The following is a 40,739-nucleotide window of genomic DNA, read 5'->3' as shown; positions in this document are numbered from 1 at the left end:
GCCTGTGCCCACCGGGGGTGGGCACAGGCGGAGCTCCCCGAGGTGGACGGGGTGGGCCGGTCCGGGGCCTCGGCCCGGGGCGGATCAGGCCGCGGCGGGCACCCGGGGACGGCGGCGGCGGGCCAGCGCCACCCGCAGCGTCTGCCAGCCGCCCAGCGCGATGAGCACGCCGATCAGCGCCAGCGCCAGCCCGCCCCACAGCGGCCGGTCGCCGACCGTCACCGCCTGAGCGAGCAGCTGGTAGCCGCCGTCCTTGCCGAGGCCGACCAGCGCGACCGTGGCCCCGCCCTTGACGTCGGCGGGCACGTCGGCCTGCGCCTTCACGTTGCCGTCGGCGTCGGCCTCGGCGATGCCGACGGTCTTGCCGGCGATGACCACGCGCACCTTCGTCCGCGGGGCGAACCCGCCGCCCTCGACGGTCACCGGGCGCCCGGCGGACACCTCCACGGGGGAGCCGGAGGGGTCGTCCAGGTCGATCACGGGGGTGTCGGTGACGACGTCGTCCACCAGGTCCCGGACGTCGCCCACCACCTCGCCCACCGTCTCGCCGACCTCGCCGAGCAGCGGGCCGGAGGGGTCGCTGGCCTCGACCAGCGGCGGGTCGACGCGGGCGGCCCAGCGCAGCAGCGCCCCGGCGATCGCGGTCTGCCCCTCGGCGGTGGGCAGCGCGGCGAACTCCTCGGCGTCGGCGGAGACCACCCACGGCCGCTCCTCGCACAGCGAGTGGTCGGGCAGCAGGGCGTCCTCGACCTCGCCGGCGTAGAGCAGCCGGTCGGAGCCCACGGCATCGACGGCGGCGGCGATCTGCCGGTTCGCCTCGGCCTGCACCCAGCCCACGCGGGCCAGCTCGTCGGGGGAGACGTCGGGCAGCGCGGCGGCGCAGGCCGCGACCGCGGAGACGTCCCGCGGGACGACGGCGACGTACGGCAGCACCACCACCGGCGCCTCGCCCGCGTCGGCGAGCACCCGGCGGTAGTAGGCCTCCAGCTGCGGCCGGAGCTGGCCCAGGCGCTGCGCCCAGACGTCGGTGGGCTCGGCGCAGTCGACGTCGGTGCCGGTGCACACGGCCTCCCCGTCGCAGCCGGCCTCGCCCAGGCAGCCGGCGACCAGGCCGGTCAGCCCGAGGTCGGCGTCGCCCGCGGTGAGCAGCACGAGGTCGACGGCGTCCAGGTCGGTGAGCTCCTCGCCCTGCCCGTCGGCGTGCGCGGTGAGCAGCGCGTCGGCGCAGGCGAGGTTGGTGACCCCGTCGCCGAACAGCTGCGCGGCGTAGGAGTTCGGGCTGCGCAGGCAGTCGCCGGACTCGTCCCCGGCGCCAGCTCCGGCGGAGAGGTCGTCCCCGAGGACGACGACGTCCTCGGCGTCGGCGAACAGCTGCCCGCCGTCGGCCCGGTCCAGGCCCTCGCGCAGCTCGACCAACCCCTCGGCCTCGACCGGCTGGGCGCCGCCGGTGGTGGCCCGCACGGTGTACTGCAGCCTGCCTGCGGCCGGGCCGTCGGCGGTGTGCACCACCCACGACACCTCCCGGGAGCCGCCGGGCGGGAGGTTGCCCAGAAGCTTGAGCGGCGCGGAGACGTCCGGGGCGTCGGCGCCGTCGAAGCGCAGGTCGACGCGGACGTCGAGAGCCGGCTGCGTGCTCGGGTTGCGCACTGTGGCGGTGACGGTCAGCGCCGACTGGGCCTCGGGGTTGAACGTGGTGTCGGTGGCCAGGTCGACCTCGACGGTGGGCGCGCTGAACTGGGCCAGCCGCTCGCCGAGCTCCTCGGCGTCCTCGGCCGGCCGGTAGGTGCCGCCGGTGCTGTCGGACAGGCAGCTGAGCTGGTCGACGGCGGGGTCGTCGGCGGCGAGGGCGAAGCCGACGGTGTCGATGGTGATGTCCAGGCCCTGGGAGCGCAGCTGCGCGGCGACCGGGCACGGGTCGGCGCAGGTGCTCTCGCCGTCGGAGACCACGACGATCGTGGCCTCCTCGAAGCCCGCCTCGAGCAGGCTCTCCCCGGCCGCGGCCAGCGCCTCGGCGGTGGGGGTGTCGCCGTTGGCGCTGAGCGTGCGGATCTGCGCGCTCATCGATGCGGGGGAGCGGCGGGCGACCGGGATGACCTCCCGCCCGCCGTCGCAGGCGCCGGGGACGGCCGGGTAGGTGCGCAGCCCGATCTCGCTGTCGACCGGCATCTGCTCGAGCATGGCGAGCAGCCCGGCCTTGGCGCCCTCGATCTTGGGCGTGCCGTTGGCGTCGGGGTCGCCCATCGAGCCGGAGGTGTCGACCAGCAGCAGCACCGGGTGGGTGCCGCCGACCGGCAGCGGGTCGGCGGGCGCCGCGGCGGCGGGCAGCGTCGTCAGCCCGGTGAGGACGGCGGTGGCGGCCAGGGCGGCGGCCGCCCGGCGCAGCGGGGTCACTCGGCGTCCAGGGTCTCGATGTCCTGCGGGGCGCCGACGACGCGGGCGTCGCCGAAGCCGAGCCGCACGGTGCTGCCCTCGACGGTGGTCGAGTACTCGATGTCCAGGCGCAGCACGCCGGCGGTGGGCAGGTCGAGCGGCGCCGACTGGCCGTAGACCGGGTCGAGGACGGCGAGCACCCGCCCGTCGCCGTAGACGACGACGTGCGCGGCGGCGTTCGGGTCGCTGCCGTCGGTGATGCCGACGGTGACCTGCAGGCTCGTGGTGAGCCGGTTGAGCAGGTAGGTGGTGGTCGTGGGCCGCTGGCCGACCGAGCAGTAGATCGAGTCGGCGTAGGTGGTGCCGTTGATCGGCACCTCGTCGACGCTGCAGCCGCCCTCGATCGCCTCGAGGTCGCTGAGGAAGACGCCGGCGGGCGCGCCGGCCACGGTGACCGTGACCGTGCCCGACAGCGGGCTGCCGGCCGGCGGGGTGACGGCGAGGACGGTGCCCTCGGCGGCGCCGGGCTGGTACACGGAGTCCTGCTGGTAGCGGGTGCCGAGGGCGACCAGCGCGGTGCGGGCGTCGTCGGCGGTGCGGCCGACCAGGTCGGGCACCACCCCGGGGACGGCGACGAAGAGGGTCACCCGCTCGGCGCCCTCGGTGCCGCCGACCGGGTCCTGGGTGACGACCGTGCCGGCGGGCAGCGCCGAGGGGGTGTCCTCGGCGGTGACGACGCCGAGGTCCAGCCCGGCGTCGGTCATGGCCTGCTGGGCGTCGGTGAGGGCCAGGCCGCGGACGTCGGGCAACGGGACGACGTCGCCGTTCGCGCTCGGCGCCTTGGCGACCTCGACGGTGACCTCGTCGGCCGGCTCGCGGTCGCCGACGGAGCCCTCGAACGCGACGCCGCTGCCGAAGCCGGAGCCGAAGACGCCGACCAGCACCACGGTCACGCCGGTGAGCGCGACCCGCTTCCACGTGACGCGCCGCCGCTTCGGCGCCGGCGGCTCGGGGACGACGGTCTCCGGCGCGGCCTGCCAGCCCGGCGCGCGGACGACGGTCTCGGGGGCGGACTCCCAGCCCGGCGCCCGGACGACGGTCTCGGGCGCGGCCTGCCAGCCGGGCGCGCGCACCACGGTCTCGGGCGCCTGCTCGGGGGCGGGCGGCCGGACGACGGTGGGCTGTGCCGACTCCCAGGCCAGCGGCCGCACCGAGGTGTCGGGTGCGGGGGCCCAGCCCGGCGCGCGGACGATCGTCTCCGCCGCCGGCGGGGAGGCGTCGGCGGCCGGCGCCGGCACCGGTCCGGCCGGCGCGGGCGGCGGCGGGGCCCCCGGAGCTGCTGCGGCGGGTGCCTGGTCGCCCTGTGGATGCACGTCGTCCCCGTTCGAGCCGGAACCGCGTCGTCCGCGACGCGGTCATCGCGCGGGACATCGGCACATCGGCGGGTTTCTTGAACCGGCCGGGCACGGATCCCGCCCGGAACGGGGGGATGCGCGTGCCGTGTACGTTGCCCGCGGCTGACGATCCCGGGAGCGTGATGAGACGAGCACTCGCCGGCCTGGGCGCCGTGGTCGTGCTGGGCACCGGCTGCGCTTCCATCCCCGCCGCCGACGAGGCCGCCTGCGACCGCCTCGAGGAGTACCGGCCGCCGGCCGAGGAGGACCCCACCGCGGCCGAGCTGCAGGGCCTGCTGGACGACGTCGGCGACGTCCCCGGCGACGAGGCGATCACCCCCGCGCTGCGCGACGCCGTGCAGACGGCGCTCGACGACGCCGAGCGGCTCCTCGACGGCCGCAAGGCCAAGTACTACGACGTGCACGTCGGCGAGGCGCTGTCGGTGTGCATGGACCTGGGCTGGTAGCCCGCGCGCGTCGCCGGCACGCGAGGCCCCGGCTGGCGGCGTCGGTGGAGGTCCCGTGACGATGAGCCCCACGCGTCCCATTCGCACCAATCGGCTGTTCGAGCCGTCGCCGTCTCGCTAACGTCCGCCTCCGGCGGCAGAGGGGGCTGGCGATGGGGCAGGCGCAGGTACTGGAGCGCGTTCCGCGGGTGCGGACGCTGGTCTCGCTGGGGTTGTGGCTGCTGGCCGCGGGCGCGGCGGCGGTCGTCGGCCTGGACCCCGACGGCCTCGCCCGCCACTGACGTGACCTCCTACCGGCGGGCCCTGCTCGCCCCGCTCGTCCTGTCCGGCGGCCTGCTGCTCGGCGCCTGCGGGGACGACGAGGGCGCCGACCCCGACCAGCTGGCCGCGTTCTGCGACCGGGTGCGGGAGTTCGACGCCACCGACAGCGGCAGCGAGGCCGAGGACGCCGACCGCTGGCGGGAGCTGGCCGACCTGGCGCCCGACGACATCCAGGACGACGTCGAGACCATCGCCGACGCCTTCGCCGACAGCGGGGACCCGGACGCCGCCGACCGGCTCAACGAGGCCGGCGAGCGGGTCATCCCCTACATCGAGGAGAACTGCGACATCGACCTCCCCGGCTGACCGGACGCCCGGGCGGTCCCGGCTCCGGCAGGGCGGTAACTTCGACGCCATGGCACGGGGGGACCACTGGTGGACCGAGCCGCCCTGGTGGGCCTGGTCGGTGATGATCGGCAGCCTGGTGGCGATCATCGTGATGCTGCCGTTCGCGCTGAACCGCTCCGCGCCCGAGAGCGACGCCACCGACAACGCCGCGGCCACCCGTGAGTCGAGTCCCTCGTCCGCCGGCCCCACCGCGTCGGCGACCCCGACCGGCAGCGCCGAGCCGACCGGCGCGGGCGACGCCACGCAGGTCCTCGTCATCGGGGACGCCGACACCGCCGGTGCCGCCGGCGGCGAGGGCTGGCCCGCCGCGCTGGAGGAGCTGCTGCCCGACGTCGAGATGACCGTCGCCGCGACCGGCGAGGCCGGCTACGTCACGACCGATGGCGACCCGACGCTGCCCCAGCTCGTGGGCGACGCCGACCTCGAGGACGCCGACGTCGTCGTCCTGTTCGGCAGCCGCTTCGACGCCTCCGGGATCGCCGACCAGGTCGACGAGGCGGCCCGGTTCACCCTGGCCGCGCTCGCCGAGCGGGCCCCGGACGCCGAGCTCGTCGTCATCGGACCGGTCTGGCCGGACGACGCCCCGCCCGCTGGCGTCCGCAACAACCGGGACGTGCTCCGCCTGGCGGCCACCGAGGCCGGGGTGACCTTCGTCGACCCGATCGCCGACGGCTGGCTGACCGACGCGCCGGACCTCGTCGGCCCGGACGGCGAGAGCCTCACCGCGGCGGCGGACGCCTACCTCGCCGACCGCATCGAGCCGGTGCTGCAGGCGGCTCTCGACGGCTGACGGCCTCAGGCGCGGCGGGTCGCCCGCCGTCGACGCTGATGACCTGGCCGGTGATGTAGGCGCCGTCGTGGACCTCGGCTGGTAGCGGGATCCGCTCCGCCGGCCGCTCCGGCCACGGAGTTGAGCGGCGGCGACGGTGGCCCCCACTCCTTCGACTCGTCACAACTAGCTGTTGAGGGGGAGGCGCCCTCGCCAGGGGCCGGTCCGTTGGCAGAGGCATCTCAAATCGACTCGCGCGCGATGGGGCTGGTGGCCGCGAGAGGGGCCGTCGTGGTGGGTTGAACCTGGACGGGCTCGCCCCTCCTAGGGCTTCAAGCCTCGAGGTCGCCGACGAGCCAGTCGGCGACCCGGCTCATGAGCGCGCCGGCCTGCCGGTGCGCATCGGAGTCGCGCCACGCCTCGAACGCCGCGCGGTGGGCGAAGACGGCGTCCTGCACGAGCACCGCGCCTTTGCGGGTGTCGAGGGACCAGTCGAGCCGCCATGACAGCAGCCCCGGCGCCTGACCCGTGGCGGCGACGGCGTCGTAGGCCGCATGGCGGGCTTCGACGTCGGTCGAAGACTGGAACCGGAACAGCACGAGGTGTCGGTAGGGACGCACGGCTGCATGCTGCACGGGTCAGACAGGGCTGCTGAATCCGGCCTGGGCCGCCTTGCGGACGATGGCACGAGGCCCTCCAGTGCCGCACGCTGTCCGCGTGGCGAGGTACCGGCTGATCGCGGGGCGCCGAACCGTCGTAGGTGAGTTCGAGGCCGGCGACGACGACTTGGAGGCCATGCGCGCCGGGGAGCCGCTGCGCCGCCAGCACATAGAGGAGCGAGGCGCTCCGGGCGAGTACTACATCGAGCGGTGGGTCGCGGGGGACTGGGACTTCCGCGGCCGCTACTGGGATCCGCTCAGCTGACCACCGTCCCGCCCCCCGGCTCGGACGGTCGGGTCCCGTGTCGCCCGGTGGGTTCCGTCCAGGGCCGGGGGCAGAGAGAGACCACTGGTGGAATGAGCCGCCCTAGTCAGCCTTAGCCGTCATGGCGGCCAGCTTGATGCGATCATTGTGACGCTGCCGCTTGCGTTGAATCGCAAGCCGCCGCAGTTTCGACGTGTCGATGCCGTTCGCCGAACACCTGCGAGCCCGGCAGCCCGACGACTTCCGCTCGTGAGACGGCGCTGGCGGACGAGAAGAACGTCGTCGAGGCCTTGTCGTCGAGGACGTCAACAGCGCCGGCTTCAAGACCGGTGCTGCGGCTTGGCAACCGCCTCAAGGAGCGGCTGACGAAGACGAGATGACAGTGACGGCCGCCAGCGTAACCAACTACTTGACCGCCGAGCCCCCGACCGACGTCATCATTCCCGACCTAGTCGCTGAGGCGGACCTCACTGGCCCGACGTGATCGTGGCGTTTCAGCAGCCGCTTCGACGCCGCGGGCATCGCCGACAAGGTGGAGTTCGCCGCCGCCCTGTCGATCGGCGCGATCCTAGAGCGGGCACCGGACGCCTAGCTCATCGTCATCGGCCCCGTGGCCCAAACCCCGACGCCGGGAGGCGTCCGCGACGAGCGAGACGTGCTTGCCGCCGCCGCGGAGTCCGGTGGGACACTGCTCGTCGACACGCTGACAGAAGGCTAAGTCGCCGACGCCCCGGACCTGATTGGCCCGGATGGCGAGCACCTCGTCGCGGAGGCTGACGTCGACGTCGCCAACCGAATGGAGCCGCTCTTCCAGCCGGCGCTCGTCGCCTGACGCCCGTTCAGCGGGGCCCTCCCCTACGAGCCCCACGGCGCTTGTAAGCGAACCTTCTCCCGTGTTGTGACATGCGGATCGGCTCCGCGGCACCTGCAGTTGCTGTGGTGTGACTGAGCGCCTCCTATGACGCAATCGTCGTGGCCGGTTGCCGACCGACGACGGCGGTCGGTGGTGTGAGCATCCAGCACAGCGGCGACGCTCCCACGATGCGCCCGGCGAGGATCGTGCCGCCGATGATGGGTCCGACGAGCACAGCGGGCAGCAGCAGGATCCATAGATCCGCGGCGGCCTGGAATTGAGCGAGCGCACCCGACGCGGTGACTGTCGCGCTGAGGGCCGAGATAACGAAGAAGTGGAGGATGTAAACAGGCAGCGTGCGGGCCCCGATGGCTCGCATGAGGCGCGCGACTGGGCCGCCCATGGACCACAAGCCGAGGACTTGGGCGGCGGCGTAGAGGGCGAGAGCTGACAGTGGCAGCCGAATCGCCGGCTCGACATCGAGGGCGGCCAACGGCCAATACGCGGCCGAGTATCCGGAGACGGCGGCAATAAGCTTGCTCGGCGTCGCGGACCTCATGAGCCGGAGCCACAGAGCTGGCGCCTGGGTGCCGAGGTAGAACCAGACGAGGTTGGCCAGCAGCGAGGGCAGCATCAGGACGGGCAGCGGGTCCTGCTGAATGGGGGCGGTCACCGGGTCGAGGAGTGGAGCTACGGCGCTGACCGCGGCGAGCGGAATCAGCGCCCAGGCGCTCCTCGGGCCGAGCGCGGTGACCAGAACGCGAGCTATCAGAAAGTACAGGGGGAGGGCGTAGAGGTACCAGAACGCGGTGGGCGCAAGGATGCTGATCACGATCCCGGCCGCGCTGGGCGGGCTCTCAGGGCCGACACCGGGCACCCACAGCCGCGCCTGGAACAGCGCAGTCCACAACGCGTACAGGTAGAACATGCCAACGGTTCGGCGCCGCGTCTGCGCCAGTGGTCGCGACAGGACCCGAGCGGCGAAGAACCCCGAGATGACGAAGAACAGCGGCATCCGGAGCGGTGCTAGGTATTCGGTGACCTCGGCCCACAGTCCGCGATCCCCCTCGCCGATTTGCGCGTCGACCCAGATGGACGTGTGCATAAGTACGACAAGCACCATGCACACGCCGCGGCCAGCGTCTGGCCAGTCGTACCGGATATCACGAGCCCCGGTAGTTTCCACGAGCTGCCATGCTGCCTGAGCGGCTAACGGACTGTCACCGCGCGCTATCTCACAGTCCTCGAGCGACCCGAGCAGGCTGCCTCAGGCCGAGTGCTCGATCTTGGTCGGCAACGGTACGCGACCTGGGCGACGGCTGCTGTGTCGCCTGCGCCGTTGCAGCCGGGATCCACGGCTTCAAAAGCCGTTCGTGCCTTGGGGTTGATGCCCCCGTACGTGCAGACGCCACCGTCGGGAGTCGGCGCCGATCTGTCAGGACACGAGATTCGGGTTGGCCGGCGGATCGGTTGCTGTCCCGGACGTTGATGACAGGTGCACCATCCGTACCGCAACCGCCGCAGCAGTATCCTGACACCCTCCCACGCACCTGTGGGTGGCCTCATCGCCCTCGGCCGAGTGAGCCGCCGCATCCGCGGTTTCCCCGGACGGCGAAGGCCAGGTCCGCGTACGGCCTTCTCGGGCAATAGGCTCACCGGCCCACGGGCATGACGTGCGCAGCGAGGCCGCGTCGAGACAGGAGACCGATGCCGCAGGTGCAGCTGTCGTGGGGGACCGCCACCCACATTGGGCAGCGCGAGGAGAACCAGGACCGGCTCCTCGCGGTGCCGCCGGTGTTCGCCGTTTGCGACGGGATGGGGGGGCACGCCGCGGGGGCAGAGGCGGCGCAGAAGGCGGTCGACTGCCTGTCGACGGCAATTGACAAGCCGTCGCTGACAGTTGGCTCGCTGCAGGAGGCAATCCGCCGGGCCGACGAGAGCATCCGAGCCCTTGGGGAGGCGGACCCGTCGATGGTGGGCGCCGGGACCACCGTCGCGGGTGTTGCACTGGTGCAGGACGACGATCATCTCTGCTGGGCGGTCTTCCACATCGGGGATTCGCGGGTCTACGAGCGGACGCCCAACTCCTGGCGCCAGGTAACCGTGGATCACTCGCTGGTGCAGGTACTCGTGGAGAGCGGGCACGTTGCTCCCGAGAACGCCGCGACGCATCCGCAGCGCAACATCGTCACCCGAGCCCTCGGCGTGGGCGGCAGCGGTGACGCCGATGTGACGTTACTGCGCGCGGTGGTTGGCCAGCGCCTTCTCGTCTGTTCCGACGGGCTGTCGAACGAGGTGTCGGACGAACGTCTCGAGCAGGTGCTTGCCAGCAGCTCTACGCCCGAGGAAGCCGCGAACCTCATGGTCACGGAAGCCGTCGCGAACGGCGGCCGCGACAACATCGCCGCTATTGTGCTAGTCGTCGAATCCTTGGGCTCCGACCTCTAGCGAGCGACCGAACCATGCTGAGCACTCAAGGCGTCGCTTCCAACGGCCAGCCTTGCTACCGCGGCGCCACGCGGCCGCTGTTGAAGGCCCAAAGCTGGGTCAACGCTTGGTCATCGTGTGGCAGCGGATGAGCGTGCGGCGGACGACGCCCGGGCGCACGCCCCACTCTGCGTAACATGCATTGCTCGGCCGGCCGACGGCTAGGACGTGCGCCGTATCCCTTCAAGACAGCCCACGACGGGTCTGCCTGACCACGCTCCGCCTTGCGGCCCCCGGAGGGCCATGTGGGACTCTGCATCCCATGAATGACAGCAGCACGCCGGTCTCGTGGAGGCGAACTTCGGCGACGGGTAGCGCGGAACCACTTGGTAGGACCCCTTCCCGCATGTCCTTCAAGATTTAAGAGGCCCGTCCCCCAAGAGGGTTAGCACCGTGCACTCTTCCCTCCCGCGTTTCGGCTTCGGCAGGCTTGAATTTGGCCACTCGCGACTGCCCCGACGGAGACGACTGCTGGCCACCATGTCCTGTCTGACCAAGGTTTAGCGACCTACCACTAGCTGAGATCCATGCTCCGGCAAAAGGGGGAAAGGACATGACCGTTCTGCTATCGAAGCCTGACACGATCCGCGTTGGGGGTGTCCCCTTTGCCAACTCGACCCAAGGCGCGGCGGTCGCCTGGGTTCTGGCTGCCGCTTCGGAGGCTGGGCGCTCACCGACTCCTGTGCAGGTGTGTCTGTCGAACGCATACTGCGTCGCCCTTGCGAGCCAAGACCATACCTACATGGACGTCCTGCGCCATGCCGTCGTCTATCCCGATGGGCGGCCGATCGTCTGGTTCATGCGGTGGGGGCGTCGGAAACCCGGACAGAACCGGCCCCGGCAAGTCCGTGGTCCATCCCTGTTTAAGGATGTGCTGCAGGCAGGCCAAGCGCAAGGCGTCAGGCACTTCTTCTATGGCACCAATGAGCAGACGCTCGATCGACTCAAGGTAGCCGTAGAACCACTGGTTGGGCCCATAGGAATTGCCGGCATGCTTGCACCTCCGTACGGGTCGCTGAGTCCCCAGCAACTCGACGAGGCTGCTGCCGTTATGCGGCAATCCGGCGCGCAGATCATCTGGATTGCCCTAGGCACCCCGAAGCAGGATTTCGTCGCCGCCGAGTTGGCCAGTCGAACGCAGTTGCCATGCATCGGGGTGGGGGCCGCTTTCGACTTTCTCTCGGGCACGACGAGTGAAGCGCCCGAGGTCCTGCGCAAGCTTGGTCTCGAATGGTTTTACCGGCTTCTCAGGGAGCCCCGTCGCCTCTGGCGCCGCTACCTACTTGGGAATGTCCGCTTCCTCTCCGTCGCGATAAGGGGACTGCGAACAGCCGAGAGTTATCGTTCATGAGGATCGCTGTCGTCCACAGCTTCTATACGTCCCGCCAACCATCCGGCGAGAACGAAGTTGTTCAAGCCCAAGTTAGAGCGCTGCAAGTTGCAGGGCATCAGGCGGTCCTCTTTGCACGACACACCGACACTGAGTCGCGAAGGCCCTTCTACAGTGCCCGATCAGCCATCAGGACCGCGACGGGCCGTGGGGATAGTCCGCTACAGGACGTCAATGCGTTCGAGCCAGACTTGGTGCATGTGCACAACGTCTTCCCAAACCTGCCCGTCAAGTGGCTCAATAAGGTGACCGCCCCCAAGGTGGTGACTATGCACAATTACCGCTCCTTCTGCTCGGCTGCCACCTTATTTCGAGACGGCAAAGACTGCACCTTATGTCTGCGGGGGAACACCGCTCATGCCGTGCGCCATTCCTGCTACCGAAACTCGAAGGTGGCCACGCTCCCGCTCGCTCTTGCCACCCGAGGCGGTGGCCCATATAGGGGAGTGATTGATGATGCGGCCGCTGTCATAACGCTAAATCGCGAGGCCGAGTCACTCTTCCGAGCCGTGGCGCCTGGCCGCACTCACCGGATCCCCAATTTTGTGGACGAGGACTTCGCGAACCGAACGACTGAACACCCCTCCGGCTTCGCCTATATCGGTCGCCTGACGGACGATAAAGGCGTTCGAGCACTGCTGGACATTTGGCCTAGACACAGGAGGCTGCACATCGCAGGTACGGGACCCCTAGCTGAGGTCGTCGCCACGGTCGCCGAGCAAGAACCTGAGACGTTCACTTACCACGGACTTCTCGGGCGGATCCAGGTTTCCAGGTTGATCGGGTCTGTCGAAGGTCTCGTGTTGCCTAGCCTATGGCGCGAGGGAATCCCCACCATCTGTCTCGAAGCGCTGGCGTCGGGCACTCCACTTGTCGTGTCCGAACAATGCTCCGCTCTCCATGACATCACGGATGGTGGCGCCGGCGTCTCGTTTTCCCCCAGTGACGGTGAATCACTCGAAAGTGCGCTAAGAACTGTGAGTAAGTCGCCCGCCACCACGTCCGCAGCAGCACGATCTCTGTACTCGCGCGAGTTCTCCCCCGAGGTCTGGATGACACGCATCTCCGCCCTCTATGACCACGTTTGCGCAGCGGCTGGTCGTTGAAACATGAGGACGGGACGTCGAATCGTCAGACACGATGTAGCTCGCGGTGAGAGGGTAGGTGGGGGGGAGCGATTGGCTGAGGTGGTAACGCTAAGGCAATCGCTACTTGCCGACTGGAGAGCTAACCGGGGCAACTCCAAAGCTCTGGTTGTCCTCACCCTTTTCAGGCTTGCGGCATGGGTACGCGGCGATAGAAGTGTGCCACCTAAGTGGCATGCCAAACCCGTCGGTGTACTGTATCGCATAACAGTCGAATGGATCTTGGGTGTCGAAATCCCGTGGCGAACGCGAATTGGTCCCGGCGTCAGACTGTTTCACGGCCAGGGCTTGGTCATTAATGACGAAGCGATACTCGGCGCGAATGTAGTGCTTCGCCACGGGGTCACGATCGGCGTCAAGGAGGATGGCGGTGTGGCGCCCACAATCGGGGACGGGGTGGTCTTCGGTGCGAGCGCGCTAGTCATCGGGGACGTGACAGTGGGATCCCATGCCGTTGTTGCCGCGGGAGCAGTCGTCATTAACGACGTACCGCCCGGTGCGGTAGTCGCAGGTAACCCCGCGGTAGTAAAGCGCCGGTCTCTCGCAGAAGAAGACGACGCGTGATCCCTACTGAAGACGCCATCTCATCTGTGTCAGCGCGTGGCGGTGGCTACCTCGCGATCGCGACAGCGGTCCTTCTGCCTGTCCCTCTGCCTTCCCTTCAATCCTTGACTGTTGGAGACGCACTCGTCTTCGTTTGTCTGCCGGTCCTATTGCCAGTCGTACACCGTCACGTGCGGAAACGATGGCTGCTCATGGGGCCGCTTCTCATCTTCAGTGGCCTTCTTACGGCCGTCTTGTCGGCTATGGGTCCTGGCCGAGAGCTAAGTACGTCCACCGCGTTGTTGGATGGTCTCCTCGTCGCGTCACTCGCTTTACACCTGATCGGCACAGCGTGGTCTATCACTAGATTAGGAATGCTTAAGGCTCTCACTCTTTACGCAGCTTCCAGCGTGCTGGTCGTGCTGACCGGGTGGCCACTGGATCTCGCTGATGCGTGGAAGTACCAAATGGCTTGGCCACTCTGCGTCTTGGCCATCGCACTCGCTGTTCGTGGCGGCGCGATCGTCAACGCGTCGGTCCTCCTGACCTTGAGTGCTGTAGCTCTGGTCGCGGAGTCAAGGAACAACGCAATCGTGCTTGTGCTGGCAGCGCTGGCTGGGTTAGCTCCCATCGCAAGAGCCCGATTGACGGCATCTCGTCTCATCGTCGGCCTTGGCGTCCTCGCGGTGTCACTGTACGTCGGCGCCAGTCTCATCTCGTCCGCTATTGAGCAAGGCACCTTCGGTGAGGATCTGCAAGCTCGACAGCTTGAGCAGGCAGAGGAAGGGCCGCTGGGCGCGCGCATCGAGTACGGGGCTTCCCAAGGGCTCTTTCGGGAGGACCCGTTAGGCTTCGGCCTCGGCGTGCAGCCATCGAACTTCGACGTCTTTGTTGCTGAATCAGGCTTTTATGACATCGGAGTCAGGCCAGATAGCGAGTACATCCAAGAGCAAGTGCTCGGGCCGACGTTCGAGCTGCACTCCATCGCTGCTGATGTCTGGCTGCGCTGCGGGTTAGGGGGGCTCGCGTACGTCGTCGGAATCGTGTGGGTGTGTATACGGACTCCGGTACAGAGGCTCGAAGGTCTTGCGTCCCTCAAGTGGCTAATGAACTTTCTAGCATTTCAGTCTCTCTGGGACATACTATTCTCGCCGATGCCGTCGAACGGTCGCTGGCTTGCAGTCTCACTTGCCGCGCTTCTCTTCGCTGCACCGTCCGCGTCTCACATGGCGGAATCCGAAAACGCAGAGCGAACCGACACCGGAACAGACGGGGTTGGTCGGAGCAAGATGCTCGGCATGCCGGCCCCGTCGCCTAGGGTCTAAGGGCTTCCATGACGAGCGATTCACCGGCGCGGCAGGTCCTTCGCAACCTGGCCCTGCGCTTCGCGGTCATCCCAGTGTCAGCGGTCTGTGGATTGGCATCTGCTCGTATTGTCATCACGGATTACGGGCTCGCCATCTTTGGTGTCGCAAGTCTGATTGGCACGCTTCTGCTGTTAGTGCCATTCCTCGACCTAGGTCTGGGGGCAGCCGTCATGGATCGCGCTGCCCGGATGGATCGCGGGCCTAACATGGCCCAATGGATAGGGAAGGCAATCCGGTGGTTGTTTGTCGTGGGCGCACTCCTGCTGTTGTTGTCGGTCCTGCAGTATTGGACCGATATCGCAGACTCAATCTTGGGTGACGCTTCCACAGTCATAGATGGACGGACGGTCTTCGGAGGGTGGCTGGCCATATTGGCGGTCACGCTGCCGGCCTCATTGGGGCAGCGTCTGCTGATCGGGGCCGGCCAGACGCATTTGGCAACGGTGGTAAGCGCTGTGACAGCACCAGTGGGTCTGTTAATTGTAGCGGCGGCCGCAATCATTGAAGCGCCCGCAGAACTTGTCGTGCTGGCCGTGCCAATTGCTCTAGGGCTGACGTCAATGTTGGGCCTCGCGCTCGGTCTCCGAGGCGTTGCCGTCTCCTGGATTGACGTCCTGTATGCGGTGCGCCGCGGGAGAGGTCAAAAGGAACTGAAACTCGGGTCCGTGGCGGTGCCGATGTTCGCAATAAGCATCGGCCTCCCGATCGTCTTCGAGAGTCACCGTCTGCTCTTGGCCCATATGTCCTCGTTGGCTGCCCTGGCGGCCTATTCACTTATCGCCCAACTTTATGCGCCACTTTGGTCGTCTGTGTCCAGTGGTGGTATGTCACTGTGGCATGGGTTCGCCAGTATGACTGACGAGGGACGAAACCCGGCCCGCCAGTGGAGAAACGCTTTCGTGACGCTAAGTATCACTGGAGCCGTGCTGGCCGCGACCCTCGTCGCCTTCGCTGATATCGGTGTTCATCTGATCTCAGGTGCACAGGCCGACGCTGACTATGGAGTCGTCTGGGCGTTCGCGGTCCTTCTCATGTTGCAGTCGGTTCACCTAACCTCGGGAATGTTCCTTACCGACGCTCTGGGACTACGAATGCAGGCCAGGTCTGTTACGGTAATGGCTATCACATCCCTCGGGTTGGGGCTCCTCATCACGCCAGTAGCCGGGGCGGCCGGGCCGATCTGGGCCTCCAGTGCAGCCCTTCTCGTATGTCAGCTTGCGCCATGCCTTCTTGCGGTGCGGTCGCGACTCAGGCGTCGGGACGAAAGTTTGGGTAATCCGACTGGGGCCGAAGTCGGCGCTGGAGATCGGCGTTGGACGGCATGACGCCGCGCATCTCGGTCATCATGGCCGCCCGTAACGCAGCTGAAACGGTACGGGAGGCGATCGAGTCGGTAGTGCAGCAGACCATGGATGCGTGGGAGTTGATCGTCGTAGATGACGGCTCGAATGACGCGACTCTCGCTGAGATCCAGTCAGTGGACGACCATCGGATACAAGTTGTAAGAAACGGGCGCCCAATGGGCGCAGCTGCCTCGCGCAATCTGGCAGTCGAGCGGTCGCTCGGCGAGTACATCGCGGTGATGGATGCTGACGATAGGTGTCGGCCTGATCGTCTGGCGCTTGAGAGTCAATTCCTGGACCGCCGAGCAAATGTGTCTGTGGTCTCGGGCCAGATCGCTGGTTTCGGTTCGTGGGGTGGTCCCAGCGTGCTCTGGACGTACCCGACTGATGTGGAGCAGATCCGGCGGGAACTGCATCGAGGACGTATGCCCATCGCCCACCCGGCGGCTATGTTTAGGCGCAAGGACTTTCTTGCTGTGGGTGGGTATGACGAGCGGTGTCCGCGCGCTGAGGACTTGGCTCTAATCATTAGGCTTTCACATCTCGGCGTCGCCAATCTGCCGGATATCGTCTTAGACTATCGAATGCGTCGAAGGGTGTCTCTCTTGTACGTCTTCAGAGAGGCGTGGTACGCGAGGATCGCTCGTGAGCAGAATGCTCCCGGGGGTGGACGATCGACGCGTGACGGCCTGAAAGCCTTGAGACGCATCCCTGGTGTGTTCCTCGAGGGGACGAAGTCGTGGGTTGGGCGTCGGACCTTGGAGATGCGATGGCGCCAGTCTAAGCAGGAGGTATCAGATGGTAAGGGGTAACACGCCGCTGGTCACGGTGGTGACAATTGCGTTCAACGACTTCGAGGGCCTTCGTCGGACGCGGCGGTCGCTGGAACGACAAGAGTCGGACTGGCGTCACATCATCATGGACGGCGGGTCGACGGACGGCTCTGCCGAGTACGTCGCTTCCCTGGATGATGAGCGAACCGTTGCCCATAGTGGTCCCGACAAGGGGCGTTATGATGCGATGAACCGTGGGAGTAGGGACGTCAACTCCGAATTGCTGATCTTCATGCATGCCGGGGATCAGTTCACGGATGAGTGTGTCCTGTCGCGAGCGGTGGAGTCCTACCAGGAGCATGCTTGGGACTGGGCATTCGGCTTGTCTCGACTAGTTGCGCACGACGGTCGAGTCGTGGGCATTGCAGGGGCCCCGCCGTTCAGCTTCCGCAGATTCGCGCTCGGACGGGAGATCATCCCCCACCAAGCGGCGTTCTTCGCGACGAACTTCTTCAAGCTGGTAGGTGAGTATGATCTCGGGTTCGGGCTGGCCGCTGATCAATTGCACTTCATGCGGGCCGCGACATTGTCGCCACCGCTGCTGCTTGGGCTCCCGGTGTGCGACTTCGATCTAAGCGGGGCCGGCTCGACGCGGCGAGCCTCAAGCCACTACTGGGATATGAGTCGCGCCAGGAGGCGGCTGGGCGTTCGCATCTCCCCTGCTGCGTCGTTGGACGTCGCAGCCTCCCTCGGACTGGGGATCATCACAGACCTGCGTCGCGAAATCGGACGGCGACGTTGCAGCGGGGCGACCACGAGGGGCGGGGCGTCGGACCAGTCTTAGGCGCGGGAGGCTGCTTCCTGGTCGATGCGGACACTGCCGCGAGACGGTGGCATGCTTCCGCTGACGTTCCTGCTTGTGGCGGCGGGGTGGGCACGCTTGTAAAGGTTCGAGGCGATCGTGTCGAAGTTCGTCAAGTGAGAAATGAGCAGCCGTGGAACTTCGCGAAGTAGCAGCGTCCCTGCGTGCGGCCTGGTGGCTCCCCGTGCTAGGTGCGCTGCTGGGGGCAGGCGGCGCTCTGCTGGCGAGTCTCGTGCAGACGCCCTTGTATACGTCCAACACCCAGCTATTCGTGTCGACTCGGGACTCATTCTCGTCGAGCGATGCGGTCGAGGGTGCCTACTTCTCACAGGCGCGGGTCACGTCTTACGCGCGGCTCATCATGGGACCAGAGATGCGTCAGCGGGTGACGGATCGACTCGGTGAAGGAGTCGGGGATGGCAGCACGATCTCTGCGATCGCATCCACGGAGACGGTGCTGATCGACGTGTCCGTGACCGATGCGTCCCCCGCTGAGGCGCAGCAGGTTGCGGAGGCCATCGGGCAGGAGTTCACGATCTTCGTGGGAGAGTTGGAGGCGCCAGAAGGCGAGGGGTTGGCGCCGGTCCAAGTCCGCGTGACCGAGGAGCCCCAAGTGCCCTCTGCAGCTTCGTCTCCACAGACCGATCGAAATGTGACCCTCGGGCTGCTTGGTGGGGCTGTGCTGGGAGCTGGCGGTGCGTTGCTCCGGTCCCGCCTAGATCGCTCGGTTAAGAATTCAGAGGAACTTGCCGACTTGGTTGCTGCTCCTGTCATAGGAACGGTTCTTCGGGACGAAGCGGTGGAGAAAGTCCACACCATCGAACACGCTTCAGGTCGCCGCACGGTCGAGGACTACCGGCAAATACGGACAAACCTGCAGTTCCTCGATGTGGACTCCCCCCCTAAGGTCATCATGATGTCCAGTGCTCTGCCGTCAGAGGGAAAAACAACCCTGGTCGTGAATCTCGCGATTGCACTCGCCGAGGCCGGCCAGCGGGTGACCGTCATCGAGGCCGACCTACGTAGACCAAAGGTGACTCGATACCTCGGCATGGTTGGCGGCGTCGGCCTTACCAATGTCCTCGCCGGGTCTGCCGATCTGGAGGACGTCCTACAGACTTACCGTGACGGTATGTCGGTCGTGGCGGCCGGGCCCACGCCCCCTAACCCTGGCGAACTATTGGCCTCTTCTCACATGGCCAACCTCGTTACCCGGCTTCGCGCGCAGAATGACTTTGTGCTCGTAGACGCCCCTCCGCTCCTGCCCGTCGCGGACGCTACAGGGCTCGCTACGTCGATGGACGGTGTCCTTCTCGCGGTGCGGCACGGGAGTACCCACAGAGACCAAGTTCGGCAAGCCGTTGCCAACCTTGACCGTGTGGGGGCGAGGATTCTTGGCGTCATTCTCAACGTCGTCCCGCCGAAGGCACACGGGGCCTCTGTGTACGGATACTCATACGGTTACGAGTCCACGGAGCCGGAGAAGTCTCAGTCGGCTTTGCGGCATCGGCCGCCCGCGGCGTGAGCACGGCGGATCGGCCAGCCTTCCGCTTCCCTGGAGGCGTACTCGTGCGCGAGGTCCAGGGCGAGCTGGTGCTCCTCAACCTCGGCACGGAGCAGTACTACGGACTCGATCGGATTGGGGCTGACATCGTCGCCAGGCTGACCCGAGAATCCCTCGAGGCCACACTCATCGCGCTCGAATCGGAGTACTCAGTGGACGGCGCCGTCCTCCGGGCAGACCTCGAGGCTTTGATCCGGGAACTGGTCGATGCGGGCCTTCTCGAGGCGACGGATCTCCGTTGACCGGCGAGGCCCCGTCGCGGGTCGCCGGGGGGATCCGGGTCGCGTTGCGGGGCGTTCACGATCCGTCGGACGCCCTCGGCCTCCGGGTGCTCGGCACTTCGCGCATCGCGACACCCGAGTCACGTCCTCATGTGGGTCTGACGCCGGATGGAAGACCTTGGCGCCGGGTGTGGTCGCTGCCGGACCGCCTCGTCCTGGAGTACCTCGACGTCGTGACGGTGCAGGTCGAGGACAACGGGGCCGTGGTTTTCGACGAGGACCTACCAGCGGACGTCGAAGAGCATCTGATGTACGACCACGTCCTGCCGCTCTTTCTCGCACGTCGCGGCGCGGTGGTCCTCCACGGAGCCGTGCTCGGAAGGGGTGACACGGCAATCGTCCTGAGCGGACCGACGGGCGCCGGTAAGTCGACGTTGAGCGCGTACGCGGCCCGGCGGGGATGGACGGTCGGCGGGGACGACGGCGCTGTGCTGAGCTTTGCTACGCACGTGACGGTGGAGCCTACATATCCCACCGTTCGCTTGACTCCAGACGCTGTCAGACTTCTCGACTTACCCGTCGATGTAGGGCGCGACGTCGCAGGCAAGCGGCGCACGGAGCCCGGGTCCATCGCCACCACCGTGTGGTCACCGACGCGGCTGGAGGCGGTGATGCACGTCCAACCGACCGACGGCGTCGCCGGCTTCACGCGGCTGCAGGGTGCCGAGGCGCATGCCTCGCTGTTCGCAGTGACCTTCCACGCCGACCTCGGACCAGGAGGCTTGCTCAGGAACGTCGTGGACCGGCTGGCAGTACTAGCCGAGACCGTGACCGTGGGCCGCGTCATGGTTCCGCGGGGTGCGAGCGGGCTCGTAGCAGCGGAGCGCATCCTGGCGAGCGTAATCGCGGAAGGGAACTAAGCCGTGACTGAAGGGCCTCAGCAGGGGAGACTGCCGCGTGGACGGGCGGTGTCGTTGCGGGAGCTAAGCCGGTTCTTCAGGGCCCTCTGCGGTCCCCTGCGCCTGAGTGCAGCCCGAGCGGCTATCGACGGCATCCGCGTAAGGAGCACGTTGATGCGGAAAGGCCTGCGCCCCTTGGTGCGCAACTTCACCGGGCATCCCCCAGGCAGTCCCGAGAAGGCCCGGCGCGTAGCGGCCGCCGTGGACGCTGGTCTCGGCATCCTCCCGGTCGGGGCCACCTGCCTACGGCGTTCCGTCACCCTGTTGCGAGAACTGGACCGACTGAAGATGAGCGGCACTCTGCACATCGGCGTGCGCCACGGACTCCATGGCATCGAGGCGCACGCTTGGGTTCAGTCCGGGTCAGAGGTCTTGAACGACGATCCCGCTGAGATTGGCACGTACGCGGAGATCTCAGCCGGCGAAGCTGAGCGGATCCTGCCGGAGCTCGCATGACATTCATCGCCGCCGCTGCCTCTGGCGACCGATCTGTCGCTGACCTCCTGGGGCTTCTGAGGGCCGGCCTGGCGGACGGCACGATCACAAAGAGGGCGCACCGGGGGCATGTCGTGGCCTGGACGACCGGCCATCCATGGGTCAGCAGCTCAGACGACGGTGAGGTCCTCGTCGTCCTGGACGGTCAGATACATCAGCCGCTGGCCGAGCGCAGCCTGCAGGCTGAGCTTCTCCGAATCCGCTACCGACAGGCCGGCGAAGACTTCGCCCGGGGAGTGCTCGGCGACTTCGTCTGCATCGTCCTCGACCGGACCCGAGATCAGCTCGTCGTGAGTCGCGACCCGATCGGTGTCCGGCCCTGGTTCCACTCGAGCAGCGGAAAGCAGTACGCCGGTGCGACGGACCTCGCCACGGTGAGCGCGCTTCCTTGGGTGGATGTGAGCATCGACGAAGCCGCGGCGCTGGCCTATCTGGCCGGTGAGATGCGGAGCTCCGGCGGGACTCTCTACCGGGGGGTCTCGACGGTGGCCCCTGGATCGACGTGGACGTCGGCGGCGCCCTCCGCTCGAGGACGCCTCCACCACCAGTGGAACATCGTCCCAGAACCCGAGGTTAGCTGGGGCGAGGCCCTCGAGCGCTGTCACCACGTCTTCCGGCAGTCCGTCCGGGATCGAGTCGCCGTGGCCGGTGCGGCGACCAGCGAGCTCAGCGGAGGCCTGGACTCATCTTCCGTGATTGGCACGTTGGTCGACATGGGCTATGACGAGGTCCTTGCCGGCCGGCTGCTGTTTGACGGGTCCGACGCGGACGAGCGCCAGTTCTCGGATGCTGTGCTGGAGATGTGGGAAATCCCGAGTGTCTCCGTCGGCCCCTGGATACCGGCGGATGACGAGTTCACCGCGTTGTGCCGGGGTCTTCGCCGCCCGCCACCAGATCCGAACTTCACGATGACGGCGTCGCTGCACCGCGCGTTCTCGGGGACCGGACGTTCGTGTGCCCTCACAGGACTCGGGGGCGACGACGCGTTCTTGGAGACGACGCTCGGGTCTCGCGTCGTCAGTGCCGTCCAGCAGCGGCGCCTGTGGATGCTCCCAATGGCACTTCGCGAGGAAGGGCAACTTGCCCGGGGCGCATGGCGACGCACATGGCGGCCGTTGCTCGCCTACCTGGCTGGACGTGGGCGTCCACGACCACCCCGCTACATCGCAGAGCGCGTCGCCCACGAACACGACCTGTCGGAGCGCATGGCCTCAGCTGTCGTACGTGTCACCGGCGACAGGGCCGTGGACGAGCGCTTGAGTGGGCTCTCCTCCGGATATGTCGCTGCAATCTTCGAGGACGCCGCCGTGGTCCACGATCTTTCCGGATGGCGGAGCACTCACCCATTCTTTGATCCGCGGTTCATCGAGGCCAGTTACGGATTGGATCCGTGGTTCCCCGTACGTAACGGACACGATCGGGCACTGGAGGTCGAACTCTTCGGCGCCCTCCTCCCGCCGGTTGTCCGTGACAGACGCGACAAGGCGGATTTCGCCGAGGTCGCATGGGCGCGACCAGCGACGCGGAAGCTGACGAAGCGACTCCTCAGCGGGCCGCTGATGCAGCGAGGATGGATCGATTCAGAAGCTGTGACTGACGTGATGGAGAACGCGATGAAGGGGAGAGCCGGTGCGGCTCTCCCCTTCTGCCGACTCGTGGCAATGCACTCATGGCTCAGCGGCGAGCCGTGAATACTACTTGTCGCACTTCCCGATCGCCTCGCCGTTCTTGCGGCTGCAGTTGTCGAGTCCGGTGGAGCCGTTGCCGAGTGTCAGCTCGGCCAGGCTGCCGAGGGACCGCAGCGTCGGGCGGTGATAGTTCGACTTCTGAGCGACCTTGTCCATGACATCCCCGTGCTAGGCGTGAAGTTGCGCGCAATGGAAGCACGAGGCCCGCGAATCACACAAGCCCTGCCCTATCACACGTCGTTCGGGAACTCGCCCACGACACGTTCGCCGGCTCCGGCAAGGTCCTCACCGTCAGCGGTAGGCGCTGGCCTGCAGCTCGTACAGCTCCGCGTACTGGCCGGCGCAGGCCATGAGTGAGTCGTGGTTCCCCTCCTCGACGATCCGGCCCTCGGAGAGCACGTAGATGCGGTCCGCGGACTTGACGGTCGAGAAACGGTGTGAGATGACGACGACGCTTCGGCCGGCGCACAGGGCCCGCAGCTGCTCGAACAGGTCGCTCTCGGCGCGCGGGTCGAGAGAGGCCGACGGCTCGTCGAGGATGACTAGCGGGGCATCCCGGATGAAGGCCCGGGCCAGCGAGAGCCGCTGCCACTGGCCCACGGACAGATCGGATCCGCCGACGTACTCCTTGCTCAGCACGGTGTCGTAGCCGGCGGGGAGAGCAGCCAGGAAGTCGTCGGCGTCCGCCTGCTGAGCAGCGCGGCGGACAGTCGCGTCATTGGCTTCCCCGTCCGGATGTCCGAGTTGGATGTTGTCCCGGGCGGTCAACTGGTAGCGGACGAAGTCCTGGAACAGCACGGCGATCCGGCCTCGCACCGCATTGGGGTCCATGTCCGCGAGGTCCACGCCGTCCCACTCGATGACGCCCGCCGTCGGCCGATAGAGATTCGCGAGCAGCTTGGCCAGTGTGGACTTCCCGCTCCCGTTGGCGCCGACGAGCGCGATCACTTCTCCGGGCTTGATCTCGAGCGAGACCGACCTGAGGGAGGCCTCGGTCGCCTGCGGATAGATGAAGCCGACGCCGGTCACCGTGATGTGCGGGGAGTCCGACGGCGACCGGGACCGGAGGGGCTCGCTGGTCGGGGACGTCGGGGGGCTCTGGGCCAGGAACTGCCGGAGGTCCTCCAGGAACGGTGCGGCCTCGGCGATCTCGCCCAGTGCGTAGGTGGCGCCGCCGACACGGGCCGCGAGGAGTCGTACGGCGAGGAGCGCGCCGCCAGCGGCCGCCAGACTCAGCCGGCCGCGGTCCACGAGGACGACGACCATCAGGAGGGCGACGCCGAGCAGCACGGCTGAGCCGATCGTGCCGACCAGTGCCAGCCGGAGCCGCGCGTTGACGTGCCGGCGGAGATCCGACAGGTAGGCGGTGTAATTGCGCTCCCACCGCTTCTGCAGGGGGCCTGAGAGTGCGAAGGCGCGCACCTCCTTGGCTTCGTCGCGTCGTGTCAGCACCGCTTGCAGGTAGAAGCGCTCCCGCTCGCGCGCGGTCTGGCCGGCTTCGAACCGGAACTCGCGCCGGGCGATCACCCGGGAGGTGAGAAGAACCGGCACGGACGAGAGCAGGAGCACCGGGAGCAACTCTGGGGCGAGCGCGACGACGGCCACCGCCGCTCCGCCGGCGGCGAGCGCGTCCCCTGCGGCGATCACCATCGCGTGGACCACGATCTGCGTGCGCTCCGCCGCGTTGACCCGGACCCGCTGGGCGCGGTCGTAGAACTCGGGGTCCTCGTAGGCGGTCAGGTCCACGGCTCGACTGACGTCCAGGATCCGTCGCCACACCTCGCGGTTCACATGCTCGCCGAGCGCTCGGTGCTGCAGGTTCCCCAGTATCGACGCGGCGGCGGTCGCCGCGGTGAGCAGAGCCAGCAGGACGATGGGCGCAGCGGCCCGCTGAACGAGCGTTCCGTCCTCGTCGGTTCCCTCCAGGGCAATGGAGAGCACCCGCTCGACCAGTAGTACCTGAGCGAACAGCGACACCGAGGCGAGCGCTTGGGTTCCCACCGTGAGCAGCACCCGCACTCGGCTGGCCTGCCAGACCAGCGCGACCGCGTATCCCAGGAGTCGGGGCAGACGAGTCAGGCGGGCCCGACGTCCAGGGGCGGGCGGGAGGTCCTCGCAATCAGTCATGAGTCAGCGCAGACCTGAGGCTGAGCCGATCGTCTGTCGGGACGAGGACGGGGAGCCGCTCGGCGGCGTCGTTCGTCACTCCGCGCGACCGACGGCGCCGGACGCGCGGCGGTGGCGCCGCCACTCCTGGAACGCTCGCGGTGTGCGGGCGAGCACTTCAACCGGCCGGGCCACCCGAGCCCAAAGGAGGCGTCCAGGGGTGCGTGTGCGCTCCGGTTGCGCGAAGCGGAACCACTCCGCGGAGGGGAAGAGGAGGTTGCTCACCAGCCTCAGCCGGGAGCCCCAGGGCTGCGCCACGGCTGCCCGCTCGAGGACCAGCGCCGAGTAGGAGGCGGAGGCGGCTCGCATCCGGGTCTCCACGTGGCTAGGGGCCGCGAAACCCAGGCGTCGGATCAGTTCCGCGCCCGCGGGCAAGAGGCTCAGCCCCGCCGTGAAGGCGTCCAGTGCGTGGAGCCGCTCGGCCAGATCTGCGGCAGCCCGCCACATGCCGTCGTCCAGGCGCTCGAGTCCGAGTCCGAGATCGCGCGCCGCCTTCTCGTCGGCCAGTCCCTTCTGCGCCAGGTGGAGGGCCAGGTGCATGGTCCGCGCCGGGACGGAGAGTGCGGGAACCGTCGTGCCGGCCCACTGCCAGGGCACGGTCTCGGCGCGCAGGCTCCGCCACGCCTCACTGGGGTCCACGCGAACGCCGGTGAGCGTGACGTGCAGGTCGACATCGACTCCGTGCCGGTTCTGCAGAGGCTGCTCCTCCGGTGACAACGCCGCCCGCGTCGGGGCGTCGAGCAGTGGCCGGTAACCCAGCTCCGCGAGTGCCCGCACCGCGGCCGCCTCGGTGTCGGGAGCTACCAGGACGTCGAGGTCCACGTACGTGCGCTGCGTCAGGTCGTCGTACAGCCAGCCGGCAATCGTCGCGCCCTTGAGCATGATGAAGTCGATCTCGGCCCGCGTGAGGTGAGCGGCGATGGACCGGCACGCGTCGTCGAGGAGCAGCGCCATCGCCTGATCGCGGTAGCTCGTCACCCTCGCCCTCGCCTGTCCGACTGCTGAGCACGACCGCCCGCGCCGGATCGTAGGTCCGCGCCCGTCCCGTGCGCGGGACCCGCGCAACGGGTGTGGTCGTGCACGGAGTCCTAAGGGCGCTGAGGCAGGCCGTGATGGGCCTATGCGTCGACCCGGACGTGCTTACCGGAGCGCATGTCCTCGAGCTGCTGAATGTCGGCGTCGACCATGATCTTCACCAGGTCGGGGGTGAGGACCTTCGGCTCCCAGCCCAGCTGCTCCTTGGCCTTGGAGTAGTCGCCGATCAGCGCGTCCACCTCGGTGGGCCGCTCATAGCGCTCGTCGTGCTGGACGTAGTTCTCCCACTCGAGGTCCACGTGTTCGAAGGCCATGCGCACGAAGTCCCTCACCGAGTAGGCGGTGTTCGTGGCGAGCACGTAGTCGTCCGGCTCGGGCGCCTGCAACATCCGCCACATGCCCTCGACGTACTCAGGGGCGTATCCCCAGTCACGCACCGCGTCGAGGTTTCCCATGTACAGCTTGTCCTGCAGGCCGGCCTGGATGCGGGCGACGGCGCGGGTGACCTTACGGGTGACGAAGGTGGCGCCGCGGCGGGGGCTCTCGTGGTTGAACAGGATGCCGTTCACCGCGTAGATGCCGTAGGCCTCGCGGTAGTTGCGCGTGGCCCAGTAGGCGTAGACCTTGGCGGCTCCGTAGGGACTGCGCGGGTAGAAGGGGGTCTGCTCGTTCTGCGGAGGCGGGGTTGCACCGAACATCTCAGACGACGATGCCTGGTAGATCTTCGTGCGCACCTTGGCGGCGCGGACCGCTTCGAGTAGCCGCATGGCGGCCAAGCCGGTCACGTCGCCGGTGAACACCGGCTGGTCGAACGAGACGCGCACGTGCGACTGGGCGCCAAGGTTGTAGACCTCGTCCGGGTTGATGTCGCGAAGCACGTTGATCAGCGTGACGCCGTCATTGAGGTCACCGAAGTGCAGGAACAGGCGTCGGTTGGCCACGTGCGGGTCCTGATAGATCCCGTCAAGCCGCTCCGTGTTGAACGAGGACGAGCGGCGGACCAGGCCGTGCACCTCGTAGCCCTTCTCCAGCAACAACTCAGCCAGGTAGGAACCGTCCTGACCGGTGATGCCAGTGATCAGAGCGGACTTCGCCACGAGGTACTCCCCACATTCCCGTGCGACCCGGAAGTTCCGGATCGTCCCGTCGTTAGCCTAGGCGTAGCCGTCACGGGAGGACTTGGTATGTCGATCGCACCACTGGACCGCAGCGCCCGCACGTTCATCGCCGGGCACCGGGGGCTCGTCGGGGGAGCGGTGCTCCGGCACTTCACCAAGTCAGGCTTCGACAACGTGGTGACCCGGACGTCCGCCGAGCTGGACCTGCGGGACGCCCCGGCGGTCGAGGAGTTCTTCGCCGCCGAGAAGCCGGCGACCGTGGTCATGGCGGCAGCGAAGGTGGGCGGGATCGTCGCCAACAGCACGTACCCGGCCGACTTCATCTCCGACAACCTGCGGGTGCAGGTCAACGTTCTCGACGCGGCCGCGCGGCATGGCGCCACGAAGCTGCTTTTCCTCGGTTCGAGCTGCATCTACCCGAAGATGGCCGAGCAGCCGATCCGCGAGGACAGCCTCCTGACCGGTCCCCTGGAGGAGACCAACGACGCCTACGCGATCGCGAAGATCGCCGGTGTGCTGCAGGTGCAGGCGCTGCGCCGGCAGTACGGCGTCCACTACATCTCCGCGATGCCGACCAACCTGTACGGGCCCGGCGACAACTTCCACCCGACCAACTCGCACGTGCTGCCCGGCCTCATCCGCCGCTTTCACGAGGCCAAGGCCCAGGGGGCGCCGTCGGTGACCGTCTGGGGGACCGGGACGCCGCGGCGGGAGTTCATGCACGTCGACGACATGGCGCGGGCCTGCCTCTACCTGCTCGAGCACTATGACGAGCCGGAGCCGATCAACGTCGGCATCGGCAGCGACCTCTCCATCCGCGAGCTCGCCGAGATGGTTGCGGAGGTCGTCGGCTACGAGGGGGCGCTGGAGTTCGACAGCAGCAAGCCCGACGGCACCCCGCGCAAGCTGCTCGACGTGAGCAAGCTGCACGCGCTCGGCTACAAGGAGCAGATCGACCTGCGCACCGGCCTCGCCGGGACCTACGCCTGGTACCAGGAGCAGCTGGCCGCCGGCGCTGTTCGCGCCGCCTGAGTCCCGCAGGCGACCGGTTGAGCCGGATGGACGCACCCGCCGTCACGTTGGTGAGGCTGCGCCCCGGCAGCACCGAGCCGAGCGTGCCGGTCCGGGCTCGCGGGGTCCGGTGAACCTACTCTCGACGCATGCGGATCCTGTTCGTGTGCACGGGCAACATCTGCCGCTCGCCGTTGGCTGAGCGGCTGGCGAGCCTGTGGGCGGAGCAGGCCCTGGGTGCGGCCGCGGCGGGGATCCACATCCGCAGTGCCGGCACGGAGGGGCTCGAGGGTCACGCGATGGACTCCCGCAGCGCCAATGCCCTCGTCGCACTCGGGGGCGACCCGAGCGGCTTCGTCGCCCGCAAGCTGCACCCGGTGATGGCCGAGGAAGCCGACCTCGTGCTCACGATGACGCGGCGCCAGCGGCGCAGCGTCCTGAGTCAGGCTCCGCGCGCCATGCGGCACACGTTCACGCTGCCCGAAGCGGCCGACTTGCTGCGCAGTGCCGATGTGGACGGCATCGACCTCCTGCCCTTGCGGCGCCGGGCCGGAGAGCTGGCCGCTCGTCTCAACGACAAGCGCGCATGGCGCAAGGGTGTCGACGCCGACGACGTCTTCGACCCGATCGGGCAGTCCAAGGACGTCCACAAGCAGGTGGCCGCCCGCATCGCCCGCAAGTTGCAGCCGCTCACGGACGTCCTGTTCGCCGAGGACCGTGCCGGCGGTACGTGGGCCCCGCCGCCCGTTCCGGCGCGCCGCCCGGCGTTCCCGCCACCTGTCCCCGTGCCCACCCGATAACAGAGTCGCAGCGTTCCTCGTCGCGCTCTGTGAGGGGATGAGCACGGCACCTACCATCAGGTGGTGTTCGGCCTCTCTCGTCCCCCGCGGTGGGGCCTGGTCGCTCTCGCCGTCCTGCTGATCGGCAATCTCGGCCTCTTCACCTATCTGGTGCTGCGCCCGGATCCGGTCGATCCCCTCGCCGGCGACCCGTCGCCGGCCGCGGCCTCAACCGCCGACGAGCCACGCACCGGCGGCTCCACCGCTTCAGCTGCACCCACGACCACCTCTGCGCCGGTGACCACGCCCGTCGTGGCCGTGTACGGAGACGGCTACTCCACCGGTTCGACCCTCGGCGGTCAGGGAGCGGCAGGCTGGCCGGCACTCCTGGCAGGCCGCCTCGGGGCCGAGTTGCAGATGGGGGCGGTGGCGCAGTCTGGCTATGCGGCTCTCGGTGTCTCCGGGCAGGACTTCGCCGACCAGGTCGCGGCAACGCCTGTCCCTGATGCCGCGATCACCATCGTCTTCGGCAGCCGCAACGACTTGGGGGAAACCGTGCCGTCGGTCGCGGCCGGTGCCGCGGAGACCCTCGACCTGATCCGCGCCTCCGCTCCGGACACGGCGATCGTCGTCGTCGGCCCCGCGTGGAGCGACGCCGACGTCCCGACCGCACTGCTCGCCCACCGGGACGCCGTCGCGGCCGCCGCCTCGTCAGCCGGGGCGACCTTCGTCGACCCGCTCGCCGCGGGCTGGTTCAGCGACCCCGAGGGGCTCATCGCCGGTGATGGGGTCTCCCCCACCGACGCGGGGCACCGGTTCATCGCCGACGCCCTGACCCCGGTGGTGGAGGAGGTCCTCGCCGAGGCGTGAGCCGCAGACGGCCTGTCCGACCGCTTTCGGCCGACACACGACGGCCCCCGACCTCGTCGAGGTCGGGGGCCGTCGTGCGAGTTGTTCCGACTCAGCGGCTGCGGACGCGTGCCGGCGGTGCCTCGTCCCGGATGGCCGGGAACGTGGTCGTGTGGTCGATCACCGGCGCCCGCCCCTTCTTGCGCGCGGAGCGGTCGTCGCCTTCCACGGCCGCCAGTGCAGAGTAGGCGTAGTTGTATCCGTACCCGTAGCCCTCGGCCGCCTTCGGTGGGATGCGGTTCAGGACGACGCCCAGCAGCTTGGCGTCGATGTGCTGCAAGGCCGTGACGGCCTGCTCCAGCTGTGCTTCCGTGGTCGTGCCATGCCGGGCGACCAGGAGGGCGCCGTCAGCGACCTTGGAGAGCACCGCACCATCCGTGACCGGCAGGAGGGGCGGCGCGTCGATGATGACGTAGTCGCTGGTCTGCCGGATCTCGGCGAGGAGAGCGCGCATCTGCTTCGACCCGAGCATCTCGCTGGGGTAGGGCGGCATCGGGCCGGCCGCGAGCACCGAGAGATGGCCGTCGCCGATCGGCTGCACGACCTCGTCGTAGCGGACAGAGCCGGCCAGCACGTTGGAGAGTCCGGCGCCGCTGAGGATGCCGAGGTATCGGGTCACCCGGGGCCTACGGAGGTCGGCCTCGATGAGCGTCACCCGCACGCCAGCTTGAGCCATGACCATGGCCAGGTTCACGGCCACGGTCGTCTTGCCCTCACCGGGCAACGAACTGGTCACCACAATTGTGCGGGCCGGCTCGTCGACGTCCACGAACTGAAGGTTCGTTCGGAGTTGGCGATACGCCTCTGCCGTCTCCGAGTAGCCGCCCTCGTCGTCAATCACCCCGTTCTCGGTGAGCGACGGGTCCTCGGTGAGGGCCGCGACGACCGCGACTCCGGTCAGCTCCTCGATCGCGTCCGGAGACTTGACGGTGTTGTCCAAACGCTGGCGGATCAGCGCAGCGGCGCCACCGAGGATGAGGCCGGCGGCTATGCCGAGGCCCAGATTGCGCAGCGGCTGCGGGGACGTAGGCGTCGGGGCGACCTGTGGCTCCTCGAGGACGTGAACCCGCACGGTTGACGTCTCGGCACCCTCGGGCGTCTCAAGCTCGGCGACGATGGCCCTGAACTCTTGGCCCAGCGCAGCTGCGATGTCTCGGGCCTGGGTTGGGGAGGTGCGGGTGACGCTCACATCCAGCAGGACCGTCTCGGGCACGGCAGTCGCGACGATGCTGTCCACGAGTTGTGCTGGGGAATCCTGCAGTCCCAGCTGCTCCACCACGCGTCCGGCCAGCCGCTCGCTTGTCAGGATTTGAACGTAGGAGCCGACGCGCTGCTGTGTGAAGAGGTTTCCCTGGTAGGCGGTCGATGTCTCGTCGGTGCCTGTGGTGCTGACGAACAGCTGGGTGTTGGACGTGTACATCGGTGTCATCTGCCAAGTCAGGAGGCCGGCCGAGGCGGCACCGACCAGCATGCCGATGGCGAGCAGCCACCACCCATGCCGAACGGCCAGCGCCAAGTTCTTCAGTTCCACGAGTTGGCCTTCCGGTCAGCAGATCGAGGAGCGCCGCTCGGAGCCAGGGGCTCCGGTGCACTAGTCACGGTAAGACAGGGCATCAGTACGCACCGCTTCCGCCGCGCACGGCCCCGAGGGTCTTCCACAGAATGAAGAGGTCGAGACCGAAGGACCAGTTCTCGACGTAGCGGACGTCGACACGAACTGAGTCGTCCCAGCTGAGGTCGGACCGGCCGCTGATCTGCCATAGGCCGGTCATGCCGGGCTTCACCAAGAAACGGCGGCGCATGTCGAGGCCGTACTTCTCGGTCTCGGAGACGAGCGGCGGTCGCGGGCCCACGAGCGACATCTGACGGCCGATGACGTTGAGCAGCTGGGGGAGCTCGTCCAGCGAGTAGCGACGCAGCACGCGTCCCACAGAGGTCACCCGTGGGTCGTCCCGCATCTTGAACAACACGGCGTTGCCGTCGCTCAGGGCGAGGAGTTCGGTCAGCCGGGCGTCCGCGTCAACGGCCATCGAGCGGAACTTGAGCATCGTGAAGACCTCGCCGTCCTTCCCCACCCGGCGTTGCCGGTAGAGGACCGGTCCGGCGCTCGTCGCCTTAACGAGGACGGCGATGGACAGGAGCAGTGGCGAGAGAGTGACCAAGGCGCCGGCCGCCACGACGACGTCGAAGACGGTCTTGGCCATTCGCCTGCCGCCGGTGAACTCCGGCCGCTCGACGTGCAGCAGGGGCAGTCCGGCGACAGGCCGGATGGCCACGCGCGGCCCCGCGATGTCCGTGACCGCGGGCGCCAGCAGCAGGGACGCTGACGTTTCCTCCAGATCCCATCCCAAGCGCCGCAGCGCCGGGCCCTCCAGCTCGGGGCTCGGAAGGACGGCCACGACGTCGATGTCGTGACGGCGGACGACCTCCACGACGTCCTCGATGCTCCCCAGTACCGGCGCCATCGGATCGGCGCCGTGCCGGGAGAGGCCAGCGGGGAGGCAGCAACCGACGATGTCCAACCCCTGGTAGGACACCTTGTCGATCTGCCGGCGCAGGGCTGCAACGCCGCTCCCATGCCCGACGACGAGGGTCCGCGAGCGGTGGAGACCACGGCTGCGCTGCCGGTGCAACCTCTGCCGGCGCACGTAGCGCTGCACGAGCGTGATGAAGCTCGCCAGCGGGAGGGCGACGACGACGAAGCCGCGGGCGATGTCCCACTTGGTGGCCCAACTGACCGAAGCGAAAGAGGCGACGACCCAGACGCACGCGGTGAGGACGCGACGGAACTCGTCCGCGCCGAGGCCCAGGTACCTGAGTTCGTAGCTTCGAGCCAGCCACATCGCCAGGACCCAGCCGAAAGGAAGGAACAGCGCGACGATGAGCGCCTCGAGGGGACCTGAACCCAGCATCGACGAGTCGCCGAACCTGATCAGGTAACCGATGAGACCGGCCAGGAGCGCGCAGAGTGCGTCGCCCACCACGATCGAGCGGACGTATCGCGCCTGCCACCGTCGCCGGTCATCGATTGCCTGCGGGTCGTCGCCTTCGACAGCGACGCGCACGGACTCGATCTCGTGACCGGCATCCTCCGCAGTTGCAGTCATTGCTCCCCGTTCCAGGACCGTTCACGCCGTGGGCGGACGGTTCCGCCGATGTCACGTCCGCCCGTGACGCATGAAGCGCGACAGAACGTTCACGTTCAGTAAAGCAATCGGCGCGCGTGTGTCGGAACGGCAACGGTTCCCAACTTCGGCTCAAGAACTGGCAACCCTGTGTGTCAGTTGGGACGCCCGATGCCGCGGAGGTCCATGAGGTCTTGAGGCCCGTTCGTTCGACTTGAGAGAGCGGCCGCTGCTGTGACGGCGGTGGCGCAGGTCGCTCCCCGGGGACGGAGGGGCCGGTGGGACGGAACTCGCACGTGTCGGTGTGCCGCGCCGATCTCTGCGCCGTCCCCGGATCTGATCGGCACGTCCGAGCGGACGAGTTCGTCCCGCCCGTGACGCAGTCGCCGCACGACGGCGGAGGGCAACACCGAGGAGGCAGTGGTGATCCGCAGGAGAGTCGTCGCAGGGGTTCCGGTCGAGCGCCGCCGGCGGACGCGCAGGGAGGTGCTGATCACCGGACTCAACTTCTTCCCGGAGCAGACCGGCATCGCGCCGTACACGACGGGGCTGGCTCGCCACCTGGCCGAGTCCGGCATCGACGTCACGGTGGTGGTAGGACATCCGCACTACCCCGAGTGGCGTCTGCACCCGGGGTACGAGACTCCCCGCCCCGTCGAGACGGACGAGGGCGTCGAGGTGGTACGGGTCAAGCACCCCGTCCCGGGGAATCCGACCGGTCTCTCCCGCATCGTGATGGAGGCCGTCTTCGCCCTGCGCAGCGGGCGTGAGCTGTGGCGTCGACGCAGCGACGTCGCGCTCGTGGTCAGCCCGGCCCTGCTCTCCGCGCTGCCGGCGGTGGTGATGAAGCCCTTCCGGCGGCACGCGGTGGGTGTCGTCGTCCAGGACCTGTACGGCGCCGCCGTCTCCGAGGCCGGCCTCGGTGGCTCCGTCCTGTCCAGGGCCACAGCCTGGCTCGAGAAGCAGGTCATGCGGCGCGCGGACGGCATCGCCGTCATCCACCCGATCTTCCGTGACCGGCTCATGGCGATGGGCATCCCGGCCGACCGCATCCGCGTGATCCCGAACTGGTCGCACGTCATCATCCCGGACATCAACCGGGAAGAGGTCCGCCGCAAACTCGGGTGGGAGCCGGACGCCGTGATCGCCCTCCACGCGGGCAACATGGGTGTCAAGCAGGGCCTCGGCACGCTGGTGGAGGTCGCTCGTCGAGCCGAGGAGGCCGGAAGTGACGTGCGAGTCGTGCTGCTGGGCGATGGCAGCCAACGGGCCAAGCTGCAGGTCGAGGCGGAGGGCCTGAACAAGTTGCACTTCCTCCAGCCGCTGCCGGCCGGCGAGTTCGAGCGGGCCCTCGCGGCCGCTGACTGCCTGCTGCTGAACGAGAAGCCGGGCGTCGTGGAGATGTCGGTGCCGAGCAAGCTCACGACGTACTTCACCGCGGGCAAGCCCGTCGTCGCGGCGACGGACACGGCCAGCGGTGCCGCTCAACTTGTGCGCGACTCCGGTGCCGGGGTGATCGTCCAGTCGGGTGACGCCGACTCGATCCTCGCCGCCGTCACCGACCTGGCTCAGGACCGTCCGCGGGGTGAGGACATGGGCCGCAACGGTCGCCGGTTCGCCGCCGAGCGCCTCGCCGGAAGCACCTCACTCAGCCTCTACGAGGCCTGGCTCAGTGACCTCCTTCGGCACGCCCGTCCGCGTCGTCGCCGCGACGACGACTGAGCTGCCGGTGATGACGTCGCGGACGGCCGATGACGATCAGCTCGGCGCGAATCGCCACCCGAGGACGGCCCCCGACCGGTGCCCGAACACGGCACCCTCGGGCACGTCGCCGTTGACGACGGTTCCCGGCGTCACTACTGCAGATGTTCCGATGCGACTTCCTCCGAGTACGATGCATTGCGCAGTGACCCATGCGCCGTCCGAAATCAAAACGGGGCGGGTCAGGAGGGCCATGTCTCTGCGGACGGCGTGGGAGCCTGTAGTGATGAAGGTTCCCTGACTGATCACGGCGTCCGACCCGATGGCCAGTTCGTCCTGGTTGTGCAACCAGACGTCCTCGCCGATCCAGCTTCGGTCGCCGATGGAGAGTTTCCAAGGGAAGCGCACTCGCAAGCGAGGGCGGAGCCGCACGCCTCGACCGATGCGGGCCCCGAACGCAACGAGGACGGCACGACGCAGACGCGAACTGATCTGCAGGGGATTGGTCACGAAGAGAACCTCAGCCAGACCCCATGCGTAGACCTTCCATGCTGGTGCCCCCCAACTCTCGCGCTCGCCGGGGGCTCGCGAGAGATCGATAACCGGCGTCCTCCCAGCTCGTTCCGTCATCGGCCGGCTCCATTCTCACGGTCATTCGCAATGGGTGGCCCGTCGGGCCAGTGCGCCAATCGCCCACAGTTGTTTTCGATCGTTCCAGATCCCCGCTGCGCTCACCGAGCAGCTGGGTTGCGAGGGACCTCGCCGAGATCGCGGTCGGTCCCCTGATCCGAGGAAGCCAAACCCACATGCGCATACTCCACGTGGTGGCCCTGAACGATGCTCGAGGGTCCTACGGGGGACCGCTTTCCGTCGCAACGGACCAGGTCAGACAGTTGAAGGCCGCCGGTCATCACGTGGCGTTGGTGTGCGGCTCCGACGGCAGCGCCCCCCTGCCCGCGGACCTCGAGGGGAAGCAGTTCCGCGCGTGGCACCATCGTGACAGGTTCGTGACTCTGTTCGCGCCTGGCGCCCTGCGGTTCGCTTGGAGTCACGTGCGACGGTTCGACGTGGTTCACGTCCACCTCGCGCGCGACCTCACGACGCTGCCCTTCGCGCTCGTGGCTCTCATGCGTCGCGTGCCCGTTGTCGTGCAGACGCATGGCATGGTCAGCCCCGACCGTCGAGTGGTGGCCCGAGTGCTCGACGTGCTCACGACGCGCCTTGTTCTTCGCGAGGCGGCAATGGCGCTCGCACTGACGAGTGGAGAAGCGCGAGACCTCCACGCCCTTGGTGCAGCGCCATTCCGTATCGAGATGATGGGGAACGGGGTTCCGCTGACGAGTCGAGTGGCTGCTTTTCGGCAGGCTGGTCCCCTGATTCTCTACAGCTCTCGGCTGGCAGCGCGAAAGCGGCCTCAAGAATTCGTCCGTGCGGCCGCCCTCATCCGGGCCGAACGACCAGACGCGCGATTTCGGCTTCAAGGGCCGGACGAAGGTGAGTTGAACGCGGTCCTCGAACTCATAGACGAACTTGGACTCGGGGACTGCTGCGAGTACGTCGGCGCCCGTACCTCCTCGCAAGTGCGGCGTGACCTGTCAGAGGTGCAGGCGTTCGTTCTGCCCAGCAAGCAGGAGCCTTACCCGGTCGCGGTTCTCGAAGCGTTGGCTGCCGGCGTTCCTTCCGTCATCACGCGCGACACGGGGTTGTCGAAGTCCTTGGCTGAGAGGCGAGCCGCGCGCGTGAACGACGGTTCCGCAAAAGCCATTGCGCGTGACGTCCTGGATTTGATCGGCTGCCAGCAGACATGGATGGCAGCGGCGTCGGCCGGTCGTCGATTCGCCGCGCAAGAGGCGAGCATCGAAGCGATCGGGAACCAGCTCACGGCCACCTACACGCGCCTGCTCAGCTCCGCGCGCTGATCGGCGGAGCCCTTGATCTTTCGTCAGAAGCATTCCCCGAGGTAGGCGAGGCCCTCGGTTGCCACGGCACTGGGCAGCGGCAGACAAGCGCCAGGCCGTGTCAGCACCGGCTCAGGAGCTTCTCGGCGAAAGCCTGCGGGGTGCCTTGAACCACCCGCTTCACAGACGTCGTGCTCCGCCGCAATCGAGTGATCGCGGCGGTCACGGACGCGACGTCGTGGTGCGCCGTGACGCCACAGTGGAGAGTTGTCACAATGGTACGTAGCCACGGGGACTCGCCCGCGATCACCGGGACTCCGAGACCGAGGGCGTTGGCCATAATGCCGCTGGGGCCGTCGAGATCATGAAGCAGAGCAACGGCGTCGCATGCGCGTACAGCGGCGGCCAAATCGTCGTCTGACAAGGTCCCATTTCGCACGGTGACTCGATTCTGCAGTGACTCTGGCAGGGCGGCGATATGCGCGAGGATTGTGGCGTGCACTCGTCCACACAGGAGCACCCGGACGTCCGGCGGCAGGCCCCTGAGTGCCTCGAGCAGGATCTCGGGGTGCTTCCGCGAGTCCACCCCTCCAAGTAGACCGATCACGAAGTCCGTCACGGGTAAGCCCAACGTCGCTCGGGCCCGATCGCGCTCGATTCCCGTCGTCAGCGCCTGAGGGTCGGGAAGGGGCTCTAGGGAACGGAGAAAAGGACGCCGGTTGATGACTCCGGTTGAGTCCGTGAGGAAGTATCCGTGCGAATCCGGCCACCGGTGCGCGATGGTGTGCGCGAGCAGGGCTTTGGTCATCAGTCGAGCAGCATGAAGAGCGCGTCTTTGCGGACCGAAGGGCGTGCGCATGACGAGGAAGGTGCAGGCCAAGCCCCGGCGAATTCCGGCGGGGGCCGTGGCGAGAGCTGCCAGCCAGAGGTCGCCGTCTGGGAACACGAGGCGGTGACAGCCAGCTTCGCGGGCGATGGTCGCGGCTCTTGCCAGGAGCGACGCCCTACTCCCGTCCGAGGGCAATATCGCCACCTCTACGCCGGCCGCATCGATGACCTCCGCCAGGTGTACGCGGTACTCGTCACTCGCCAGCCCCTGAGAATCGATGAGGAGGACCACGGACGGGTCGCGCTCTATCAGGAAACGCACGTAGGCATAGCGGTGGCCCCCGTGGCCGACCTGCACTACGGCCGACCTACGCATGTCTGCCGCCCCTCTGGCGCGGATGCGGACGAGTGGATGCATCCGCTCGCCTGGGATCCATTCCTAGGAGACCAGTGCGATACAACCCATGACAGAAGTTGTCGACCATCGCCTCGAGCGAGTACTTGGCCGCTCCCTCACGGCAACCTACGACCAGACGCTGTCGAAACCCCACATCGTCCATCATTTTCTGAACCGCGTCTGCGAGCGCCTCCACGGAGTCGTCCACGATGACTGCGTTGCGCCGGTCCTCCAAGTAGTCGAACTCAGGGGCGTGGCGATGCCACGTCGGCGCTACGAGCGGAAGGCCCAGGCCGAAGCTCTCCACCACGACGAGCCCCACCCGGCCGGCAATGAGCATGCCGACGCACTCGTCCGCCAGTGCTGCCTTCTGGGGGCCGTCAACACGTCCGACGACTCGCACGTAGGGGCGCATGGCGGCTTGCGTCGCGATCCAGGACCGCTGCTCCCCGTCTCCGGCTATCACGAGCTCGAAGTCGTCACGCCGAGCAGCAACACGATCAGCTACGTCGAGGAGGACGTCTAGTCGCTTGGACTCGTCCAGCGCTCCGAGGTAGAGGAACGACTGACGAGCCGGCGCCCGCTCCGTGACGATCCTTCGACTTCCGCGGTCTACTCGGAGGGAGTTGTTGAGGACCGTGAACTTGCCATGATCGATCCCGAGGTCCGCGCCGAAAGTGGCTCCCGACTGCGTATAGGCAAACAGCGCGGCCACACGACGCCCCAGAAATCGCTTCGCCGCTCTTGCGATCGGCAGGTCCTGCGTCACATAGGCCTTCACGTGCCCCCAGAGGACCAGCTTGCGTGCCCTACGGGGGTCGAGAGCCAACCGCCAGGTGTCCAGGCTGCCGATCGAGAACTCGGCCACGAGAACGTCCGCTCGCCGCATCAGGTCACGAGGTAGTCGGCGAATCGTCAGCGAACGCTTACCGAGCGGGAGGAGCCATGAGGGGACATTCCGCTGCCACGGGTGAGCTGAAGCGGCATCGCGACGCTCCGCCTGCGCGCCCCGCGGGGCTCCCGTGACAACCAGGAGCTCCACGCCGTTCTCGTTGAGACGCTGGTTCAGACCTTCGAACAAGTCCACCCGATAGGAGGGAACGTACGGCTGGAGGATGACGACTGTGCGCTGGCGACTGCCGTCGGGCGCCGTGGGTGTCATGGGGGACATTGACCGACCGTTTTCCTCTGTTCTCATCGGACGGCCGAAGGCCGCGACTCCGCGTGACGCGCGTGCACCGCGTCCTCCGGTGCCTTGCACAGCATGAAGCCGGCCAGGATGAACGCCTGCCAGCCGATGTGCGCCAGTCCGATCCCGGTCAGACCGTAGAGGTGCCCGGCTGAGTAGATTCCCGCCAACCCCAGTGGGGCGCACAGGGCGAGGACGAGACCCGCCTTTCCTGCACCTCCAGCGGCGAAAAGATAGGCCTGCCGCACCTGGGCGAGAGAGCTGATGGCGGCGCCGATCACGAGCGACGTGTAGACGGGCCAGCCTGGCTGATATGCGTCCCCGAGAAGCGCTACCAATCCACTGGCCGCCACAGGGCTCAGGACAACGAGGACGGCGGCGTACACGCCGACAGGCGGAAGTAGTCGGCGAACGGCGGCGCGCCGTTCCGCTGCAGCAAGAGAGGCCAACGTGGGGACGACGAGGGAGAGGAGGGAGTTCGTGACGATGTTCAACGGTCCGCCGATGCGGCTGCCGGCGCCGAAGATTCCAGCGCCACGAAGCCCGACGGCGCTGCTCACGAGAAGCGAGTCGAGTTGAGAGGCATTCGTCGCCAGGCTCGCGATCCAATACCCGCGGGCACCGTGGAGAACCGAACGCAATGGCGTTCCATGTCCTCGCGTCCAGACAAGCGGAACCGCGAAGGCGAGGCCGGCCGTCGCGCCGACGGCGACACCAAGAAACGCGTCCCCGGCGAGCATGCCGATCACCATGCCGAGGAGTGGCAGTCCTCGTTGGACGATGATGGCCACCGAGGCCGCTCCCTGCGCTCCGCGACCAGCTAGGAGCGACACCGCGAGGTCCATGATGGTGTCCAAGGCGCCGACGACAACGGCTCCCAGGACCTGCCACGTATGGGACGAAGACTGCCAGCACAGCATGATGCCGCCGACGAATGCAGAGCCGAGGATGGCGGTCGCGAGTCGGCAGCGTCCCATCGTTGCGGCGAGTTCGCTGGCGCGCGGCTCCGCAGCCAGTCGCAAGGCCCAGCCACTGAGACCCATCCCGAGTAATCCGTGAACGACGTACCCCAGAGTCAGGGTTAGCACAAAGGCCCCGAACGGAGCAGGTCCGCCTTCCGTCGCGAGTGCGATCAGCATGCACGCCTGCCCCAGGCTGGCGAGACCTCGGGCGCCGATCCTGTGACTCAGGCGAAACAGTGTCCTACCCCGTGTATTGGCGCTGTTGCCGGGACTCGGCTCAACCATCACCGGCGCTCGATGCGTGTACGCCCCGAACGGTGACACCGGAAGGAACGTCGGCGAGGACGAGCGCGTGAGCCCCAACCGTCACGTCGTCACCGAGATGGAGGTCACCCAAGATGGAGCTCTTCGCTCCGAGTGTCACTCGGTCTCCAATCGTCGGATACACCCCCCCGCCGGCGCTCGCGAGGTAGCGCTCGCCGACCGTCACCTGGTGGAGCAAGGTGCAGTCCCGACCGATCACGGCGCCCTTGCCGATGACGATGCCGTTGGGATGCTTCACCACAAGCCCGCCACCAATCTGACAGCCGAGGACGAACTCAGCCCCTGTCAACAACTGGTTCAGATTGACCATCAATTGGGCGAGGGGACGTAGCCCCCGATCCGCGAACCACGCCTGCAACCGGTAGAGGATGACGACGCGAACCTCGGGGCGGTAGGACGCCGCGGCGACTGCGCGTGGCAGCGACGGGTATCCCGATCTCGCTAGGTCCTGCCGAAGTTCGCTCACGAGTTCCTCGTCTCATCGATGGCTGCCGGTGCCGAGATGGCTGGACGGCCCGAGGGGTCGCCTGTAGCGGGTGTACCTCTGGCCGACTGACCTGCGCTGTGACCCTTCCTCGACTCCGAGAGCGCCGTCCGTGGAGCCTGGAGGGTTGGCCAGCTGACGACGACGCGCTGCTGGCGGGGCCCTCCTCTGCGAGGCGTTCGCGGAGCGCAGCCCCGACGAGCAGCAACAGCAGCGGGAGCGACAGCGCGAATCCCTTGTCCTCGGTCGGCGGAAGTATGGCCAGGACCCCCAGCATGATTGCTGAGAAGCCTCGCAGGACAGCCTGCTCAGGGAGTCGTCCGCCAATGAGCCGTTTGGCTGTCCACATGGGGGACAGGACCAAGACGAGTCCTCCCAGGAGGAGCCCGCTTCCCAGCAGTCCGAACTTGGCGAGCAACAGGATCGGCGTGTCCAATTGAAATGAGCCGGGCAACATCAGGTCGTTGGGATTCGGGTACACGTGCCCGAAGCCCCGACCGAGGAGGGGGAATGCGTTCCACTCGTCCGTG

40 protein-coding genes (1 of these 40 only partly in view) are annotated in these 40,739 nt (G+C 67.7%); 23 read left to right on the top strand and 17 right to left on the bottom strand.

The window, feature by feature from the left end:
* Positions 1 to 84: 84 nt before the first annotated feature.
* Positions 85 to 2,391: a VWA domain-containing protein gene (locus ACI79F_RS04635; RefSeq protein WP_456544061.1), complete on the bottom strand. Its 2,307-nt coding sequence runs from the start codon at positions 2,389 to 2,391 to the stop codon at positions 85 to 87.
* Positions 2,388 to 3,668 (bottom strand): PASTA domain-containing protein, encoded by a 1,281-nt coding sequence (locus ACI79F_RS04630; RefSeq protein ID WP_456544062.1) that lies wholly within the window; start codon positions 3,666 to 3,668, stop codon positions 2,388 to 2,390. The genes ACI79F_RS04635 and ACI79F_RS04630 overlap by 4 nt, the downstream gene beginning before the upstream one ends.
* A 239-nt stretch (positions 3,669 to 3,907) precedes the next feature.
* Here ACI79F_RS04630 and ACI79F_RS04625 point away from each other — a divergent pair, with 239 nt between their 5' ends.
* The 4 genes from ACI79F_RS04625 (at position 3,908) to ACI79F_RS04610 (ending at position 5,690) form a co-directional block, all read left to right on the top strand.
* Positions 3,908 to 4,231 carry a hypothetical protein gene (locus ACI79F_RS04625; protein WP_456544063.1) on the top strand — a complete coding sequence of 108 codons (324 nt, stop codon included), beginning with the start codon at positions 3,908 to 3,910 and terminating at the stop codon, positions 4,229 to 4,231.
* A 152-nt stretch (positions 4,232 to 4,383) separates the two neighbouring features.
* Complete coding sequence (locus ACI79F_RS04620; protein ID WP_456544064.1) at positions 4,384 to 4,512, top strand: hypothetical protein; 129 nt, start codon at positions 4,384 to 4,386, stop codon at positions 4,510 to 4,512.
* Position 4,513: 1 nt separating this feature from the next.
* The gene (locus ACI79F_RS04615) at positions 4,514 to 4,858 is read left to right on the top strand and encodes a hypothetical protein (RefSeq protein WP_456544065.1); all 345 of its coding nucleotides are present in this window, start codon (positions 4,514 to 4,516) and stop codon (positions 4,856 to 4,858) included.
* A gap of 49 nt (positions 4,859 to 4,907) precedes the next feature.
* A complete protein-coding gene (locus tag ACI79F_RS04610) occupies positions 4,908 to 5,690 on the top strand; it encodes an SGNH/GDSL hydrolase family protein (protein WP_456544066.1) in 783 nt (260 codons plus the stop codon).
* Positions 5,691 to 6,001: 311 nt separating this feature from the next.
* Here the strand turns inward: ACI79F_RS04610 and ACI79F_RS04605 are convergent, their stop codons facing one another.
* Entirely contained in the window at positions 6,002 to 6,289 is a 288-nt protein-coding gene (locus ACI79F_RS04605; RefSeq protein WP_456544067.1) for a hypothetical protein, read from the bottom strand.
* A gap of 97 nt (positions 6,290 to 6,386) precedes the next feature.
* On the opposite strand from ACI79F_RS04605, the gene ACI79F_RS04600 reads away from it, so the two are divergent.
* Entirely contained in the window at positions 6,387 to 6,593 is a 207-nt protein-coding gene (locus ACI79F_RS04600) for a hypothetical protein (protein ID WP_456544068.1), read from the top strand.
* Between the two features lie 956 nt (positions 6,594 to 7,549).
* Here the strand turns inward: ACI79F_RS04600 and ACI79F_RS04595 are convergent.
* Complete coding sequence (locus tag ACI79F_RS04595) at positions 7,550 to 8,632, bottom strand: acyltransferase family protein (RefSeq protein ID WP_456544069.1); 1,083 nt, start codon at positions 8,630 to 8,632, stop codon at positions 7,550 to 7,552.
* Positions 8,633 to 9,153: 521 nt separating this feature from the next.
* Between ACI79F_RS04595 and ACI79F_RS04590 the strand changes: the two genes are divergently transcribed.
* The 3 genes from ACI79F_RS04590 to ACI79F_RS04580 all read left to right on the top strand — a co-directional run bounded on the left by ACI79F_RS04590 (position 9,154) and on the right by ACI79F_RS04580 (position 12,429).
* Positions 9,154 to 9,894, top strand: coding sequence for a PP2C family protein-serine/threonine phosphatase (locus tag ACI79F_RS04590; RefSeq protein ID WP_456544070.1), 741 nt, complete (start codon positions 9,154 to 9,156; stop codon positions 9,892 to 9,894).
* A 781-nt stretch (positions 9,895 to 10,675) separates the two neighbouring features.
* Positions 10,676 to 11,284, top strand: a complete 609-nt coding sequence (locus tag ACI79F_RS04585) for a WecB/TagA/CpsF family glycosyltransferase (protein ID WP_456544071.1) — start codon at positions 10,676 to 10,678, stop codon at positions 11,282 to 11,284.
* Positions 11,281 to 12,429, top strand: a complete 1,149-nt coding sequence (locus ACI79F_RS04580) for a glycosyltransferase family 4 protein (RefSeq protein WP_456578879.1) — start codon at positions 11,281 to 11,283, stop codon at positions 12,427 to 12,429. Before ACI79F_RS04585 ends, ACI79F_RS04580 begins: the two co-directional genes overlap by 4 nt.
* Before the next feature lie 102 nt (positions 12,430 to 12,531).
* Here ACI79F_RS04580 and ACI79F_RS04575 read toward each other — a convergent pair whose 3' ends face one another.
* On the bottom strand, positions 12,532 to 12,807 hold the full coding sequence (locus ACI79F_RS04575) for a hypothetical protein (protein WP_456544269.1): 276 nt from the start codon (positions 12,805 to 12,807) through the stop codon (positions 12,532 to 12,534).
* Between ACI79F_RS04575 and ACI79F_RS04570 the strand changes: the two genes are divergently transcribed.
* From ACI79F_RS04570 to ACI79F_RS04525, 10 genes are all read left to right on the top strand, one after another.
* Positions 12,796 to 13,032, top strand: coding sequence for a hypothetical protein (locus ACI79F_RS04570; protein WP_456578880.1), 237 nt, complete (start codon positions 12,796 to 12,798; stop codon positions 13,030 to 13,032). The genes ACI79F_RS04575 and ACI79F_RS04570 overlap by 12 nt on opposite strands.
* A gap of 389 nt (positions 13,033 to 13,421) precedes the next feature.
* A complete protein-coding gene (locus ACI79F_RS04565) occupies positions 13,422 to 14,336 on the top strand; it encodes a hypothetical protein (RefSeq protein ID WP_456544072.1) in 915 nt (304 codons plus the stop codon).
* A gap of 8 nt (positions 14,337 to 14,344) precedes the next feature.
* Positions 14,345 to 15,703 (top strand): lipopolysaccharide biosynthesis protein, encoded by a 1,359-nt coding sequence (locus tag ACI79F_RS04560; RefSeq protein WP_456544073.1) that lies wholly within the window; start codon positions 14,345 to 14,347, stop codon positions 15,701 to 15,703.
* Positions 15,700 to 16,533 carry a glycosyltransferase family 2 protein gene (locus tag ACI79F_RS04555; RefSeq protein ID WP_456544074.1) on the top strand — a complete coding sequence of 278 codons (834 nt, stop codon included), beginning with the start codon at positions 15,700 to 15,702 and terminating at the stop codon, positions 16,531 to 16,533. The genes ACI79F_RS04560 and ACI79F_RS04555 overlap by 4 nt, the downstream gene beginning before the upstream one ends.
* Complete coding sequence (locus tag ACI79F_RS04550; protein ID WP_456544075.1) at positions 16,520 to 17,338, top strand: glycosyltransferase; 819 nt, start codon at positions 16,520 to 16,522, stop codon at positions 17,336 to 17,338. The genes ACI79F_RS04555 and ACI79F_RS04550 overlap by 14 nt, the downstream gene beginning before the upstream one ends.
* Before the next feature lie 151 nt (positions 17,339 to 17,489).
* Positions 17,490 to 18,881 (top strand): polysaccharide biosynthesis tyrosine autokinase, encoded by a 1,392-nt coding sequence (locus tag ACI79F_RS04545; protein ID WP_456544076.1) that lies wholly within the window; start codon positions 17,490 to 17,492, stop codon positions 18,879 to 18,881.
* A gap of 44 nt (positions 18,882 to 18,925) precedes the next feature.
* Positions 18,926 to 19,162: a PqqD family protein gene (locus ACI79F_RS04540; protein WP_456544077.1), complete on the top strand. Its 237-nt coding sequence runs from the start codon at positions 18,926 to 18,928 to the stop codon at positions 19,160 to 19,162.
* A 167-nt stretch (positions 19,163 to 19,329) separates the two neighbouring features.
* Complete coding sequence (locus ACI79F_RS04535) at positions 19,330 to 20,061, top strand: hypothetical protein (RefSeq protein WP_456544078.1); 732 nt, start codon at positions 19,330 to 19,332, stop codon at positions 20,059 to 20,061.
* A 3-nt stretch (positions 20,062 to 20,064) separates the two neighbouring features.
* Entirely contained in the window at positions 20,065 to 20,556 is a 492-nt protein-coding gene (locus tag ACI79F_RS04530; protein ID WP_456578878.1) for a lasso peptide biosynthesis B2 protein, read from the top strand.
* The gene (locus ACI79F_RS04525) at positions 20,553 to 22,286 is read left to right on the top strand and encodes an asparagine synthase-related protein (RefSeq protein ID WP_456544080.1); all 1,734 of its coding nucleotides are present in this window, start codon (positions 20,553 to 20,555) and stop codon (positions 22,284 to 22,286) included. Before ACI79F_RS04530 ends, ACI79F_RS04525 begins: the two co-directional genes overlap by 4 nt.
* A 3-nt stretch (positions 22,287 to 22,289) precedes the next feature.
* On the opposite strand, the gene ACI79F_RS04520 is transcribed toward ACI79F_RS04525, so the two are convergent.
* From ACI79F_RS04520 to gmd, 4 genes are all read right to left on the bottom strand, one after another.
* Positions 22,290 to 22,439, bottom strand: a complete 150-nt coding sequence (locus ACI79F_RS04520) for a lasso RiPP family leader peptide-containing protein (protein WP_456544081.1) — start codon at positions 22,437 to 22,439, stop codon at positions 22,290 to 22,292.
* Positions 22,440 to 22,574: 135 nt separating this feature from the next.
* Positions 22,575 to 24,302, bottom strand: coding sequence for an ABC transporter ATP-binding protein (locus tag ACI79F_RS04515; RefSeq protein ID WP_456578877.1), 1,728 nt, complete (start codon positions 24,300 to 24,302; stop codon positions 22,575 to 22,577).
* Between the two features lie 183 nt (positions 24,303 to 24,485).
* On the bottom strand, positions 24,486 to 25,427 hold the full coding sequence (locus ACI79F_RS04510) for a nucleotidyltransferase family protein (RefSeq protein ID WP_456544083.1): 942 nt from the start codon (positions 25,425 to 25,427) through the stop codon (positions 24,486 to 24,488).
* A 140-nt stretch (positions 25,428 to 25,567) separates the two neighbouring features.
* Positions 25,568 to 26,581, bottom strand: a complete 1,014-nt coding sequence (gmd, locus tag ACI79F_RS04505) for a GDP-mannose 4,6-dehydratase (protein ID WP_456544084.1) — start codon at positions 26,579 to 26,581, stop codon at positions 25,568 to 25,570.
* A gap of 87 nt (positions 26,582 to 26,668) precedes the next feature.
* Between gmd and ACI79F_RS04500 the strand changes: the two genes are divergently transcribed.
* The 3 genes from ACI79F_RS04500 (at position 26,669) to ACI79F_RS04490 (ending at position 29,262) form a co-directional block, all read left to right on the top strand.
* Positions 26,669 to 27,634, top strand: a complete 966-nt coding sequence (locus ACI79F_RS04500) for a GDP-L-fucose synthase family protein (protein WP_456544085.1) — start codon at positions 26,669 to 26,671, stop codon at positions 27,632 to 27,634.
* 128 nt (positions 27,635 to 27,762) lie between these two features.
* A complete protein-coding gene (locus tag ACI79F_RS04495; protein WP_456544086.1) occupies positions 27,763 to 28,413 on the top strand; it encodes an arsenate reductase/protein-tyrosine-phosphatase family protein in 651 nt (216 codons plus the stop codon).
* 63 nt (positions 28,414 to 28,476) lie between these two features.
* Complete coding sequence (locus tag ACI79F_RS04490; RefSeq protein ID WP_456544087.1) at positions 28,477 to 29,262, top strand: SGNH/GDSL hydrolase family protein; 786 nt, start codon at positions 28,477 to 28,479, stop codon at positions 29,260 to 29,262.
* Between the two features lie 91 nt (positions 29,263 to 29,353).
* On the opposite strand, the gene ACI79F_RS04485 is transcribed toward ACI79F_RS04490, so the two are convergent.
* Together ACI79F_RS04485 and ACI79F_RS04480 are read right to left on the bottom strand one after the other, a co-directional pair.
* Positions 29,354 to 30,832, bottom strand: coding sequence for a polysaccharide biosynthesis tyrosine autokinase (locus ACI79F_RS04485; protein ID WP_456544088.1), 1,479 nt, complete (start codon positions 30,830 to 30,832; stop codon positions 29,354 to 29,356).
* A gap of 82 nt (positions 30,833 to 30,914) precedes the next feature.
* Positions 30,915 to 32,366, bottom strand: a complete 1,452-nt coding sequence (locus ACI79F_RS04480; protein WP_456544089.1) for a sugar transferase — start codon at positions 32,364 to 32,366, stop codon at positions 30,915 to 30,917.
* A 480-nt stretch (positions 32,367 to 32,846) separates the two neighbouring features.
* Here ACI79F_RS04480 and ACI79F_RS04475 point away from each other — a divergent pair, with 480 nt between their 5' ends.
* Complete coding sequence (locus ACI79F_RS04475; RefSeq protein ID WP_456578876.1) at positions 32,847 to 34,148, top strand: glycosyltransferase family 4 protein; 1,302 nt, start codon at positions 32,847 to 32,849, stop codon at positions 34,146 to 34,148.
* A 36-nt stretch (positions 34,149 to 34,184) separates the two neighbouring features.
* Here ACI79F_RS04475 and ACI79F_RS04470 read toward each other — a convergent pair whose 3' ends face one another.
* Positions 34,185 to 34,637 carry a hypothetical protein gene (locus ACI79F_RS04470; RefSeq protein WP_456544091.1) on the bottom strand — a complete coding sequence of 151 codons (453 nt, stop codon included), beginning with the start codon at positions 34,635 to 34,637 and terminating at the stop codon, positions 34,185 to 34,187.
* A gap of 314 nt (positions 34,638 to 34,951) precedes the next feature.
* On the opposite strand from ACI79F_RS04470, the gene ACI79F_RS04465 reads away from it, so the two are divergent.
* Complete coding sequence (locus tag ACI79F_RS04465; protein ID WP_456544092.1) at positions 34,952 to 36,046, top strand: glycosyltransferase; 1,095 nt, start codon at positions 34,952 to 34,954, stop codon at positions 36,044 to 36,046.
* A gap of 100 nt (positions 36,047 to 36,146) precedes the next feature.
* Here the strand turns inward: ACI79F_RS04465 and ACI79F_RS04460 are convergent, their stop codons facing one another.
* The 5 genes from ACI79F_RS04460 to ACI79F_RS04440 all read right to left on the bottom strand — a co-directional run.
* Positions 36,147 to 37,211, bottom strand: coding sequence for a glycosyltransferase (locus ACI79F_RS04460; RefSeq protein ID WP_456544093.1), 1,065 nt, complete (start codon positions 37,209 to 37,211; stop codon positions 36,147 to 36,149).
* A 10-nt stretch (positions 37,212 to 37,221) separates the two neighbouring features.
* Positions 37,222 to 38,337 carry a glycosyltransferase family 4 protein gene (locus ACI79F_RS04455; protein WP_456544094.1) on the bottom strand — a complete coding sequence of 372 codons (1,116 nt, stop codon included), beginning with the start codon at positions 38,335 to 38,337 and terminating at the stop codon, positions 37,222 to 37,224.
* 107 nt (positions 38,338 to 38,444) lie between these two features.
* Positions 38,445 to 39,578 carry a lipopolysaccharide biosynthesis protein gene (locus ACI79F_RS04450; protein WP_456544095.1) on the bottom strand — a complete coding sequence of 378 codons (1,134 nt, stop codon included), beginning with the start codon at positions 39,576 to 39,578 and terminating at the stop codon, positions 38,445 to 38,447.
* Positions 39,579 to 39,678: 100 nt separating this feature from the next.
* Positions 39,679 to 40,035 carry a serine O-acetyltransferase gene (locus ACI79F_RS04445; RefSeq protein ID WP_456544096.1) on the bottom strand — a complete coding sequence of 119 codons (357 nt, stop codon included), beginning with the start codon at positions 40,033 to 40,035 and terminating at the stop codon, positions 39,679 to 39,681.
* Positions 40,001 to 40,739: the 3' portion of an O-antigen ligase family protein gene (locus tag ACI79F_RS04440; protein WP_456544097.1), read on the bottom strand. The gene runs 824 nt beyond the window's last position; 739 of the gene's 1,563 nt are visible here — the last part of the coding sequence; the start codon falls outside the window, past its right edge — the gene reads right to left on this strand; the stop codon is at positions 40,001 to 40,003. The genes ACI79F_RS04445 and ACI79F_RS04440 overlap by 35 nt, the downstream gene beginning before the upstream one ends.

The organism is Blastococcus sp. SYSU D00868, from assembly GCF_054050575.1.
The sequence above is the reverse complement of the archived record's forward strand: the minus strand, read 5'-3'. Positions and strand labels throughout refer to the sequence as shown.

Excerpts from the sequence above, each read along its gene's own strand:
- ACI79F_RS04610 (WP_456544066.1), top strand. The coding sequence starts at position 4,908 with ATGGCACGGGGGGACCACTGGTGGACCGAGCCGCCCTGGTGGGCCTGG.
- ACI79F_RS04625 (WP_456544063.1), top strand. The coding sequence starts at position 3,908 with ATGAGACGAGCACTCGCCGGCCTGGGCGCCGTGGTCGTGCTGGGCACC.
- ACI79F_RS04525 (WP_456544080.1), top strand. The coding sequence starts at position 20,553 with ATGACATTCATCGCCGCCGCTGCCTCTGGCGACCGATCTGTCGCTGAC.
- ACI79F_RS04620 (WP_456544064.1), top strand. The coding sequence starts at position 4,384 with ATGGGGCAGGCGCAGGTACTGGAGCGCGTTCCGCGGGTGCGGACGCTG.
- ACI79F_RS04495 (WP_456544086.1), top strand. The coding sequence starts at position 27,763 with ATGCGGATCCTGTTCGTGTGCACGGGCAACATCTGCCGCTCGCCGTTG.
- ACI79F_RS04580 (WP_456578879.1), top strand. The coding sequence starts at position 11,281 with ATGAGGATCGCTGTCGTCCACAGCTTCTATACGTCCCGCCAACCATCC.
- ACI79F_RS04445 (WP_456544096.1), bottom strand. The coding sequence starts at position 40,035 with ATGGTCAATCTGAACCAGTTGTTGACAGGGGCTGAGTTCGTCCTCGGC.
- ACI79F_RS04500 (WP_456544085.1), top strand. The coding sequence starts at position 26,669 with ATGTCGATCGCACCACTGGACCGCAGCGCCCGCACGTTCATCGCCGGG.
- ACI79F_RS04520 (WP_456544081.1), bottom strand. The coding sequence starts at position 22,439 with ATGGACAAGGTCGCTCAGAAGTCGAACTATCACCGCCCGACGCTGCGG.
- ACI79F_RS04550 (WP_456544075.1), top strand. The coding sequence starts at position 16,520 with ATGGTAAGGGGTAACACGCCGCTGGTCACGGTGGTGACAATTGCGTTC.
- ACI79F_RS04555 (WP_456544074.1), top strand. The coding sequence starts at position 15,700 with ATGACGCCGCGCATCTCGGTCATCATGGCCGCCCGTAACGCAGCTGAA.
- ACI79F_RS04450 (WP_456544095.1), bottom strand. The coding sequence starts at position 39,578 with ATGCTGATCGCACTCGCGACGGAAGGCGGACCTGCTCCGTTCGGGGCC.
- ACI79F_RS04560 (WP_456544073.1), top strand. The coding sequence starts at position 14,345 with ATGACGAGCGATTCACCGGCGCGGCAGGTCCTTCGCAACCTGGCCCTG.
- ACI79F_RS04585 (WP_456544071.1), top strand. The coding sequence starts at position 10,676 with ATGGACGTCCTGCGCCATGCCGTCGTCTATCCCGATGGGCGGCCGATC.
- ACI79F_RS04590 (WP_456544070.1), top strand. The coding sequence starts at position 9,154 with ATGCCGCAGGTGCAGCTGTCGTGGGGGACCGCCACCCACATTGGGCAG.